This window comes from Streptomyces sp. NPDC050610 (assembly GCF_040654875.1).
GTDB lineage: Bacteria > Actinomycetota > Actinomycetes > Streptomycetales > Streptomycetaceae > Streptomyces.
Map to the genome: position 1 here is coordinate 56,310 of NZ_JBFAIV010000006.1, position 57,671 is coordinate 113,980.

Annotated in this window: 36 protein-coding genes, 1 tRNA gene and 1 pseudogene (2 of these 38 cut by a window edge); 22 read left to right on the forward strand and 16 right to left on the reverse strand. The window is 71.7% G+C overall.

The genetic code is table 11. The annotated features are described in order from the left end of the window. Positions 1-90, forward strand: the 3' end of a protein-coding gene (locus AB0I22_RS09710) for a pyridoxamine 5'-phosphate oxidase family protein (protein ID WP_363130155.1). 408 nt of this gene lie to the left of the window's left edge; the window shows 90 of its 498 coding nt (coding positions 409-498); its start codon lies beyond the left edge, outside the window; its stop codon occupies positions 88-90. 7 nt (positions 91-97) lie between these two features. On the opposite strand, the gene AB0I22_RS09715 is transcribed toward AB0I22_RS09710, so the two are convergent. Next, the gene (locus AB0I22_RS09715) at positions 98-628 is read right to left on the reverse strand and encodes a hypothetical protein (protein WP_363130156.1); all 531 of its coding nucleotides are present in this window, start codon (positions 626-628) and stop codon (positions 98-100) included. 37 nt (positions 629-665) lie between these two features. Beyond that, the gene (locus AB0I22_RS09720) at positions 666-1,208 is read right to left on the reverse strand and encodes a hypothetical protein (protein ID WP_363130157.1); all 543 of its coding nucleotides are present in this window, start codon (positions 1,206-1,208) and stop codon (positions 666-668) included. Positions 1,209-1,455: 247 nt separating this feature from the next. On the opposite strand from AB0I22_RS09720, the gene AB0I22_RS09725 reads away from it, so the two are divergent. Then, on the forward strand, positions 1,456-2,097 hold the full coding sequence (locus AB0I22_RS09725; protein WP_363130158.1) for a GNAT family protein: 642 nt from the start codon (positions 1,456-1,458) through the stop codon (positions 2,095-2,097). 24 nt (positions 2,098-2,121) lie between these two features. On the opposite strand, the gene AB0I22_RS09730 is transcribed toward AB0I22_RS09725, so the two are convergent. Continuing rightward, the gene (locus AB0I22_RS09730; protein ID WP_363130159.1) at positions 2,122-3,381 is read right to left on the reverse strand and encodes an MFS transporter; all 1,260 of its coding nucleotides are present in this window, start codon (positions 3,379-3,381) and stop codon (positions 2,122-2,124) included. Between the two features lie 258 nt (positions 3,382-3,639). Between AB0I22_RS09730 and AB0I22_RS09735 the strand changes: the two genes are divergently transcribed. Further along, the gene (locus AB0I22_RS09735) at positions 3,640-4,608 is read left to right on the forward strand and encodes a LysR family transcriptional regulator (protein WP_363130160.1); all 969 of its coding nucleotides are present in this window, start codon (positions 3,640-3,642) and stop codon (positions 4,606-4,608) included. A gap of 49 nt (positions 4,609-4,657) precedes the next feature. On the opposite strand, the pseudogene AB0I22_RS09740 reads toward AB0I22_RS09735, so the two are convergent. The 7 genes and pseudogenes from AB0I22_RS09740 to AB0I22_RS09770 all read right to left on the reverse strand — a co-directional run. Further along, positions 4,658-4,981: pseudogene (locus AB0I22_RS09740) on the reverse strand (DUF1266 domain-containing protein); the annotation flags it as partial. Positions 4,982-4,996: 15 nt separating this feature from the next. Further along, a complete protein-coding gene (locus AB0I22_RS09745; RefSeq protein ID WP_363130161.1) occupies positions 4,997-5,833 on the reverse strand; it encodes a hypothetical protein in 837 nt (278 codons plus the stop codon). An 80-nt stretch (positions 5,834-5,913) separates the two neighbouring features. Next, on the reverse strand, positions 5,914-7,143 hold the full coding sequence (locus tag AB0I22_RS09750) for a serine hydrolase domain-containing protein (RefSeq protein ID WP_363130162.1): 1,230 nt from the start codon (positions 7,141-7,143) through the stop codon (positions 5,914-5,916). Positions 7,144-7,267: 124 nt separating this feature from the next. Further along, a complete protein-coding gene (locus AB0I22_RS09755) occupies positions 7,268-8,203 on the reverse strand; it encodes a hypothetical protein (protein WP_363130163.1) in 936 nt (311 codons plus the stop codon). Then, positions 8,200-9,006, reverse strand: coding sequence for a hypothetical protein (locus tag AB0I22_RS09760; RefSeq protein WP_363130164.1), 807 nt, complete (start codon positions 9,004-9,006; stop codon positions 8,200-8,202). Before AB0I22_RS09760 ends, AB0I22_RS09755 begins: the two co-directional genes overlap by 4 nt. Further along, positions 9,003-9,188: a hypothetical protein gene (locus AB0I22_RS09765; RefSeq protein WP_363130165.1), complete on the reverse strand. Its 186-nt coding sequence runs from the start codon at positions 9,186-9,188 to the stop codon at positions 9,003-9,005. The genes AB0I22_RS09760 and AB0I22_RS09765 overlap by 4 nt, the downstream gene beginning before the upstream one ends. Before the next feature lie 124 nt (positions 9,189-9,312). Next, the gene (locus AB0I22_RS09770) at positions 9,313-9,864 is read right to left on the reverse strand and encodes a superoxide dismutase family protein (protein ID WP_363130166.1); all 552 of its coding nucleotides are present in this window, start codon (positions 9,862-9,864) and stop codon (positions 9,313-9,315) included. 254 nt (positions 9,865-10,118) lie between these two features. On the opposite strand from AB0I22_RS09770, the gene AB0I22_RS09775 reads away from it, so the two are divergent. The 5 genes from AB0I22_RS09775 to AB0I22_RS09795 all read left to right on the forward strand — a co-directional run bounded on the left by AB0I22_RS09775 (position 10,119) and on the right by AB0I22_RS09795 (position 15,682). Then, entirely contained in the window at positions 10,119-10,484 is a 366-nt protein-coding gene (locus tag AB0I22_RS09775; RefSeq protein WP_363130167.1) for a WXG100 family type VII secretion target, read from the forward strand. A 63-nt stretch (positions 10,485-10,547) separates the two neighbouring features. Further along, the gene (locus AB0I22_RS09780) at positions 10,548-10,862 is read left to right on the forward strand and encodes a WXG100 family type VII secretion target (RefSeq protein ID WP_363130168.1); all 315 of its coding nucleotides are present in this window, start codon (positions 10,548-10,550) and stop codon (positions 10,860-10,862) included. Between the two features lie 56 nt (positions 10,863-10,918). After that, on the forward strand, positions 10,919-12,265 hold the full coding sequence (locus tag AB0I22_RS09785; RefSeq protein ID WP_363130169.1) for an EsaB/YukD family protein: 1,347 nt from the start codon (positions 10,919-10,921) through the stop codon (positions 12,263-12,265). A 190-nt stretch (positions 12,266-12,455) separates the two neighbouring features. Then, a complete protein-coding gene (locus AB0I22_RS09790; protein WP_363130170.1) occupies positions 12,456-15,251 on the forward strand; it encodes a right-handed parallel beta-helix repeat-containing protein in 2,796 nt (931 codons plus the stop codon). Positions 15,252-15,358: 107 nt separating this feature from the next. Beyond that, a complete protein-coding gene (locus AB0I22_RS09795) occupies positions 15,359-15,682 on the forward strand; it encodes a hypothetical protein (RefSeq protein WP_363130171.1) in 324 nt (107 codons plus the stop codon). A gap of 61 nt (positions 15,683-15,743) precedes the next feature. Here AB0I22_RS09795 and AB0I22_RS09800 read toward each other — a convergent pair whose 3' ends face one another. Continuing rightward, positions 15,744-16,364, reverse strand: a complete 621-nt coding sequence (locus tag AB0I22_RS09800) for a hypothetical protein (RefSeq protein ID WP_363130172.1) — start codon at positions 16,362-16,364, stop codon at positions 15,744-15,746. Between the two features lie 173 nt (positions 16,365-16,537). Between AB0I22_RS09800 and AB0I22_RS09805 the strand changes: the two genes are divergently transcribed. The 3 genes from AB0I22_RS09805 to AB0I22_RS09815 all read left to right on the forward strand — a co-directional run bounded on the left by AB0I22_RS09805 (position 16,538) and on the right by AB0I22_RS09815 (position 40,828). After that, entirely contained in the window at positions 16,538-16,987 is a 450-nt protein-coding gene (locus tag AB0I22_RS09805) for a hypothetical protein (protein WP_363130173.1), read from the forward strand. 100 nt (positions 16,988-17,087) lie between these two features. After that, positions 17,088-21,329 carry a type VII secretion protein EccCa gene (gene eccCa / locus AB0I22_RS09810; protein ID WP_363130174.1) on the forward strand — a complete coding sequence of 1,414 codons (4,242 nt, stop codon included), beginning with the start codon at positions 17,088-17,090 and terminating at the stop codon, positions 21,327-21,329. 290 nt (positions 21,330-21,619) lie between these two features. Beyond that, the gene (locus tag AB0I22_RS09815; protein WP_363130175.1) at positions 21,620-40,828 is read left to right on the forward strand and encodes a hypothetical protein; all 19,209 of its coding nucleotides are present in this window, start codon (positions 21,620-21,622) and stop codon (positions 40,826-40,828) included. Positions 40,829-40,951: 123 nt separating this feature from the next. Here AB0I22_RS09815 and AB0I22_RS09820 read toward each other — a convergent pair whose 3' ends face one another. The 4 genes from AB0I22_RS09820 to AB0I22_RS09835 form a co-directional block, all read right to left on the reverse strand. Then, entirely contained in the window at positions 40,952-41,905 is a 954-nt protein-coding gene (locus tag AB0I22_RS09820; protein ID WP_363130176.1) for a ricin-type beta-trefoil lectin domain protein, read from the reverse strand. A gap of 169 nt (positions 41,906-42,074) precedes the next feature. Next, a complete protein-coding gene (locus AB0I22_RS09825) occupies positions 42,075-44,165 on the reverse strand; it encodes a hypothetical protein (RefSeq protein ID WP_363130177.1) in 2,091 nt (696 codons plus the stop codon). 3 nt (positions 44,166-44,168) lie between these two features. Then, the gene (locus tag AB0I22_RS09830) at positions 44,169-44,300 is read right to left on the reverse strand and encodes a hypothetical protein (protein ID WP_363130178.1); all 132 of its coding nucleotides are present in this window, start codon (positions 44,298-44,300) and stop codon (positions 44,169-44,171) included. A 183-nt stretch (positions 44,301-44,483) separates the two neighbouring features. Beyond that, entirely contained in the window at positions 44,484-47,267 is a 2,784-nt protein-coding gene (locus tag AB0I22_RS09835; RefSeq protein ID WP_363130179.1) for an AAA family ATPase, read from the reverse strand. Positions 47,268-47,934: 667 nt separating this feature from the next. On the opposite strand from AB0I22_RS09835, the gene AB0I22_RS09840 reads away from it, so the two are divergent. The 11 genes from AB0I22_RS09840 to AB0I22_RS09890 all read left to right on the forward strand — a co-directional run bounded on the left by AB0I22_RS09840 (position 47,935) and on the right by AB0I22_RS09890 (position 57,552). Beyond that, positions 47,935-48,165, forward strand: coding sequence for a helix-turn-helix transcriptional regulator (locus AB0I22_RS09840; RefSeq protein ID WP_363130180.1), 231 nt, complete (start codon positions 47,935-47,937; stop codon positions 48,163-48,165). Positions 48,166-48,358: 193 nt separating this feature from the next. Beyond that, entirely contained in the window at positions 48,359-48,559 is a 201-nt protein-coding gene (locus tag AB0I22_RS09845) for a hypothetical protein (protein ID WP_363130181.1), read from the forward strand. Between the two features lie 103 nt (positions 48,560-48,662). After that, positions 48,663-49,379, forward strand: coding sequence for an ABC transporter ATP-binding protein (locus AB0I22_RS09850; protein WP_363130182.1), 717 nt, complete (start codon positions 48,663-48,665; stop codon positions 49,377-49,379). Then, a complete protein-coding gene (locus AB0I22_RS09855) occupies positions 49,376-50,908 on the forward strand; it encodes a hypothetical protein (protein ID WP_363130183.1) in 1,533 nt (510 codons plus the stop codon). Before AB0I22_RS09850 ends, AB0I22_RS09855 begins: the two co-directional genes overlap by 4 nt. Then, positions 50,889-51,122, forward strand: coding sequence for a hypothetical protein (locus AB0I22_RS09860; RefSeq protein ID WP_363130184.1), 234 nt, complete (start codon positions 50,889-50,891; stop codon positions 51,120-51,122). Before AB0I22_RS09855 ends, AB0I22_RS09860 begins: the two co-directional genes overlap by 20 nt. Further along, a complete protein-coding gene (locus tag AB0I22_RS09865; RefSeq protein ID WP_363130185.1) occupies positions 51,091-51,651 on the forward strand; it encodes a hypothetical protein in 561 nt (186 codons plus the stop codon). The genes AB0I22_RS09860 and AB0I22_RS09865 overlap by 32 nt, the downstream gene beginning before the upstream one ends. 477 nt (positions 51,652-52,128) lie before the next feature. Next, a complete protein-coding gene (locus tag AB0I22_RS09870) occupies positions 52,129-52,320 on the forward strand; it encodes a hypothetical protein (RefSeq protein WP_363130186.1) in 192 nt (63 codons plus the stop codon). Then, the gene (locus tag AB0I22_RS09875) at positions 52,317-53,822 is read left to right on the forward strand and encodes an N-6 DNA methylase (RefSeq protein WP_363130187.1); all 1,506 of its coding nucleotides are present in this window, start codon (positions 52,317-52,319) and stop codon (positions 53,820-53,822) included. The genes AB0I22_RS09870 and AB0I22_RS09875 overlap by 4 nt, the downstream gene beginning before the upstream one ends. After that, on the forward strand, positions 53,822-55,138 hold the full coding sequence (locus AB0I22_RS09880) for a hypothetical protein (protein ID WP_363130188.1): 1,317 nt from the start codon (positions 53,822-53,824) through the stop codon (positions 55,136-55,138). Before AB0I22_RS09875 ends, AB0I22_RS09880 begins: the two co-directional genes overlap by 1 nt. A gap of 601 nt (positions 55,139-55,739) precedes the next feature. Next, positions 55,740-56,087, forward strand: a complete 348-nt coding sequence (locus AB0I22_RS09885; RefSeq protein ID WP_363130189.1) for a LacI family DNA-binding transcriptional regulator — start codon at positions 55,740-55,742, stop codon at positions 56,085-56,087. Between the two features lie 553 nt (positions 56,088-56,640). Next, complete coding sequence (locus AB0I22_RS09890; protein WP_363130382.1) at positions 56,641-57,552, forward strand: helix-turn-helix transcriptional regulator; 912 nt, start codon at positions 56,641-56,643, stop codon at positions 57,550-57,552. A 59-nt stretch (positions 57,553-57,611) separates the two neighbouring features. On the opposite strand, the gene AB0I22_RS09895 is transcribed toward AB0I22_RS09890, so the two are convergent. Then, a tRNA-Pro gene (locus AB0I22_RS09895) sits at positions 57,612-57,671 on the reverse strand; it runs 14 nt beyond the window's last position.

A 57,671-nucleotide genomic window follows, 5' to 3' on the forward strand; every position in this document is an offset into this window, starting at 1 on the left:
GCGTGGGACAGGTGGATGCGCTACATGCCGTGGGCCCGTATTCACGCGGAGAAGATGATCACGTTCCTGAACCCGGAGGCCGCCCGCTGACGCCGCGTCACGTGCCGCAGCCCATCGCCTTGGCTCCTACGGGGAGGTAGGACTCCGCGAAGCGCTGGATCTCGGGCCGGAGACTGTCGGAGCTCTCCGCCCGAGGTCCGGATACCCGGATCTCCAGGATGTAGCTCGCCTGCTTCCCGCGATAGGCGCAACGGTTCACGACGTACGCCCCGTTGTCCGCGAGCACGCCGTCGTCGCCGATACCGGTCTTGTGCAGGTTCTTCAGCTGCCGATACGGCTCCTTGGCGAAGGCCATGGCGTCGATGTGGCCGGAAGAGCGTGCGTCGTCGATGTAGAGGACGAGTTCCTTGTCGACGCTCACTCGGCACGTCTCGGTCCAGTCCTTGTCCATCCCTTGCCTGGCGTCTATCCGCTCACCGGGAGGGAGCAGCGGCTTGAGCAACTCGGAGTCGACCTTCTTGCCGCACAGCGCTTTCGGGACGTCGTACCCCCGGGATTCACCACAGCCGCCCGCCCCTGCGAGCAGCACGGCCAGCGTCAGCGCACACGCGATCTGTTTGGACCTCATCGAGCGGCTCACGTACGCCCACCGGCCTTTCGGGCGCTCACTCGCCGCAGCCCATCGTCTTGGCCCCGACCGGGAGATAGGACTCCGCGAAGCGGGCGAGCTTCGTTGGGAGGGGTGCGTTCTGGGCGGCCTTGGTGTTCTCAAGGGAGACGTCGAGGATGTAGAAGCTCTTCTCGCCCTGGTGCGGGCAGGAGTTGACGGAGAGAATCGTGCGGTCCGCGGTCACGCTGTCGTCGCCGAATGGCGACTTCTCGGGGTGCGCGAACCTGCCGGGGTGGTTCTTGGCGAAGGCGGTGGCGTCAATGGCGGCTTGCTGCCGGACTTCGTCGATGTGCAATGCCGGTGAGCCGTCGACCGACAGCTCGCACGTGGCTTCGTCTGCCCCGAGGCTCTTACTGTCTGCTTTCAGCTCTTTGCCCGACGGCAGCAGCTTGCCGAGGAGCTTGGCGTCGACTTCCTTGCCGCACACCGTGTCCGGGACAGCGTAGCTCTGGGAATCGCCGCAGGCCGCGGCACCCGAGAGCAGCGCGACAGACACCGCAACGCGGACGGCCGACCTGTGCATCAGTACGCGGATCACTGCTCCTGCCAGCCCCTTGGCACGGTTGTTTCCGTCATACGCGGCACCGCCGATGTCGTGCTTCAGGACGTGGTCACTGTTCGCGTTGGAGTCATTCGGGTCGTCTTCATTAGGGGGTCACGCTACCCACGCGATCATGGCGATTCCATGGCCTGCTGAAACGGATGCCGAATCCTGACGCGGGCGTATCTCCGCACCGCGGCTAATTCGGTCGACGCCTCGGCGGGCCGTTCGGCAGGCTCTCGTCATGGGAGCGGATGTCTGGCCGTTGTACGGCCTTCGGGTCACCACGCCACGTCTTGAACTGCGGCTGCCGGATCTGGAGCTGCCGGCCGAGTTGGCGGAGGTCGCCGCGGGTGGGGTGCATGACGCGGCGGAGATGCCGTTCACCGTGCCGTGGACGGATGTGGGGCCGGCGGAACGGGGGCGGGCGGTTTTTCAGCATGTGTTGGGGACTGTCGCGGGTTGGCGGCCGGAGGAGTGGACGTTGAGCCTCGCGGTGTTGTGCGGCGGGAAGGCGGTCGGGCGGCAGGATCTCGGTGCGGCCGGGTATGCGGTGACGCGGGAGGCGGAGACGGGGTCGTGGCTGGGGGCGGCGTACCAGGGGCGGGGGATCGGGACGGAGATGCGGGCGGCGGTGCTGTATCTGGCGTTCGAGGGGCTCGGGGCGCGCACCGTGACGTCCTCCGCGATGACGGACAACCCGCGTTCCCTCGGCGCCTCCCGGCGGCTCGGCTATCGCGACGACGGCCTCGCCGTGGCGTCCGTACGCGGAACGGCTCGCACCCTGCGACGGCTGCGGCTGGACCGTGCGGGGTGGGAGGCGCACCGTACGGTCCCCGTCGAGGTGGAGGGGCTGGAGTCGGCTCGGGCGCTCTTCGGGGTGTGACGGGGTGTGACGGGATGGCGGCTGCTACGGGGCGGGGCTCGGTTCCTCCTGGTCCCGGTGCGGTTCAGGGGCGTCGCTCAGGCCAGCCTCCGGCTCGTGGGCTCGGCGGGGGAGCAGCAGCGGTGTCGCCAGTAGTAGGAGGCCCGCTATTGCGATCGCGGTCCTGGGGCCGGTGAAGCCCGCCAGCAGCCCCCATAGTCCCGTCAGCAGCGCGATCGTGGCCTTGGTCGTGACCGACCAGGTGGACAGGGTGCGGGCGATCCGGTCGTTCGCGGTGTGGTCGAGGCGGTGGGCGGCGAGGACCGGGGTGAAGACGCTGGAGCAGAAGATCAGGCCGAACTCCACGACCATGACCAGCATGAGCCCGGCCGTCCCGGGGCGGATGAAGGCCAGCCCGATCGGCCAGCACGCGCGCAGCGTCCCGGCGGTGCGCATGACCTTGTGCCGGCCGAACCGGGTGACGGCCGGCTGCGTCAGCCGGGAGCCGATCAGTCCGCCGAGGCAGGGCACCGCGAAGGCGAGCCCGTACTGCCAGGGCGCGAACCCGAGGGGGCCGAGCATGAGGACGGCGAGCAGCGGCGTGGCCGCCATGATCAGGCCGTTGTTCAGGGCCGTGTTGAAGAGCAGCGGGCGCAGCGCCGGGTTGGCCAGGATGTACCGCCAGCCGTCGAGCAGGGAGCCGGTGCGGCGCCCCCGCGGTGCGTCGGTGCGTACGGGCCGGGGTTCCGAGCCGCCGATCGCGCGGATTCCGGCGGCCGAGAGCAGATAGCTGACGGCGTCGGCCGTCACGGTCAGCACCGGGCCGAACACGCCGATCGCGGCCATGCCGAGCGGTGGTCCGAGCATGCTGGAGGTCCAGTTCACGGCCTCGAAGCGGCTGTTCGCGACGATCAGGTCCTGGGGCGGCACGAGGGCTTTGAGGCACGCCCCGGCGGCCGCGCCGAAGGTGATGCCGGCCGCCGCGACGGTCACCGACACGATCAGAAGCTGGGCGAAGCCGAGCCGGCCGAGCGCGAACGCGATGGGGATGCTCGCCAGCGCCGCGAACCGGATCAGGTCCATCGCGATCATCGCCGGCCGTTTGCGGCGGAACTCCACCCACGGGCCCAGCGGCACCGCCACCAGCGCGCCGACCGCCGTGCCGGCGGCCGCCAGTACCGACACCTTCGTCGGCCCGGCGTGCAGCACGAGGATCGCGATCAAGGGGAAGGCGTCGAACGCGAACCAGGTGCCGAAGGCGCTGACCGTGTACGCCGCCCACAGCCAGCCGAACGGGCGGCCCAATGATCTCTTGCGCCGGGGCTCCCGCGGTTCTCGCGTCCCCTGTTGCCCCTGTGGAACCTGTTGCCCCTGTTGCCTCTGTTGTTGTCTCTGTGGTTCCGGTGTCTCCTGCGTCTTTCGCATCCCCACGCCCCCCTGCACGGACAGCTCTTCAGCCCGTTGCCGACCGGCGCACATCAAAGCCAATCGCGAGTCCGCAGATCAAACAACCAACGCGCCCCCGCCGCGACAACCACAGGTTGTCGGTCTACGATTCCGGGCGTGGACCTCGACGCCGTGCGCACTTTCGTAGCCATCACGGACGAGGGGACGTTCCATGGAGCGTCCGACTCCCTCTCGATCACCCAGCAGGCCGTCTCCAAGCGCGTCGCCGCACTGGAGAAGAGCCTCGGCGTGCGGCTCTTCACCCGTAAGGCGCGCGGACCGCTGCTCACCGTCGACGGGCAGGCGTTCCTGCCCCACGCCCGCGCGCTCCTCCGGGCCGAGGAGCGCGCGGCCGCTTCCGTACGGCCCGGGAGCCGTGCCCTGCGCGTCGACGTGATCGGCCGGCGGCTCGCGCCGGGCGGGCTGCTGAGCGACTTCCACCGCGCGCACCCCGGCACCGAACTCGACGCCGTCACCCTCTTCGACGCCGATGCCGCCATCGCCGCCGTCCGGTCGGGCGCGATCGACGCCTCCTTCCGCGCCGTCACCGTGCCCGCGCGGCAGCTCCCCGACGGCGTCGAAGCCGTCCGGGTCCACGACGAGCCCCTACAGCTCCTCACCGGCCCGGATCACGCGTTCGCCGACGCCCGCTCGGTCACCCTCGCGCAGCTCGCCGGGCACCGGATCTGGATGCCCGGGCTCGTCGCCGGCACCGAATGGGCCGCCTACTACGACGACCTCGCCGCGGCGTTCGGGTTCACCATCGAGGTCACCGGTCCCGATTTCGGCACCGAACCGCTCCTCGACACGATCGCCGGATCACCGGCGCTCGCGACCTTCGTCGGGGAGCAGACCCGCCTCATCTGGCCCCCCGAGGACGACTTGCGGCGCATCGCCGTCCGCGACCCGACGCCGGTCTACCCGCACTCGCTGATCTGGCGCGGCGACAACCCGCACCCCGCGCTCGCCATGCTCCGCGACCACTTCGCCGATGTCCGGGCCCGGGCCGCCGGCCGCCGTCATGCCGATTCCAGCGTCAATGCACATACAGAAGGCGGGACTTGGACTCCTGAATGGGCTCGGTGACCTGGGAGTCGTGAGCGTTCCTCGTCACTTCTGACGCGGTGTCAGCTCTCTACTCGTCCCACGGAACAGACCGCCACGGTCCCGCCGGCTCCTCCATGAGAATCCGGTGCGGCTTCAGCACGCTCGCGTACCAGGCGCCGAACTCGTCCCCGTCGAACCGCAGCAGGCGGCCGAGCGCGTACCCCGCCGAGAACTCCGCCCACGACGCGTAGTGCTCCCGGCTCAGCGCCCCCGCCCGTACGATCGCCGACTGCGCGGCGTCGGCTCCGCACAGCCGGGCGCTGAAGCCCCAGCGGGCGAAGTTGACCCCGCGCCCGTAGTCGTAGGCGACCGCGCTGCGCACGACGGCGTCGGGCGGCAGCAGGCCGTCGGCTCTGAAGCGCGACTCTTAGGCGAGGATGCGTTCGATGACGCGCTGTATCTCGACGCCGGCGCTCGGCGGGGCCGACAGTTCGTCGAGGGCCTCGGCGCAGGCGCGCCGCCAGTCGTCGTGGGTGGGCGCTACGCGCCAGGCGCGGGTGAGCCGCTGACGTACCCGGAGGGCGAATTCCGGTTCCGCGGGGCTGTTCTCGGCGGCGAGGAGCGTGTCCATCTGCTCCTGCCAGTCCCGCGCGGTGGTCGTGCCCCACAGGTCGCGGAGGAGGCGGCGGTCCTGTTCGTAGTCGTCGTAGACGTCGTCCAGGTCGTTCCACAGCACGCCGTTGGTCACGGCCAGCAGCGCCCCGCAGCCGAGCCCGTGCGCCAGCGGGCCGTTCAGGGGGCCGGTGGCCTTGGTGAGAAGCCGCATGGGACGTTCGTTCTTGGGGGTGCCGCGGACGGCCTTCTTGGACAGGCGCTTCCAGCGCATGAGGTCGCGCGGGCGGGCCGTCAGGTACATCTCGACGGGCGTGCCGGGGTTGACCAGGAGGGACAGGCGCGGGTCGGCCCAGCTGCGGGCGAGCGTGTCCAGGCTGGTGCGTACGGCGACGATGCCGGGGCGGCGCGGCAGCCGTTCGCCGACCGTACGGACGATCAGGCAGCCGCTGGAGATGCTGCGCCAGGGCGCGTCCCCGCCCGCGTCGACCTGGTCCTTGGCGACATACCCCACCAGATCGACCCCGGCGAGTACCCGCAGACAGCCCTTGGAATCACCGCGCCCCACGGCCTCCATCAGCTCCCGCTCGACCTCGGTGACCGGTTGCCATGAGCGGGTGACCGTCTTCGCGCGCGCCCTTGAAGTGCTCACCGGCCAACTCTACTGACGGCCGTGACGAGCTGACGGGCGGGCTGCCGGGGCCCGGCGGGCGGCCGGATTCTGAGGGGCTGTCAGCGGGAGTCCGCCGTGGGGGCGGCCAACCCGGCCAACGCGTCGTAAGCCTCCTGGACGAGCGTGTTGCCGCGCTCCGCACCGCAGTTGGCGAGGGCCACCAGGGCGAGGCCGTGGCGCGGACTGAACCCGGCGAAGGACGTGCAGCCGAGGGTGCCGCCCGCGTGGTGGTAGAGGACGGAGCCGTCGGGGCGGGGCCGGACGTTCCAGATCAGGGCGAGGCCGTCCCTGCCGCGCGGCATCGTGAGCCGGGGCCGGGTGACGTCCCGCAGCGCCGTGCGCAGCGGCTCCGGCGGCGTCGCGCCCGCGCCCGTGCCCGTACGGGCCGGGCCGTCCTCGGGTCCGCCCTCGGGTCCGTCCTCCGGGCTGTCCATCGGGCCGCTCTCAGGGTTGTGCTCCGGGCCGCCCTCCGGGGGGTGATCCGGGCCGTCCTCCGCGCCGTTCGCCAGCGCTTCGACGTACGCGAGCAGGTCGCGCGCATCGGCCCGGACCGCTCCGGCGGCGGGCATGCCGGGGATCTCGAAGGGCGGCCGCGGCCTGCGGCGCCGGTAGCCGGTGACCTCGGGGGCCCCGCCGCCCGCGCGTGGCGCGCAGCTCGTACCGCTCAAGCCGAGCGGCGACAGGACGCGGGAGGCCAGCAGCTCCTCGTACGAGAGGCCGCCGCCGGCCGCGCCGCACAGGGCGTGCCCCAGCAGCCCCACGCCGAAGTTCGAGTACCGCATCCGGCTGCCGGGCCGGCAGCGCAGCCGGGTGCGGGACAGGGCGTGCAACACGTCCGCGCCGGTGAACGCGGCGTAGGGGTTGGCGAACAGCCGGCGGCCGGCCGTCGCCAGCAGGCCCGGGGGCAGCCGGGGGAGCCCGGAGGTGTGGGTGGCCAGGTGGGTCAGGGTGATGGCGTCCGTGCCGGCCGGGTACCGGGTGCCCGGCGGCAGATGGCGTACGGCGCTGTCGTGGTGACCCACCTCGCCGCGGGCGGCCAGTTCGGCGAGGAGCAGAGCGGTGAGCGTCTTGGTGAGCGAGCCGATCTCGAAGCGTGTACGGGCGTCGGCCGGGGCGCCTCCCTCGTACGCGGTGCTGCCTCGGGCGAGGAACGTCCGCTGTCCGCGGTAGTACAGCCCGGCCACGACGGCGCTCGCGCCCGGGGCGGCGGACAGCAGCGCGCCGGGCAGGAGTGTGTCGGGCGGTGGCGTGTCGGGCAGCGGTCTAGCAGTCAGTCCGTCTGCGTCCATGGCGGTCATGTGACGGTCCGTGCGGGGCTTGTCCCGTATGTCCGTGCCGGGCGTGCCCCGGAAACCTGTACCGGCCCCGTTCCGAAAGTCCGTACCGGCCCCGCCCCCGCCCCCGCGGAAACCGTCATGAGACAGGCTGTCCCGGCTCGTTCAGTGCCCGGTTGAGGGCGAGGGTCCCGGCGACGACGGCCACGATGGTGGTGTGCTGGTGGTCCTCGAAGCGCTGGGCCGGGTCGTCGTCGACGGGGGTGTCGTCGCGGGGCACCATGCCGTCGGCGTGCTGGAGTTCCGCCAGCCGCTGCCAGTCCTCGGCCTCGTTGCAGGGTTCGGGGAGGCAGTTGCCGACGATCATCAGCTCGGCCATCAGGTCCCACTGGCTGATCTCGGCCCAGATGTCCGTCCACATCGGCAGCCAGTGGCCGAGATAGCCGACGACGTCGCCGGGGAGTCCGCCGGGGACGCGTCCCCAGTCGGTGAGGTGGAAGACGGTGTGGGTGACGGCGTAGCCGGTCAGCCAGTCGATGTGCCAGGGCTCCGGCATGCTGCCGAGCCAGGTCGCCCGGGTCAGCGCCGCCCAGTCGTGGGCCCCGGCGCCGTGGTCGTGACCGGTGATGCGGGCGGCGTTGGCGACGGCGAGGCGGCGGTTGGGGATGTGCTCGGAGGCGTGTGTCGCCCGCAGCGTGACGGTATGGGCGAGGAGCCCTTCCAGCAGCGCGTGGCGGTAGCCGGCGCGGGCGAAGTGGGCGTAGGTCTCCAGGGGGTCGGTCTGGAGGGGGTGCCGCAGGAGGCGTTCGTACAGCAGTGTTCCGTCGCCGAGCTGTCGCCAGCCGAAGTCCAGCAGTTCGCGCGCGAGGGTGAGTTCCTTCGTTCCGGCCGCGCCGTCGCGGAGGACCAGGGAGGCGGCGAGGGCCGTTTCGGCGAGCGCCTTGTAGGCCTCTCCCTCCTCGCCGAGGTCGGCGCCCGGGAGTTTGGAGAGCGCCCCGTACTCGCGGTTGGCGTGCAGCCAGGCCAGGGCCCGGCTGCTGACGTCGTGCGCGGTCCGGGTCGGGACGGGGCTCATACGGGCTCCAGGCCGAGCAGTCGGCGGGCGATCGCGGTGTCCAGGGCGAGGCGTCCGCCGTCGCCGCCGGCCAGTTGGATATAGGTCGTCAGCGGCGCCGGGTCGAGCGGCAGCGCGACGCCTTCGGCGTGCAGCCAGGCCAGCCAGCGGGCGATCCGTGCGGCGGTGGCGAAGTCGCGCCGCAGGGTGGCGCGGCCCGCGCCGCGGGCGAGTCCGACGGCGCCTTGCCGGGCGGCGTCGTGCACGGGCCCGTCCAGGCCGGGGAGCGCGAGCGAGGCGAGCCGGCCCATCCGTACGGACCAGGGCGCCCAGCCCTCCCGTACGGCGCCGTCGCCGTCCGGACCGGCCGCCGCGGTGGGCGGCAGGTGGCGGGGCGCGGAACCGTCGTACTGGGGAGGGCCCTGGGGGTACGGCGGCTGGAGGGGCGGTGAGCCCGTGACGTCCGCCGGCTCGGCGGCGGACAGCAGGGTGAGCAGCCCCCAGTCGGCCCACGCCATGAGCCATGGCTGTTCCTCCCCAGCGGGCGGCGCGGCGGGCGGCGGCTGTACGGGCGGCAGCGCGTCGAGGGCGAGGCGCACGGCCTCGGCCTCGCCGGGGGGCAGGGCCAGCCCGGTCAGCGCGTAGGGCGCCAGGACGTCGGCGCCGAGCATGCGCACCGCGCCGAGGGCGACCGCCGGGTCGCCCGCCTCCTCCACGTGGGCCGCCACAGCCGTGCCCTCGACGCCGCGGAGGACGTCGAGGGCACGGCCGGCCAGATGACCGGCCGATTCGCTGTGGGCGGTCCGTGACCGCTCGGAGATCACTTGCGCTTCGGCCCCTTGGGCGAGAGGGCCAGCCCTGCCAGCAGGATGCCGGAACCGCCCCCGACGCCGTCCGGCGAGGGGATCGGAGCGTCGCTGACTTCCGTTTCGGGCTGGGTCATCAGGTGACCGAGGATTTCCTTGTCGAGTGCGAGGCCAGTCGGCTTGAGAGTCTGGACAGGCATCTTCGTTCCTTTGCAGAGATTCATCACCACAGCCGGTGATGCCCCGATGCTCTGTCCAATTTAACCCGATACGTCGCGTGGCGCTCGTTGGCGGGACCCCAGCGCCCCAGGGGCCCGCGGGGCGTCAGGCGAAGGGCACGTTCACGCAGGCGAGGCGGGCCCCGGCCATGCCGGCGTGGCCGGGCTCGGTCGAGGTCCTGTGCTCGTGGACGACCACGGACCGGGCCTCCCCGTACCGGAAGTGCCAGCTCTGCCCCGCGCGCGAACGCCCGTCGCCGTCCTCGTCGGTCGTGAGGTCGAGCCACACCTCGTTGCGCGGGTTGGCGTACGCGGGGTCGGTGGAGGGCTGCTTCGGGTCGCGTACGTCCTGGTAGTGCGGCCCGGAGTCCTCCGGCTTGGCGCCGCACGGCTTGGAGTGCGCGTGCGCGCCGAAGGTGCGGTTCGCCTGCACCCCCTCCAGCCGCAGGGCGACGGAGGTTCCGCCGCCCTCGTGCCGCCGCTCGGTGACCACCACGCGCCCGCCCTCCGGCACGGCGGCCCGGTCGTAGGTGACGGCTGTGTAGGGGGCTTGGCCGGCGGAGCCGAAGTGCTCGTCGACGGTCACGGTGGTGCTGTGCACTCCTGCGGTCGGGCTCAGGGCCATGGCCGCGGTCAGCATGGTCGCAACGAAGGGCATGTCCACTCCCTGACGGGTTCCACTCCCTGGCGGGAGGGATCGGATGCGGATGGGAATCCTGGGACAGTTCTTGCCGCCTCGGATGATTGCGGGAAGGGGGGCTGCCCACTACCGAGTATCTGGACAACCCGAATCCCGCGCTTTCCGTGCTCACATCCTGCTCAGATGCTGCCCATCCGGGCTCTCGCGGTCCCGACCAGGGGCGGGACGGTGCTTGACTGCTGGGGCATCAGCGAAGAGGGGCGGATTCCACCATGGCTGACCAGCCTTCTGTGAGCGTCGGTGGTGTCACCTACCGGGTGACCCCCGAATACCTGGCCAACGCGTCCAGCAACACGATGTCCACGGCGGCGGAGATCGCCGGGCAGCTGGCGGAGCTGAAGACCTATGTGACCAGCTTGGAAGCGAGCTGGCAGGGGCTTGCCCACAACCAGTTCCAGACTCTGATGACGGAGTACGACATCTACGCGCGGATGCTCCACGACGCCCTGGAGGGGATCTCCAAGGGGCTTCAGGGCAACTTCGTCAACTACAAGGACTCCGAGCAGCAGAACCTCACGAACCTCGCCGCGCTGGGCGAGGACGTGCCCAAGGCGCCGGCCGGCACCAACTTCAACTGAGCCGGGCTCACAACCACTTGCTCGATTCGCCCGGGGGTTCCGGGCGCATTCCTAGGAGTGTTCATGGCCGATATCGACGGCACGCCGATCTACGTCGGCGAGGGACTCGCCGCGGCGGGCGGTGTGCTCAACTCCAGGGCCGCGGAGATCTCCGGCGAACTCCAGCAGCTGAAGTCCCAGCTGGCCCCGCTGGTCGACGCCTGGCGGGAGAGTCAGGCCGCGACGTACTACCAGGACATGCAGAATGAGTGGGACCTCGCGGCCGACGGGCTGTTCGGGCCGGAGGGCGTGCTCGGGCGGATCGCCACCGCCATGCACGTGAACTGGAACAACTACAGCGACGCCGAGTGGTCGAACATGTCCACCTGGCGGCACTGACCCCACCGCGGCCCGCGGGCTCGCGGCCGTGCGGTCCGACACCTAAGGAAACATCCGTGCCCGATGAACGCTGCCGGGTCACCGTGGTCGGCGAACGCAGGCGGGTCGACCTCGCGCTCCCCGCGCAGGCCCCGATCGCCGAGTACGCCTCCCGGCTCGCCACCCTGTGCGGCCAGACCGAACCCGAGGCCATGCCCCCGGTCTGGTCGCTCGCCGAGTCGGGCGGCAGCCCCATGGCGCCCGGCGAGTCGCTGGCGGCCGCGGGCATCGTGGACGGCGCCATCCTCTACCTGCGCGACCAGCGGGCGGCGGAGCTCGGCGAGCTGACCGTCACCGACCTCGACGAGCAGGTCGCCAATGCCCAGGACACCAGCGGCCTGTGGAACATACGGCGGCGCGCCCAGTTCGTCGTGGGCGCCGGGCTCGCGGTCGCCACGGCCTCCGCGGGCTGGATCGGCGCGCACCGGCTCGCGAGTCCGGTCGTGGCGCTGTTCGGCGTCGCCGCGCTCTGCTCGGCGCTGCTCGCCTGGTACGCCCAGCGCAAGAACTGGCCCCTGCCGCACGCCATGCGCCAGCTCCTCGCACTGGCCGCCTGCCCGCTGCTGGCCTGTGTCGGCCTCGGCGTGCCCGTCCACGGCTCGGCGCTCACGCCGGTCCTGGTCTCGCTGTGCGCCGTCTTCGGCGCGCTCGCCGGGCTCGTCGCGCTGCCCGCGCCCTCCACCGTGGTGCTCCAACTGCTCACCGTCGCGACCGCCTTGTTCGTGGTGCCGCTGACCACGCTGCACGCGGGCCTGACCGGCTCCGCCGCCGTCGTGGCCGCCGTGCTGTTCATGCTCGCCGGGCTGCTGCCCCGGATCACCAGCCAGATCGCCGTACTCGTGCCGTCCGGCCCCGACACCGGGGCCGCCGCCCTGGACTCCGGCGAGATCGCCGCCGTCGTCCGCCGCGGCAACGGACTGCTCACCCTGCTCTCCGTCGTGACCGGCGTCTTCCTCGCGGCCTCGCTGCTCACCCTGAGCGCCTCCCGCGGCGCCTGCGGCCTCGCGCTGGTCGGCGTCGTCAGCGTCGGACTGCTGCTCCAGGCCGGTTCGGTACGCGTACTGACCGGTGTGATCCCGCAACTCGCCGCCGGTGTCGTGGGGCTGCTCGCCCTGGCCGTCCGCGTGCCCGAGTACGCGTTCGGCTCGACCCTCGCGGGTCCGCTGGCCGCCTTCGCCGTGGGCATCGTCCTCGTCGCCTGCGGGCTGTTCCTCGCCTTCGGCGCGGCTCTGCGGCCCATCGAGCCCGAGCGCCCCACCTGGCCCGGCGGCCTCGCCACCTTCCTCTCCGTCGCCGGGCTGCCGCTCGCCGCCGGAGTGTTCGGCCTCTTCGGCTGGCTGGCCAACCTGGGAAGTGGTCTGTGAGCAAACGAGGTGTGAGCGGACGGGCTCTGACCGGGTGGCCTGTGAGCGGACGGGCTGTAAGCGGACGAGCCGTGGGCGGACGACGCGTGAGCGGGCTTTCGGCGGTACGGGCGTACGGTGCCGAGTGGCCGGCGGTACGGGCGTACGCCGCTGACGGCTACGCGTCGCCCGCACACCGGGAGCGCACCCCGTGAGGGCCGCCGCGCAGCGCGTCGCGCCCGGCAGCTGGGGCGGCCACCGCACCATCGGGGCGGCGGTCCGCAGCGCCAAGCCCGGCGCCGTGATCACCGTGCAGGCTGGCACGTACACCGAGAGCCTGGTGCTGGACAAGGACGTCAGCCTGGTCGCGAAGGGCGTCGTGCGCCTCGTCGCCTCCCGCGGGCCCGCCGTCACCGTGCACGCGGGCGCGGCCGAGCTGCGCGGCTTCGCCATCGCCTCCAGCGCTCCCCGGGACGCCGCGGTGCTGCTGCGCGGCGGCGAACCGGTGCTGCGGGACTGCGAGATCACCGGCGGCCGGGTCGAGGTCTCGGGCGCGGCGGCCGCGCTGCTGAGCGGCTGCTCGGTGCGGCAGGCCGAGAGCGTCGCGGTATGGCTGGCCGGCACCAGCCGCACCACGCTGGAGGACCTGACGGTCGGCGGCTGCACCGGGGACGGGCTGATCGTCGAGGACGAGGCGCGGGCCGAGCTCACCGACGCGCTGATCGACGGCGCCACCGGGCGCGGCGCCCTGCTGACCGGCGGGGCGCACGCGACGCTGACGCGCTGTGAGGTACGCGGCAGCGGCGTCGCCGCCGTCCTGGTGGAGGGGCACGCGACCGCGGCGCTGCGCGAGTGCCGGCTGCACGAGGCGACCGGGCAGGGCGTGTGGACCCGCGGCACGGCGGGCCGTCTCGCGGGCGCCGCGCAGTCCTCCGAAGGGCGGGCCGCGGAAGGGCAGGCCTCCGAAGGGCGCGCCACCGCGTCCGGCCCCCGTTCCGGCAGCGGTTCCCAAGGGGTGCGGCTGCGGGACTGCGAGATCTTCCGTACGGGCGGGGCGGGGGTGCTGGTGGACGGCGGCAGCGCGGTCCTGCTGGACGGCTGCCATGTGCACCACACCGCCGGCGCCGCGGTGCTCGTCACCGCGGAGGCCGCCGTGGAACTGGTCTCGGTGCGGGCCGTGGACTGCGAGGACACCGCGCTGGTGGTCAGCGGGTCGGGGCGGGCCGCCGCGCGCGACTCGACCTTCGCCCGTACCGCCGCCAACGGGGTCTACGCGGTGGGCGAGGCGGATGTCTCGCTGACCGGCTGCACCGTACGGGACACCGCCTATACGGCCGTACACCTCGGCGGCGGAGCGCGCGCCACCGCCCGGGACTGCACCGTCAGCGGCACCCCCGAATACGGCATGCGCGTCACCGAGCGGGCCGAACTCCTCGCGGACGGCTGCGAGGTGAACGACGCGGGCCTGACCGGGGTGAGCGTCGAGGGCGGGGACGCCGCCGTGCGCGGCTGCCGGGTGAACGGCGGCCGGGACGGCGTACGGCTGCGCACCACCCACCGGCCGCTGCTGGCGGACTGCGAGATCACCGCCGCCGGGGAGACCGGGGTGCGGATCGGCCGGGAGACCGGCGCCCGGCTGGAGAACGTGCGCGTCACCGGCAGCGGCGGCGCCGGGCTGCTGCTGGAGGAGGACAGCACCGCCGTCGTGGAGGGCGGCGCGGTACGCGAGTCCCAGGGCAGCGGCGTCGTGGTGCGCGCCGGGGCCCGGCCCCGGATTCTGGGGCTGACCGTCGAGGCGGCGGCGAAGAACGCGCTGTTCGTCGAGGAGGGCGGCGAGGGCCGCTACGAGGACTGCCACCTCACCAAGAGCCGCTTCCCCGCCGTCTACGCCGCCGCCCGCTCCCGGCTCGTACTGCGCCGCTGCACCGTCGACGGCACCGAGACCGACCTGCTGCGGGACGACGAGGCCGTGGTCCACGCGGAGGACTGCCACGTCGAGGACGTCGCCGAGCCGCTGCTGCCCACCCTCGCGGCGCCGGGGACGGAGGACGGCGAGGGCCGTAAGGCCGTGCCCGCCGTCGCCGGGGCCGGCCGCCGGGCCGGAGCCAAGGACGACGGCAAGGGCCGTACGGACAAGAGCGAGGACGAGCAGAGCGCCGAGGAGGCCGCGGCGAAGCTCGCCGAACTCCATGTCGAGCTGGACCGCCTGGTCGGCCTCGACGGCGTCAAACGCGAAGTCGTCACGATGACGAAGCTCATGCAGATGGTCAAGGTCCGCCAGGACGCCGGGCTCGCGCCGCCGCCGCTGAGCAGGCACCTGGTCTTCGCGGGCAACCCCGGCACCGGCAAGACCACCGTGGCCCGCCTCTACGGCGGCTTCCTCGCCGCGCTCGGCCTGCTCAGCCGGGGCCACCTGGTCGAGGCGGACCGGGGCGACCTGGTCGGCGAGTACGTCGGCCACACCGCGCCGAAGACGACCGCCGTCTTCCGGCGCGCCCTGGGCGGGGTGCTGTTCATCGACGAGGCGTACTCCCTCGTGCCGCAGGGCCAGGTGACGGACTTCGGCTCGGAGGCCATCTCCACGCTGGTGAAGCTGATGGAGGACCACCGGGACGAGGTGGTCGTCATCGTCGCCGGGTACCCGATCGAGATGTCCCGGCTGATGGAGTCCAACGCGGGCCTGTCCTCGCGCTTCACCCGCACCCTGGTCTTCGACGACTACACCACGCCGGAGCTCGTACGCATCGTCGAGCACCAGGCGGACAGCCACGAGTACGCGTTCGCGCCGGAGACCACCGACGCGCTGCACGGCTACTTCGACGCCCTGCCGCGCGGCGAGCAGTTCGGCAACGGGCGCAGCGCGCGGCAGGTCTTCCAGCGGATGACCGAGCGGCACGCGCAGCGGGTCGCCGAACTCGACCTGAGCGCTCTCGACCTGGCCTCGGCGGGCGCGGACCTGCTCACCACGCTCCTGCCCGCGGACCTTCCGCCGGGAGGCGTCACGTGAGAGACGGCTCGACGAGACAGCAGCAGCACCGCCCCTCGCGCCCGGCCCGGACGGCGCGCGGGGGCGGCACAGGACATCGGACCGGGTGAAAGGCAGGTGACCCGCGGATGGCCGAGCAGCCGACCCCGCAGGAGTGGCACGCCGACCTACAGGCGCTGAAGGACGCGATCGCGGTGGTGAAGCGCGAGAAGTCGTCGATCTCCACCAACATGTCGTCGATCGACACCAAGATGGGCACGATCGGCACGCACTGGTCCAGCCCCTCCTACCACTCGTACGACGCGATGAAGACGTGGTTCCAGAAGGGGCAGCACGACCTGGAGTCGATGCTGAGCGACATCATCAAGCGGATGGAGACCTCTTACACGAACTACCACAACGCCGAGACCGCCAACGTCAAGAACCTCAACGACGGCGGGTCCGGTGGCTGAGCCGGCGACGCGCCGCCGCCCCGCTCCGCGCAGGCGGAACGGGGCGGCGGCCGGCGCCGGGTCACTTCGCGGGCGGGTCCGGGAACTTGGACTCCCGGTCGGTGTGCCCGTAGACCTGCCCGGCGTGGTTGAGCAGCGCGATGTACTCGCCCAGCTTCTCCAGCGCGGAGCCGACCTGGAGCAGCGCGCGCTCCTGGGCGGGGTTGATGTCCGCGGCGAACTTCTCGGCGGACTCGGCGAACGGGTTCGGGTGGGAGTGCTTCCCGGCGCTCGGGTCGTACCCGGACGCGAGGGAGGTGTGCATCTCCCCCTTCGTCTCCGTGACCACGGCGCCCTGCCCGAAGACGGTGCCCTTGACGGCCATGACCTTCTTGCGGACCTCCTCGTACTTCTCGACTCCCCCCTTGGCCTCCGTGAGCATCGACGTCTCCGCGGTGCGCAACGTGGAGGGGTCGATCTTGAAGTCGCCGGAGGCGGTGTAGTTCTGCGGCGTCGCGTCCGAGCCGCTGTCGGACCCGATGTCCTTCGGGTCGTCGTTGAAGGAGGGCGGCTTCGTCCAGGCGACCTTGTCGGTCGGCACCAGGCCGTCGAGGTGCTTGTCGTGGTCGGCGCTCGGCTTCTCGTCGCCGTCCCCGTCGGGCAGCGGGGTCGTGTCGTACTTCGAGGTTATGGGGTCGGTCACGTGGTCTCCCTCGTCTCTCTCGCGCCGGCCTCACAGCCGGGCGGCCGGGCGACGGTTCTGCGGAGTATCGCCAGGTTTACCACTTATGCAGGCAATTGTCAGCGCGAGGGCGTGTCCCCCGCACCGATAGCAACCACCAGGCACCCGAGTGGAGTTGCCGGGAAAGGCGAGTCATGGGCGACAGCGGCAAGGCCGATTACGACACCTCCGTCATCAGCGTCTCCCCGAGCGGCCTGAAGGCCACCGGCAAGGAGCTGGCGGCCCTCAGCGCCGACGTCGTCAAGAGCCTCAACACCATCCACACCGCACTGGACGGGCTGAAGGTCAACTGGCAGGGCAAGGCCGCCTCGGACGCCGAAGAGGTGAACCAGGAGTGGCTGCGGGTCATGAGCGAGCTGTTCGGCACCAAGGAGGACCCGCACAAGGGGGTCCTGCCCGCCCTCTCGGACGGCGTCGGCATGGCCGCCTTCAACTTCAGCACGGCCGAGGACGGCGTCGCCGAAGCCTTCACCAAATTCCGGGAAGGTCTGGCCGAGAAGACCGGCGGCGACGACAAGCCGAAGGACACCCCGCCCGAGGCCGTGACCGACACCAACAAGACGGCGGTCACCATGACCTTCTAGCGACCTTGTAGCGATGACCTTGTAGCGAGTCCGCCGCTCCGCCATGAGCCCGCCGCTCCACCCGCTCCCGCAGCCCCCGACAGCCCGCTAGGCAGCCAACGTGAGTCGAATCCCCTTCCACCGCCCCGTCCGTACGACGCCCCCGCCGACGCCGGAGGGCCGGACGAACCTGGCCAGCCCCCCGCAGCGGCCCCAGCCCCAGGGCGCGGCGGGCTGGCTGATGCTCCTGCTGCCGCTGCTGTCCAGCATGAGCATGGCGGCGTACATGGTCGCCTACGGCAAGGCGTGGATGATCCTGCTGGGCATCGCCTTCGTGGTGGTGTCCGTCGGCGTCACCATCGGCGTACGGATGCAACTGCGGGGCAGCCGCCGCCGCAACCAGTACCGGCAGCGGGAGCGGTACCTGGAGTACCTCGCCGGGATGCGCAAGCAGGCCCTGCGCTCGCGGGTCGCCCAGCGGGCCGCCGACGTCTGGCGGCACCCGCACCCGGACCGGCTGTGGGCGATCGCCGCCCGCCGCCGCCGGGTGTGGGAGCGCCGGCCCGCCGACAGCGACTTCCTGCACCTGCGGGTGGGCACCGGCACTGTGCCGCTCGCAGCCGAGATGCGCATGCCGGACCAGAGCGACCCGACCATCGAGGTCGACGCCGAGTGCAAGCACGCCGCCGCCGAGCTCGTCCGCACGTACGGCACGGTCGAGGGGCAGGCCGCCTGGCTGGACCTCGCCAAGTCCGGCGTGGTCAGCCTGCTGGGCCCGCGCGCCCGCACCCGCGAGCTGGCCCAGTCGATGCTGCTCCAGCTCGCCGTCCTGCACGCGCCGGACGATGTGCGGATCGCGGTCGTCACCGGCGGCAACGCCGCCTGGAGCTGGGCCAAGTGGCTGCCGCACGCCCAGCACCCCGACGCGGCGGCCCAGCGCCGCGAGCAGGAGCTCGTACCGCTGCTCGCCGACGACCTCGCCGGGCTCCACGAACACCTCCAGGAGACCCTCGACCAGGCCGTGGCCGCCCGCGCCGAACGCAGCAGCCGCATCGTCCCGCAGCGGGACGCCACCCCCCGCCGCCAATTGGTGATCTTCCTCGACGAGTACGAGCCCGGGGCGCCCTGGGCCCGCTCGGCGCTCCTGGAGGACCTGATCACCGAGGCCGGCCCCGACCTGGGCATCCACGTGGTGTGCCTGGTCGAGGAGGAGGGCTCGGAGCCCGGCCGGGTGGACGTACGGGCCCGTACGGACGCCCGCGGCACGCTCACCCTGGAGGGCCGCGCGCCCGGCCTGCACGCCACCGTCGAGAAGGGCGTCGTCGACGAGACCACGCCCGGCGTCCTGGAGGCCGCCGCCCGCGCACTGGCCCCGCTGCGGCTCTCCGGCGAACGCGACCAGGTCCTCTCCGAGCACGTCTCCCTCTCCGGCATGCTCGGCGTCCCCGACATGGCCGTCTTCGACCCGGCCACCCGCCGCCGCGCCCCCGACGCGAAGGAACTCCTCAGCGTCCCCATCGGCGTGACCGGCACCGGCGAGCCGCTGACCATGGACCTCAAGGAGTCCGCGCAGGGCGGCATCGGCCCGCACGGACTCGTCGTCGGCGCCACCGGCTCCGGCAAGAGCGAACTGCTGCGCACCCTCGTCACCGGGCTCGCCATGGTGCACGCCCCCGAGCACCTCGCCTTCGTCCTCGTCGACTTCAAGGGCGGCGCCACCTTCGCGGGCGTCACCGAACTCCCGCACGTATCCGGCCTGATCACCAACCTCGCCGACGACCTCGCCATGGTCGACCGGATGCACAAGGCCCTCTCCGGCGAACAGCAGCGCCGTCAGCGGATGCTGCGCGAGGCCGGCAACGTCGACTCGGTCCGCGAGTACCAGCTCCGCCAGGCGGCCGGCGGCACCGACATCAACGGCAAGCCGCTGGAACCGCTGCCCTACCTACTGATCATCGTCGACGAGTTCGGCGAACTCCTCTCCCAGCGCCCCGACTTCATCGACCTGTTCGTACAGATCGGCCGCGTCGGCCGGTCGCTCGGCATGCACCTGCTGCTGGCCACCCAGCGGCTGGAGGAAGGCCGGCTGCGCGGCCTGGAGTCCCACCTGTCCTACCGGATCTGCCTGCGCACCTTCAGCGCAGCGGAATCCCGCGCCGTCATCGGCACCTCCGACGCCTACACCCTCCCGGCCATCCCCGGCTCCGCCTACCTCAAGGTGGACGAGACGGTCTACGAGCGGTTCCGCGTCGCCTACATCTCCTCGCCCTACCGCGAGTACGACCCGGACGGCGCGGGAGCCGCGGCCCTCGAACCCGTGCCGTACGCCGTGCACGGCGACCTCGCGCCGCTCTCCCCCGACGAGAGCGAGAAGACCGGCTGGGAATGGGAGCTCGACGCGGGCCCCACCGAACTCCAGGTCGCCGTCGAGCGGCTGCTCAACAAGGACACGCCCGGACACCAGGTGTGGCTGCCGCCGCTGCCCCCGGCGTTCACCCTCGAACCGCTGCTCGGCGACCCGGAGGCGGACCCGGAACTGGGCCTGCGCTGCGCGCAGTGGCCGTACGGCGGCGAGCTGAAGTTCCCCGTCGGCGTGCTCGACGTGCCCTCCCGCCAGGAACAGCGGCCGCTCGTACTCGACCTCGCCGGACGCCAGGGCCACCTGGCGCTGGTCGGCGCGCCGCAGAGCGGCAAATCCACCTTCCTGCGCACCGCGATGCTCAGCGCCATGCTCACCCACACCCCCGAGGAGGTGCAGTTCTACGCCATCGACATGGGCGGCGGCTCGCTGCACGGGCTGAGCGACGCGCCGCACGTGGCGGGCGTCGCCGGCCGCCGCGACGAGGAGCGGGTGCGCCGGGTGCTCGCCGAGGTCGGCCGGCTCGTCAACGCCCGCGAGCGGATGTTCCGCGACCTGGGCCTCCAGTCCGCCGCCGAATTCCGCGCCCGCCGCGCCGCCGGCGACCTGCCCGAAGGCGTACGGGCCGCCGACATCGTGCTCGCCGTCGACAACTGGGCCGCCCTGCACGAGTCCGACGAGGACGCCGTCAGCACCCTGATCGAGGTCGCCACCCGCGGCCTCGGCGTGGGCGTGCACCTGTGGCTGACCGCCAACCGCTGGGCGGAGATCCGCATCAACCTGCGCGACAACATCCCCGCCCGCCTCGAACTGTGGCTCAACGACCCCTCCGAATCCGAGATCAGCCGGCCCAGCGCCCGCGCGCTCGGCCAGAGCGTCCCCGGCCGCGGCCTGACCCCGCCCGGACTCATCCACCACATCGCGCTGCCCCGGTTCGACGACGGCGCCGACGGCGCGGACGGCGTGACCGGGCTCGCCGAGGCCCAGCAGCGGCTGGTGTCCCGGATCGCCGAGAGCTGGCAGCGGCCCGCGGCCCCGGCGCTGCGCGTCCTGCCCGAGCGGATCACCGTCCGCGAACTGGCGGTCGCCGCGGCCCCCTCGCCCGGCGAGCGCTGGGAGGGCCACGGCTCCGCCATCGGCGAGCGCGAGGTGCCCATCGGGCTCCGCGAGTCCGACCTGCGCCCCGTCGGCCTCGACCTGACCTCCGCCGCCGACGCCCCGCACTTCGTGGTCTTCGGCGACTCGGGCTCCGGCAAGACCGCGTTCCTGCGCGCCTGGATGCGCGGGCTCGCCGCCCGCCGCAGCGCCCGCGACGTGCGCTTCATGGTCGTCGACTACCGGCACAGCCTGCTGGGCGCGGTGCCCGACGAATACATCGGCGCCCGCGGCGCCAACGCCGACCTCGTCACCGGGCAGGCCCAGGCGCTCGCCGAGACGCTGCGCTCCCGGATGCCCCCGGCGGACGTCACCGCCGCCCAGCTCGCCGCGCGCGACTGGTGGCAGGGCCCGGAACTGTACGTCGTCGTCGACGACTACGACCTGGCGGCGGGCAGCATGGGGCGCGGCCCGCTCGCCCTGCTGGGGGAGTTCATCCCGCAGGCGGCGGAGCTGGGCTTCCACCTCATGCTGGCCCGCCGGGTCGGCGGCGCCAGCCGGGCCCTGCTGTCCGATCCGCTGCTCAGCAAGCTCAAGGAGGTCGGTACGGACGGGCTGCTGCTCTCCGGCGACCACCGCGAGGGCGCCCTCATCGGAAACCAGCGCGCCTACGCCCACGGGCCGGGGCGCGGCACGCTGGTCCGCCGCAGCCACGACCCGGTCGCGGTGCAGGTGGCCCTCGACGAGGGGGAGGGGCCGGTGGAGCCCGTGGGATCGGTAGTGGAAGCGGCAGTGGAAGAGGTCGTGGAAGAGGTCGTGGAAGAGGCCGTGGAAGAGGTCGTGGAAGAGGAAGATCCCGAGGCTTACGAGGCCGTTCCCGACGACGCGCCCGACCAGCAACCCGTCTGACCAGCAACCCGTCTGACCCGCAACCCGTCTGACCCGCACGACGACCGCCCCGTACGACAACTGACCCGCACGATGACCGAACCGCACCACGTCTGACCAGCGTGATGAACGAACAGCGCTACGAGCGACCAGCTTGACGACGAACAGCGCTACGGACGACCAGCGCGACGTCTGACCAGCGTGACGAACGAACAGCGCTGCGAACGAACAGCGCTGCGAACGACCAGCACGAAGCTTGATCAGCGACCGTCTGAGAAGCGGCAGTACGCCCAAGGAGGGCGACCCCGACCATGGCTAACGCGGATTCCGTACTCGACACCATCAAGATCGACGACATCTACGCGCTGGGGAACGCGTGGATCCAGCTCGGGGACGATCTCCACGAGCGTCGGGTAGCCGTCGACACTCAGGCCGGCTCGCTCGGCATGACCGGCACCGCCGGCAAAGAGGCCAAGCGGGCGTGGAGCGAGGGGGTCGGCCCGACCATCGACAGCGCCGCCGAGACCGCCTGGACCATCGGCCAGACGATCAACCGCTACGGCGAGGAACTGCACAAGGCGGCCGAGGAGTACGCGAAGAAGCTCAACGCCGCCATGTGGGCCGACATCCTCGGCGCGCTCCTGGGGGCCGTGTTCTTCGCCGTCGGGCCGCTGCTCGGCAGCCTGCTGACGATCATCGGCCAGGTGCTGGCCCGGCTGTTGCCCATCCTGAGCCAGATGGCGGCCCGCCTCGGCAGCCTGGGCACCACGATCGTCGCCATCGGCGGCGGCGCCGTCCTCGGTGCCGCGTCCGCCCTCGGCATCGACGTCGCGCTCGGCGAGGTGGGCGCGGCCATCGCCGGCACGGACTACGACGTCGACTGGGGCATGGAGGCGTGGAGCATCGGCATCGGCGGCGCCTTCGGCGCCATCGGGGGCGGTCTGGGGGCGGGGTTCCGCTACCACCCGCATCCGGTGAAGCCCGGCCCCACCCCGAAGACCCACAACACACCGATCGAGAACCCGCCCCAGGCCCACCCGACGGGCGGCAACCCGCTGCCGGGCGGTGGCGGCGGAAAGAGCGTCGTCAGCCCCCCGCCCGGCAAGCTGGGCGGCGGCGGCCACGAGGCGCCGCTCAACAGCGGACCGGGCAAGGGCGACACTCCCGGCTCCGGCCCGATCGCCGGCAAGGGCGTCTCCGGCCAGGAGAGCCACCCCACCAGCAGCGGGCCCGCCGGCGACGGACGCTCCGGGAACGTCGGCATGCCCAACTCGTCCGTGAAGCACGAGAACACCACGTCGGCGCCGCCTCCCACGTCGGCCCCGCCGGCGAAGCAGCCCGGTTCGGGCAACTCGACGAAGCACGTGCAGCCCGGTTCCGGTCCGGCCGGGGCGGGCGCCAAGCACCCCGCTCCCGCGCCGAACGCGCCGGTCAACGGGCAGAAGGGCGTGGCCGGGGGCGGCGGGAACGGTGCGAACGGCAACCGGTCCGGGAACGGCGCGCCGGTGGAGAACCCGCCGGTCAGCGGGAAGAAGGTGGTGACCGGGGGCGGCGGCAACGGTTCGCACGGCAACCGGGCCGACGGCAACGCCCCGGTGACCAACGCGCCCGGCAACAGCCGCAAGGAGGGGATCGGCGGCGGTAACGGTTCGCACGGCAATCGGGCGGACGACGGTGCTCCGGTGTCGAACCCGCCGGTCAACAGCCGTAAGGACGGGGCCGGGGGCGTTAACGGCTCGAACAGCAACCGGGCCGACGGCAACGCCCCGGTGACCAACCCGCCAGGCAACAGCCGCAAGGACGGGTCCGGGGGCGGGAACGGCTCGCATGGCAATCGGGCGGATGACGGCGCTCCGGTGTCGAGTCCGCCGGCCAACAGCCACAAGAACGGGGCCGACGGCGGCAACGGCTCGACTGGCCACCGGGCGGATGACGGTGCCCCGGTGTCGACCCCGCCGTCCAATAGCCACAAGAACACGACGGGCGAGACCGGGGGAGGCAACGGCTCCAACGGCAACCGGTCCGACGGCAGTGGCCCGGTGACCAACCCGCCGGCCAACAGCCACAAGAACGGGGTCGGGGGCGGTAACGGCTCGACCGGTCACCGGGCTGATGACGGTGCTCCGGTGTCGAACCCGCCGGCCAACAGTCACAAGAACACGTCGGGCGAGACCGGTTCGAAGGTCCCGCCGGGCGAGGGGGCTCCCCGGGACACCAACAGCAACAACAGCAACAACAGCCACAACGACAAGGTGACCCTCCCGCCGGGCCAGCCCCGTAAGACGCATGAAGGCCAGGGCGGGTCCGGCGAGGGCAAGGACAACTTCTCCGGCTCCGGCCACCGGTTGGGTGGTTCGGGGAACAACCCGCATGGCGTGCGGGTGCAGGACCCTGGCAAGACGGGGGGCGACGCGGGTTCGGGTTCCGGTGGTCGGAGCGGTAATCCGATGGAGAATCCGGGGCATCGGCTGGACGGTAGGACGGAGAACACGCAGGGAGTGCCGGCGCGGGAACCTGGCGACACGGGGGACGGCGTGAATTCCGGTGGTCGGAGCAACAATCCGATGGAGAATCCGGGGCGCCGGCTGGACGGTAGGACGGAGAACACGCAGGGAGTGCCGGCGCGGGAACCTGGCGACACGGGGGACGACGCGAATTCCGGTGGTCGGAGCAACAATCCGATGGAGAATCCCGGGCGCCGGCTGGACGGTAGGACGGAAAACACGCAGGGAGTACCGCCGAAGGAACCCGGCGACACGGGGTCCGGTGGTCGGAGCGGCAATCCGATGGAGAATCCGGGACACCGCTTGGGCGGTGGGAAGCCGGATCCCAACGGGATCTGGAAGGAGCCGCACCCGGACGGCCGGACCAATGGGCCGGGGGAGGCTCAGCGGACCGGGCGGGGCCACGACTATCCCGCGACCCACTACAACCGCCCTGTCGAGGACGGCTTGGGCGGGGGCGACAAGGTCGGCAGGGATCCGTTCGCCGGTCCCGGCAAGGCGCTCGGCGGGGGTCAGAAGGACCCGTTCGGCCACAACGAGCCGCGTCCGGAGCGTCCGGAGCGCACGTCGGGTGACAAGGGCGCGGGCAATCCGCTGGACGGTGCCCCCAAGCCGCCGCCGCGTAAGGAAGCCGGTTACGGTGGCCGGCCCGCCACGCTCGACGACCTGCCCGGCGGACGTCCGGGCAGCAGAGGCAAGGGCTCCGGCGAAGCCGGCGGCGGCCTGCGCCCCAACCACGGCAACAGCAGCACCACCCACGTCGAGACGCAGTCCCACGGCAGCGGCAGCGGCAGCGGGAACGGGAGCCGTCCTGGAGCCGGTACGAACTCCGGCAAGGGCACGAACACCGAGTCGCCAGGGAACCCTGGAAAGCTGCGCCCGGGCAATCAGAAGACGCCCGACGAGGTGATAGCACCCGGCGGGGAAAGGGGCAACCGGTCCAACGAGTTCGAGGAGCCGGGCCGTAAGGACGAGCCGCAGGGCGGTCGCGACGGTAGCAACGACCTGGGCTCCAGCAACGCCAAGGGACCCGGCCGCAGCGACAGCGACACGGACACGGGCAGCGGCACCGGGCGGGGCGAGCACTCGCCCACGTCCTCGTCCGCGTCCGACGACGCCGTCAACGGTGGCCGCCAGCCCGGCAAGCAGGAACCCGGCGAGGGCCCGGCGACGGACAAAACGCCTGCCGCGGGCGGGCAGTCCGCGAAGGGCAAGGAGCCGGCGGCGGGCACTCCCGCTTCCTCGCACCGTCACCCCGGTGCCGCGCGGTTCGACATCGATGCCGCGCATGAGCGGCTCAACGACCCCGCCGTGCCCCAGGACCGGCGGGAGGAGTCTGTCCAGTGGGCCGAGGACGAAGTGTGGGCCCGTATCGGGCACGTGGCGCCGGGTGAGCATCCGGCAGGCGTCGTCTCGCGGCCCGGCGAGGTCGTGGACCTGGTCGCCGCCGAGCATCTGCGCGGCGGTCACCTCCCGGCGCGGGACCTGCTGAACACCCTCGTCCCGAGCCGGGAGCCCGTAACGAGGCCGCATGCCGTACAACCCGCCCAGCCTGCCTCGACCCAGCAGCCCGCCCGGACCCACCAGTCCGTCCAGCCCGGCGAGGGCAAAGACAACTTTTCCGGCTCGGGACATCGGTTGGGTGGTTCGGGGAACAACCCGCATGGCGTGCGGGTGCAGGACCCTGGCAAGACGGGGGACGACGCGGGTTCGGGTTCCGGTGGTCGGAGCGGTAATCCGATGGAGAATCCGGGTCACCGGCTGGACGGTAGGACGGAGAACACGCAGGGAGTGCCGGCGCGGGAACCTGGCAACACGGGGGACGACGCGAATTCCGGTGGTCGGAGCAACAACCCGATGGAGAATCCGGGTCACCGGCTGGACGGCAAGACGGAGAACACGCAGGGAGTACCGCCGAGGGAACCCGGCAACACGGACGACGACGCGAATTCCGGTGGTCGGAGCGGCAATCCGATGGAGAATCCGGGTCACCGCCTGGACGGTAGGACGGAGAACACGCAGGGAGTACCGCCGAGGGAACCCGGCAACACGGACGACGACGCGAATTCCGGTGGTCGTAGCGGCAATCCGATGGAGTATCCGGGGAACCGTCTGGGCGGCGGGAAGCCGGATCCCAACGGGATCTGGAAGGAACCGCACCCCGACGGCCGGACCAATGGGCCGGGGGAGGCTCAGCGGACCGGGCGGGGCCACGACTATCCCGCGACCCATTACAACCGCCCTGTTGAGGGCGACTTGGCCGAGGGCGACAAGGTCGGCGGCGAGCCGGGCTATACGGTCGGCAGGGATCCGTTCGCCGGTCCGGGCAAGGCGCTCGGCGGGGGCCAGAAGGATCCGTTCGGCCACAACGAGCCGCGTCCGGAGCGTCCGGAGCGCGCGTCGGGTGACAAGGGCGCGGGCAATCCGCTGGACGGTGCCCCCAAGCCGCCGGCGCGTAAGGAAGCCGGTTACGGTGGCCGGCCCGCCACGCTCGACGACCTTCCCGGCGGGCGTCCGGGCGGCAGTGGCAAGGGCTCCGGCGAAGCCGGCGGAGGGTTGCGCCCCAACCACGGCAACAGCAGCACCACCCACGTCGAGACGCAGTCCCACGGCAGTGGGAGCGGCAGCGGTAACGGGAGCCGTCCCGGAGCCGGTACGAACGACGGCAAGGGCACGAACACCGCCACGGCGAAGGGCGGCACCTCGGAGCCCGGCGGGAAGCGTACGGGCGCCACGTCGAGCGGCCCGGCCCACGAGCCCACGCCGCCCCTGCCCGTACCGCCGACGCACGGCCCGACGACCGGCCACCAGCCGGCCGCCGGTACGGACGAGGCGACGCAGACGTCCCCCGTCACGGGCGGCCGGACCGACCCGGCCGACCACCTGGACGAGCCGACCACCACGCCGGGCGAGGCGCGGCCGGGGAGGCAGGGCACCCCGGCCGCCGAGCCGCTGCCGACTTGGACGACGGGCCCCGTCACGGACCCGCGTACGGGCGCGAGCGGGCAGCAGGAGCCCGGCGCGGCCCCTGCCACGCACCCGGCGACGGACAAGACGCCTGCCGCGGGCGGGCAGTCCTCGAAGGGCAAGGAGCCGGCGGCGGGCGCTCCTGCCCCCTCGCACCGGCACCCCGGCGCGGCCCGGTTCGACATCGATGCCGCGCATGAGCGGCTCAACGACCCTGCCGTGCCCCAGGACCGATGGGAGGAGTCTGTCCAGTGGGCCGAGGACGAGGTGTGGGCCCGTATCCGGCAGGTGGCGCCGGATGAGCATCCGGCAGGCGTCGTCCCGCGGCCCGGCGAGGTCGTGGACCTGGTCGCCGCCGAGCATCTGCGCGGCGGTCACCTCCCGGCGCGGGACTTGCTGAACACCCTCGTTCCGAGCCGGGAGCCCGTAACGAGGCCGCAGCCCGCTCCGGCCCAGCAGCCCGCCCAGTCCCAGCAGCCCCCGCAGAACGAGCGCCCGCCGCGGAACGAACAGCCTTCCCAGGTCCAGCAGCCTGCCCGGACCCACCAGTCCGTCCAGCCCGACGAAGACGAAACGCACTTCGCGCCCCCGAGCCGCCGTCAAGGCGGCAGCGATCCGATCCGCGACTGGGAGCGGCTCTCGTCCGCTTCGGGCAAGAAGCGTTCGGAGGAGTTGCGGGCGATCGATGACGCTGTGCGGCGGCTGCCGGACAATCCGAGTGAGCGGCATCTGCGGCGTGTGCTCTCGGCGGTGGACAACTGGCGGGCCAACAAGTCGCGGAGCAGTCACCGCTGGGAGGTGGTGAGCCAGCTGCGCAGGGCGATCAACAGTCGGCTGGGGGAGTTCGAAGCGCAGTCTTCCGCTCAGGCGGGGCCGTCTTCGCAGCGGGCCGCCGCGCCCGCGAGCGGCAGCCCGTTGGTGCCGCTGGTGCCCGTTCCCGCGCGCCGGCCCCAGGTCACCGGTTACGGCCCGGCGGATGGTTTCGAGGCCGAACTGCGCCGCTACCAGGTGGTTCTGGCTCCCGGAGACGATCATGCGGAGTACGGCGACGTCGTCAGGCTGCCGGGGCTGCTGACCATCACCCTGGACAGGTTCGGCGGAGTGCCGATCCTGGAGATCGTCACGAGTCCGTCCCGCGGGCTTCAGGGCGGGGCGGTCGACGGGCGGGCGGAGCGCGGCGATGTGATCGCGGCTTTCGATCAGGTGCTGCAGCTTCTCCGGCGGGTCACGCCTGACCGGGGCATCAAGCTGGGCCAGCTCTTCCCCGCGTCGCTCGGATACGAGGTCGATCCGCTCGCGGAAGATCTGCCGATCAGGATCAACTCGCGCAGCACGGACAACATCCTGGTCCACCACACCGCGACATCGCCGCTCAGCGAACTCGTCGAGTACATCCGGCACGTAAAAGCGAACACCCAGACTAATGTTCCGGAGATCCAGACCGCCCGCCGTGACGCGGACGCGGCCATCGAATTCGGCCGGAACGCCCGCGACGCCTATCGGAACTGGCTCGGTCAGAACCCGGATCTCACCCCCTATTCGGCGGAATGGGACGCCGACGAGCTGCGCGGTGCGCTGACGCTCGGCTATATGCAGGTCACCGCCGCCATTCGGGGAAGGACGGGACGGCATAACCCGAAGGAATACACCGTCGCGTCCTCGCGCGTCTCCCTCGCCGCGATACGGTCCGGTCTCGGGTACGTGCCCCAGGCGTTCCTGGCGGCGAACGCCGACGCGTTGGCGGCCGGATTCACCCGGGTCTACAACAGCCACACGTCCCGGCCGAGTGACGCCCTGCTCGACGGCAGGATGAATCAGCGCGCGGCGAATCACCAGCCCGCCACCTTCCGCGAGTATCTCGACAACCTGCTCGTCGAGCACCCGGCCCGCTTCATCGATCAGCACGAGGCGCTGTCGATCCGCACCAACACCTTGGAACTGGAGAGCAACCCCCTGGGGGGAGTCCCGCGCATCAGCCCGCCCGTCGTCCTGACGGAGAACCGTGCCTACGGTCCCTCGCCGGAGCAGGCGACCCCGGCCACCACGGTGCGAGGCGCCACCGACCTGTCGACTTTCTCCCTGGGCCTCTACAACCAGGCCCGTCAGCGGCGCGGCCTGGAGGCGGTCGGCTGGCCCATCGACTACTCGCAGCAGGCCGCGTACCCGCAGCAGGTCGCGTACTCCCAGTACTCACCGCCCACCAGGACCACCGGGAACAGCGACCCCGCCCGGACCACCGGAACCACGGACACGACCGCTCGCCCCGCCGCGCCCGTACCGGCCACGACGCCCGTACCCGCCGCGAACCAGCCCACTCCCGCCCTGATCGACCTGGCCGGACGGCTCCCCGGCATGAGTCCGGACGAGCGCGCCGCGGCGGTGGCCGCGCTGCCGCTGCCGGACCGGGAGGCCCTGGCCTCCGACGAGTCGCTGGTACAGGGTCTGCGCGAAGCGCTGCCCGCACCGGAATTCCACGACACGGCAGCCCAGTTGCTGGTCGTGGTGCCGCCCGGCACGGAGCGGCCGGAAGAGGCCCGGCAGGAGGCCGAGGCCCTGCTCGTCGGCATGCTCGGGGACCCGGACACGACGGCGGCGCTGCTGACCGGGGGGCGGCGGATCGTCGTGGTCCCCCGGGAGGCGCCGCTGACGTCGTTCGACCCGTTCCACGAGCCGGACGCGGCCAACGACCACGGCCGTTCCCTGAGCGGGGAGCGCGGAGTCTTCCGCCGTCGGCTCGCCTGGGTCGGTGAGGAGAACCTGCTCGGCGACACCATCGGTGTGCCCCACGCCGATGTCTTCGAGGACGGTTACTCCAGCGCCCGCCACGAGTGGGCGCATGCCGTCCACTCGGTGCTGAGCGACGCCGACCGTCAGTGGATCGAGGACGTCTACGAGGCCAAGCGGCGCGACGGCGCCGCCCAGAACTGGCCGGACGGAATCTTCCCCAACTACTCCTCAAGTACGCAGAAGGAGTACTTCGCCCAGCTCAGCACCGCCTACCTGGGCGCCAACACCGGCACCGACCCCATCACGCACCGGCCCCGCAACAATGGCGCCGACTGGGTCGAGCAGCACGACCCGGCGCTGCTGCCGCTGTTGCAGCGGCTGTACGGGCCGGGCCGGCCGGGAATCCTCGGCAGCCAGGACAACCCGTACATCCTGTCGGGGTTCCGTGCGCTGTGGGCACGGGCCGAAAGCGAGCTGGAGCCGGAGCCGACGCGCGCGACGGAGCACTCGCCGCGTACCGACTCCGGTTTGGAGGAGTCCGGTCTCTTCCAGCGGGAGGGCTCCGGCGAGGAGTCCGTGCCGGAGGAGACGCACTTCGCGCCTCGGACGTCGTCCACGACCATGGTGCTGGAACAGCCCGAGCCGGCAGAGGAGCGGCCGAACCGGGCGAGCCACGGCGAAGAGCCCGCCCGTACGGAGCAGCCCGCCCGTACGGAGCAGCCCTCCCGCAGCGAGCAGAAGCGCCCGGCGGAGGAGCCCGCGCAGCCCGAGCCGAATCAGCAGCCCGCCCGTACCCACCAGTCCGCCGAACCCACCGCAGAGAACACCCACTTCGCGCCTCCGAGCCGTCGCCAGGGCGGCAGTGATCCGATCCGCGACTGGGAGGCTTCCTCCGCTTCGGGCAAGAAGCGTTCCGAGGAGTTGCGGGCGATCGATGACGCGGTGCGGCGTCTGCCGGACAATCCGAGTGAGCGGCATCTGCGGCGGGTGCTCTCGGCGGTGGACAACTGGCGGGCCAACAAGTCGCGGAGCAGCCACCGCTGGGAAGCGGTGAGCCAGCTGCGGAGGGCGGTCAACAGCCGGCTGGGCGAGCTTGAGGCGCGGCCGTCCGCTCAGGCGGGGCCCTCCTCGCGGCGGTCCGCCGCGCCCGTGAGCGGCAGCCAGTTGGTGCCGTTGGTTCCTGTTCCCGCGCGCCGGCCCCAGGTCGGCGGTTACGGGCCGGCCGACGGCTTCGAGGCCGAACTCCGTGGCTACCAGGTGGTTGTGGCCCGTGGCGCCGATCCCGCGGAGTACGGCAACGTCGTCAGGCTGCCGGGGCTGCTGACCATCACCCTGGACAAGTTCGCCGGGGTACCCGTCCTGGAGATCGTCACGCGTCCGTCCCGCGGGCTTCAGGGCGGGACGGTCGACGGTCGGGCGGAGCGCGGCGATGTGATCGCGGCCTTCGACCAGGTGCTACAGCTTCTGCGGCGGGTGACGCCGGACCGCAGCATCAAGCTGGGCCAGCTTTTCCCCGCGTCGCTCGGATACGAGGTCGATGACCTCGCGGAAGATCTGCCGGTCAAGATCAATCCGTACTCCACGGATCACATGCTGCTGCACCACACCGCGACGTCGCCGCTCAGCGAACTCGTCGAGTACATCCGGCACGTAAAAGCGAACACCCAGGGGAGTACTCCGCCGACTCAGGACGCCCGCCGGGACGCGGACGCGGCTATTGAATTCGGCCGGAACGCCCGCGACACCTTCCGGCACTGGCTCGGCCAGAACCCGAATTACGCCCCCTACGTGGCGGGATGGGATGACGACGAGCTCCGTGGTGCGCTGACGCTCGGCTATATGCAGGTCGCCGCCACCATTCGGGGAAAGGCGGGAAAGAATCATCCGAAGGACTACACCGTCGCGTCCTCCCGGGCCTCTCTCGCCGCGATACGGTCCGGTCTCGGGTCCGTACCCCAGGCGTTCCTGGAGGCGAACGCAGACGCGTTGTCGGCTGAATTCACCCGGGTCTTCAACCGCCATACCTCCCGGCCGAACAACGCCCTGCTCGACGGGAGGATGAGGCGGCCCGAGGAAGGTGTCGAGCCCGCCACATTCGGCGAATATCTCGACAATCTGCTTCTCGCGGAGCCGGACCGCTTCATCGATCAGCACGAGGCGCTGTCGATCCGCACCAACTTCCTGGAACTGGAGGGGAATACCCCCTACGCGGGCGCGGCGCCGCGCATCAGCCCGCTCGTCGTCGTGACGGAGAACCGTGCCTATGGGCCCTCGCCGGAGCAGGCGACCCGGACCACCGCGGTGCATGGCGCCCGCGGGCTGTCGGATTTCTCGCTGCGTCTATACAACCAGGCCCGTGTGCGGCGCGGTCTGGAGGCGGTCGGCTGGCCCATCGACTACTCGCAGCAGGCCGGATACCCCCAGCAGGGCGCATATCCGCAGCAGGGCGCGTATCCACAGCAGGGCGATGGCTCTCAGCAGGTCGCGTACTCGCAGCAGGTCGACTACTCGCAGGTCAACTACTCCCAGTACTCACCGCCCACCGGGACCACCGGGACCACCGGGAACAGCGGACCCGCTCCGACCACGGCGGACAGCGGGACCACGGACACGACCGCTCGCCCGGCCCCGTCCGTACCGGCCGCCGCGCCCGCAGCCCCCACGCCCGTACCTGCCGCGTCCACGCCCTCTCCCGCCGTGGTCGACCTGGCCGGACGGCTCCCCGGCATGAGCCCGGACGAGCGCGCCGCGGCGGTGGCCGCGCTGCCGCTGCCGGACCGGGAGGCCCTGGCCACCGACGAGTCGCTGGTCCAGGACCTGCGCGAAGCGCTGCCCGCACCGGAATTCCGCGACATTGCGGCCCCGTTGCTGGTCGTGGTCCCGCCCGGCACGGACCGGCCGGAAGAAGCCCGGAGCGAGGCCGAGGCCCTGGTCTCCGGCATGCTCGGCGACTCGGACACCACGGCTGCTCTGCTGACCGGGCGGCGACGGCTCGTCGTCGTGCCGCGCGACGCGCCGCTGACGTCCTTCGACCCGTTCCATGAGCCGGACGCGGCCAACGACCACGGCCGCTCCGTGAGCGGGGAACGTGGAGCCTTCCGCGGCCGGCTGGCCTGGGTCGGTGAGGAGAACCTGCTGGGCGACACCATCGGTGTGCCCCACGCCGATGTCTTCGACGACGGCTATTCCAGCGCCCGCCACGAGTGGGCGCACGCTGTCCACTCGGTGCTGAGCGACGCCGACCGCGAGCGGATCACGGAGGTCTACGAGGCCAAGCGGCGCGACGGCGCCGCCCAGAACTGGCCGGACGGAATCTTCCCCAACTACTCCTCCAGCACGGCCTACGAGTACTTCGCCCAGCTCAGCAACGCCTACCAGGGCGCCAACACCGGCACCGACCCCATCACCGGCAGGCCGCGCAACAACGGCGCGGACTGGGTGGAGCAGAATGACCCGGCGCTGCTGCCGCTGCTGCGGCGGCTGTACGGGCCGGGCCGGCCGGGAATCCTCGGCAGCCAGGACAACCCGTACATCCTCGCGGGGTTCCGCGCCCTGTGGGCACGGGCCGAAAGCGAACTGGAGCCGGATACCGCGACGCCGGATCCGACGTCCGCGGTGGGTCACTCGCCGCGCACCGACTCCGGTTTGGAGGAGTCCGGTCTCTTCCAGCGCGAGGGCTCCGACGAGGAGGCCGTTCCGGAGGAGACGCACTTCGCGCCTCGGACGTCGTCCACCACCATGGTGCTGGAACAGCCCGAGACCACCGAGGAGCGGCCGGGCCGGTCGAACCAGTCGTCCCGTGGTGAGCGGTCGTCCCGTGGCGAGCGTTCCTCGCGCACCGAACGGCCGTCGCGTACCGAACGCACGCCCCGTAACGAGCAGCCCGCCCGTACCGAGCAGCCCGCCCGTACCGAGCAGCCCTCCCGTAGCGAGCAGAAGCGTCCGGCCGAGCAGCCCGCGCCCGCCCGTGACGGACGCCCGGCCCCCACGCCCGAGGAGCGGGTGGCCGAGCGCGGCCTGGAGCCGGTGTACATCCTCGACCGCGGGGACGAGCTGGCGCACGCGCTGAACGCCACCGCTCCGAGGGAGACCGGCCGGCTGGCCGGGCACACCCGGCCCGCCGGGACGCAGGAGCTGCGGGACGGGCTCGCGGGCGCGCTCTCCGCCGACCTGCGCCTGCCCCCGTCGGAGCGCCGGCTGTGGCCCGCCCTCACCGGGCAGAGCGGCCCCGGCGGGACGGATCCGCTCGTCGCCGAGGGCGGCGAGGACGAGGCCGTACGCACCGTACGGACCGGTTCCGGCGACGCGGACTGGCTGACCCTCGCGGTCGCCGCGCCCGTACTGAACCTGAACCTGACCGTACTGACGCCGGACGGCGCTTCCTGGACAGCCGGACCCGTCGACGGCCGCCCGGCCGTTCTCTTCCAGCAGCAGGACCCGCCCGCCTTCACGTCGCAGTGGGCGGCGACCCAGCCCCCCGAGGGGGCCCGGCCGGCACCGCCCGCCGCGCCTGCCCGAACTCCCGCCCAGGGGGCGGCGGTTCCGGCGCCCGCCGAGAGCTCGTCGACGGTGCCGCGCGCCCTCGGCGCACCCGGCGGACAGCGCCCCGCCGAACCGGCCGTCGCCAGTACCCCGGCGCAGTCGCAGGTCTTCTTCGGCGCCGACCCGCGCCCGACGGCGGCCCCGGCGGAGCCGTCGCGCAGCCGGACGAAGTCCAGCAGCTCCTCCGGGACCGGGACCTCTTCGAAGTCGAAGGGGAAGGAGAAGGAGAAGGCCACTTCCTCCGAGAGCACCCCCGAGAGCACCCCCGAGAGCACTCCCGAGAGCACTTCCAAGAGCTCTTCCAAGAGCACGTCCAGCTCGTCGAAGGACAGGAGCACCACCTCCAAGAGGACGACATCCGCCCCCGCGGCGGAGACCACCGCCCCCGTGGATCCGCCCACCACCCGGCGGCAGCGCACCGTCCTCGCGCCCGTGCCAGAGCACACCGAGGTGCGCCCCGCCGACCCCGGCGAGGGCAGCTCCAGGGGAGCCGCGGGCAACAGCGGCGCCGGCCGGGGCAGCGGCAGCGGCCGTGGCAGCGGTGACGGGTTCGAGGAGACCCCGGCGCCGCGCGAGGGCGAAGGCGAGGGCGGCGCGGCGCGCGCCCTCTCCCCGTACGCACTCGGCTACGGCTCCAGGCACGACGGCATGGTCGGGCTCGTGCTGTACGAGGCGCAGGCCCCGGCCGACCTCGACGGGCTCTACCAGCAGGTGGTGGAGGAACTGGGCTTGATGCCGGGGAGCGCGGCCGCGGACGATGTGCGGGCGCAGCTCACCGGGTGGCTCAACCTGTCGGAGATCTCGCGGAACCTGCCGAACGTGCGCGGCAGCCGCGGCCACCGCGTCACGGTCACCGTCGACGGGGTCGAGCGCACCGCGGACGTACGGATGCGGCAGACCGACCCGCGGCTGAACCAGCGCGCCGGGACGTCGGGCGAGGTCCCGCGCAAGACGAAGGTGGAGCGGACGGGCGACGGCGGGCAGACGTCCTCCAGCAGCCAGGACTCCGGCACCGTGCGCACCGTGCCGATCCCGTGGATCGGTATCTACGAAGGCCCGCAGGGCCCGCTGCGCTGGTTCGACGGCACCCTGTCGGCGAGCGTGACGCACAACCAGCTCTCGCAGTCCGTGACGGTCAGCGAGGGCGTGTCGACCAAGACCGTGCAGCGCGCCGGCGACGAGGCGCACGCCGTGGACTACACGAGCCGGTGGCAGGTGCGGGCCGACGCGGACCGGAATCCGCGGGCCGCCTGGGGGCCGGAGCGGGCGCAGGGCACGGTGACCGTGTGGTTCCCGGAGCACCGGGCCTTCGCCCCCACGGGCGAGCAGGGGCCGATGCCGGAGCCCGCCGGGCTCGACGGCCTGCCGCTGTGGGGCGCCGAGGGCGTCGTCGAGCCGGCCCGGCTGCGGGAGGAGATCCTCGGCCACGAGGACTTCGCCGGCCTGAACGGCCTGGGCGAGGACTCCCGGGAGGACCTGACCGAGTTCCTCTCCGAGCGGATGCTGCACGGCAGCGTTCCGATGCAGCGCGACAACGGCGTGTACTCGCCGGTGCTGTACGACGCGGACGGCGACGCGGTGGGCGTGGTCCGGATCGCCGCCAGGCTGCGGCCCAGGGACCCGTCCATCCGGACGCCGGACGGCTTCTCGCTGGAGTCCTGGCGCACCCACAGCTCCGGCGTGGACCAGTCGGTGCGGCTCACCAGCGGCATCGGGGTGGACGGCAGCGGCGGTCCGATGTTCACGCCGGACACCGCGGCCGGCCACCCGACCGCGGGCACCCGGCACGGCGGCGGTGTGTTCGGCAAGGCCGGGGTGTCCTGGTCGCCCTACGACGGGTTGAGTACCGGCAGCAGCTCGTCGCTGATGCACGGCCTCTACACGACCAGCGGCCACCTGGTGGTGCCCGCGGACATCACGTACGACGTCACGTTCATCCCCGCCGAAGGCGGCGAGATCACCCGCTCCTTCGGCCCGTGGGAGGAGGGCATCCAGCTCCGGCTGCCGCCCCGGGACGTCACCGAGGGGCACGCCCCCACGGAGGCGGAGACGCGGCGGCTCCCCGCGCACATGGAGAACGTCGAGAGCATCGGGCTCACCGCGGTGCCCGTCGGCGTCGAGGGCACCGGGGGGATGTTCGACCGGGCGGAGCGGCATCTGCGCCAGGAGGGCTTCCTGCCCTCGCGGGAGCGCGGCGGGTCCGGTTCGAGCGAGCAGCGCCGGCGCGCCCAGCTGGAGAACCTGCGCCGGTTCGAGCAGCTGCGCTCCGGGATCGGCCAGGACACCGCGATGACCGACGCCGTCGACGGCGGCCGGCGCGCGTGGTTCCAGCTGCCCGGCGAGCTGGACGGCCAGCGCAATGTGCAGTTGCGGTTCACCGCCGGACCGGACCGCACGCCGCGGCCCGGGGAGACGGAGGCGCCGCGGCCCGAGCACACGCGGCATCTGCCGAATGTGGAGACCGCGACCTACAGCTCCCACGCGACGAGCGGTTCCCGGCAGACCGGCAACCAGTTCGCCGGTTCGGTGGGCGGTGGCGGCGGCCCGCGCTGGGCGACGCCCGACGCCAAGTGGGCGGTGGACACGACCGGTGACCACACCCGCGGCAAGAAGGTCGACAACTCCTCGACGGCCGGGACCTCGGTCTCCACGGACCAGTTCAACCTCACCACGGAGGGCGGTACCGAACTCTTCCGCATCCCGGCCCGGTTCGGGCTGGACCTCTACGAGGGCACGTCGCCGGAACCGCTGGTGCGCTTCGCCCAGGACCCGGCGCGGCCCGCGCCCGTAACGGCTCAGCGGCCGGTACAGGGCCTGCCCGCGCCCGTGACGGCCGAGCAGAACATGCCGACCGTGCCCGCGCCCGTACGGGGCGGGCAGACCGCCCCGGTGGCTCCGGCGGTACCGGCCGCTCCCACTACGGTTCCCGGCACCATCACGCTCGCCGTGCCGCACGCCCGTACCCTCCCGGCGGACACCCCGGCCCCCGCGCCGCGGCAGCCGGACGTCATCCGCGCGCCCCGCACCGGCGGCGGGCAGGACGACGACTTCGAGCGGCTGCGGATGACGGACGGCGCGGGCAACCCGCGGCCGGGCCAGATCCGGCTGCCGTCCGACGCGAACGTGGACGACTTCCGGGGCGCCGGCGCGATCCAGCGGGCGTTCCAGCAGCTCGTCGACGGCACCTACCCCGGCCACCCGGCGACCAACGCGTTCGGCCAGTGGGTCAACTCGGCCACCGGCCGGCTGCCCGGTGTGGTGACGGCCGTGGGCAGCGGGGTCGCGGAGTACCTGGCGGGCCCCGCGCCCACGGACTCGGGCGCCTTCGCGGCCGAGGCCCTGTTCCAGCAGATCCGGGCCGCCAGCCTGATCGGCCGCTCGCACCAGATCTTCAATGGCACGTACGTCATCGAGGGCCTGGTCCTGCCCGGACTCGCCGCCGACCAGGAGATGTCCCTGGACATCCGCGGCATCCTGCACCACCCCGCCCACGACGGGTCGTTCACCACCTACGGCGAGAGCGACATGTCCAGTACGGACACCAGGTCGCGGCAGCGCACCGTCACCCGCAGCCGCGAGTACGGCGGCAGCGTCGGCGCGCTCCAGTCGGCGCCCACACCGCCGAGCCGGGGTCTTCAGGCCCAGCCCAGCGGCCGCGGCGCCCAGAGCCGCACCGTCGACGACGGGAACTCGCGGTCGACGAGCACCTCGGTCGTGCGGGTGCCGGTGGAGACCGGCCGGCACCATCTGATCACCGCCGACGCCACGCTGCTGCTGACGCTGCGCCGGGGCACCCGCAACGTCGTCGGGCACCTGGCGGGGATGGGCAGCCGGGACGACATCACGATCGCGGTCGACCTGCCGCGCTCGGTGCGGTTCAGCATCGCCGACAGCCATCTGCACGGCCTGGGCCGCTGGTTCGCCGGTGTGCGGGGCATCCCCGCGATGCCCACGCCGCCCAACTCGCTGCCGCTGCCCGAGCACTTCGTGCAGACCCGGCAGCTGGGCTACGGCAGTGTCCGGTACGTCACCCAGCTCGACGACCCGGTGCGGCGCAACGAGGTCCGCGACCGGCTCCACGACGAGCTGCTGGCGCTGCTGGAGCGGGAGGCGCCGGGCGTGACGCGGCCCGGCAGCGCCGCGTACATGTCCGGGCTGGGCGCCCAGATCGCCAACATGACCGCGCAGGACCGGCTGCGGGCGCTGCCCGGCCGGGGGTCGGTGACCGCCTGGTACCGCTACCCCACGACGGGCGGCACCCGGCTCCTCCAGGTCACCCTCGCCGCGGAGCCGGAGGCCCAGTCCGCGGCGCTGCGCCAGATGCGCGGCCGCCCGGCGGGCGAGGGGGCGGGCCTGGACCAGCTCGGCATCCACGCGCCGAACGTCGAGGGCCGGTCCCACGGCACGTCCCGCACCCGGAAGGCGGGGGTCAACCCGATCACCCGCTACCCGCGCCCGAACGCCGCGCCCGGCCGTACCGACCGGACCGGCCCCACGCTGTCCGCCGCCCGGTCCACCGCCCGTTCCGCGCGGATCGACAACAGCGCCGACGACCGGCACTGGACCCGTACCGAGAACGCCGCGGACTTCGACGATGTCGGCTACACCCTGACCGGCTCCGTGCGCTCCCAGCTGATCCCGAACTGGCCGCCGGACCTGCTCGGCGGCGCGGCGGCGGCCGGCTGGATCACCCTGTCCGAGGACTCGGGCGAGTCGGTCGCCCAGCGGCTCCAGCGGCTGCTGCGCGGCCGGCCGGCCCGCACGGTGCGGGTCCCGGCGTCGGTGGCGCTGCGGTTCGCGGGTTCGGAGACGACCCCGCCCCGCACGGAGATCGCCCCGCCGGTCCGGCCCTGGGTCACCGGCGCCGACCCGCGGCTGCCCGCGTCGGAGCGGGGCCCGCTGCCGTTCGGCAGGCGCCCGTTCACGGCCGGCCCGGCGCTGGCGCCCACGGGCGCGACGCCCGTGTTCACGTACAACGCCTTCCACGAGCTGGCCGAGGCCATCCGCGACGTCGCGCCGCAGGCCGCCCAGACGTGGGGCCTGACGCGGGACCTCACGCCGGAGGCCGCCTCGGTGCGGCTCGGGGAGCTCATCCAGGCCGGGGAGATCTCCCTTCCCCCGGCGAGCACGGCCGGGGAGCAGCCGTCCAGCGTGCCCGGCGCCTGGCCGGCCGAGGACGAGGTGGCCCCGGCCCTCCAGGTGAGCCTGCACAACCCGCGGCCGCTCACCGAGGCCGAGGACATCGCCATGGACCGGCTGCGGGTGCGGTCGCGTTCGCAGGGCAGCTCCTCGTCCGTGGGCGCCACCGCGGGCCTCGGCTACCAGACCGTCGTGAGCGGCAACCAGGCCAACCTGCACCTGGTCGGCTTCACCGTGCCCGCGCTCAGCGAGCAGCCGGTCACCCGCACCGGCGGCGGCTCGAACTCCAGCGGCGGCTGGGACCGGATCAAGACGGGCGGCACCTCCCGGTCCGCGACCGAGACCAACACCCGCAGCCACGAGACGATGGTCGACGTGGTGCTGCGGGTCGACGGTCCGGGCGGCACCCGCTACGTCACCGGCACCGCCACCGTCCGGCTCTTCGAGCGCGACCTGCTCGGCTACGGCGTGATCGGGCCGCGCAGCGCCTCCCGGGTCTACGACCTGCCGGCGATGCTGAACGAGCAGCCGCACACCCCGCTGCGGAACTGGCTCACGCACCCGGTCACCCAGCTGCCCGCCGCACTGGCCGCCGGGCTGGACGGCCAGGAGGGCAGCGCCCAGCTCTGGCTCGACCTGGGCGCCGACCCGGACAGCACGGCGCTGGCCCGCGCCCTGTACGTGGGGTCCCGCACCGCCCAGGCGGCGGGGCGGCCGGTGGAGCTGGCGCTGCGCGGCAACACCGGGCTGCGGTTCTGGCCGTTCGCGGCCGACGGCTCGCTCGCCGACACCACCCACGCCACCGCCGCTGCCTGGCACCGGATACAGGAGCACATCACCGCCGCGACGGACGCGGTGGCCGCCGAGGCCGACGCGGTCGCCCGCGAGCAGTGGCTGCTGCCCGACCTGGAGCAGGCGGCGGCCCAACTGGCCGCCGCCGAGGCCGCGATGGCGGCGGCGGACACCGCGCACACGGACGCGGCGGGCGCGCTGACCGAAGCCCAGCGGCAGCGGCAGTCGGCCGCCGACCGGTTCGCCGAGGCCCAGCGCGCCCAGACCGAGGCCGAGGGCGCGGCCCGCGCCCAGGCGCAGGCCCAGCGGGCGGCCCAGGTCAGGGTCGCCAGCGCGGAACGGGCGGTGGCGGAGGCCGAGGCGGCGCTGGAGGCCGCGGAGGCCGCGGACGACAGTGCGTCGGACACGTCGTCCGTCGCCGGGTCCGAGCCCGACCTCGAAGCGGACCTGACCGCCGCGCGCAACGAACTGAGCGCCGCGGAAGGGGCGTTGACGGCGGCACGGGCCCGTACCGAGGTCGCCCAGGAGGCGGCCGACCGCGCCGCCGCGAACGCGGACGGCGTGGAGCAGCGGCTCGACGCGGCCGACCGGCGGGTCGACGAGGCGGGCCGGGCGGAAAGGACGGCCGCCAGCGGCCGCGCCCTCGCCACACACCTGCGCGACCAGGAGTTCGGGACCCACCAGGGGCTTCAGGAAGGGGTGCGCCAGGCGCGTCAGGAGCAGGTCGACCAGCGGGGCATCCGGGAAGAGGCGTGGGCCCAGATGCCGGGCCTGGCCGGCAACCTGAGCGCCGACCGCTGCCGGGAGGGCACGGGCGGGGCGCGGTTCCCGCTGAACTCGCTCCACTAGCCGCGACGGCGGCGGACACGACTCGGCCCCGGCGGGGATTCCCCGCCGGGGCCGATGGTCTCTACCGGAGTGCTGTCGGACCGAAGTGCCGACGGACCGGAGTGCCGACGGACCGGAGTGCGCTCAGATGCGCCAGCGGCTCTCGCCGTCGTCGCACTTCTGGAGGATCAGCCGCCGGTCGTTGTTCTCCGGCTTGTCCTTGGCGCCGACCGTGACGCACAGGCCGTGGCTGGCGAAATTGCGGATGTGCACGGTGCCGCCCCCGGCCGGTTCGAACCACCACAGTTGGTTGTCCTTGAACGAGTCGGTGCAGGGCGCCTCGATGAGCTTGGTGCCCGCCGGCATCGCGCCGAACATCGGCACATCCAGGCAGAGGCCGTCCTTCGCATTGTCGATCAGCACGAGGTCGGAGCCGCCGGGGCCCTTGCCCTTGTGGTAGACCCGGACGTCCCACAACTGGTTGTCGTTGTCGGTCCCGTCGCACTGGTACTGGTTGACGGGCGTGTTCTGCGAACCGGGGCCGTTGCCAGGGATGTCCATGCACAGGCCGGTGGAGAAGTTCCGCAGCAGCGTCTTGGGGGTGTCGACCAGGGACTGCGACCGGAACACCATCTCCTTCGGCTGGACGGGGCCCGCCTTCTTGAGCTTCTTTTCCTGCTCTTTCCTCTTCTCCGCCGCCGTCTTCGGCTTCGCGGACGGCGTGCCGGCGCTCTTCGGCTCGGTCCCCGTGCCGACCGATGTCTGGGGCGGCGGGTCCTGGGTGTGCGTGGGCGCGGGCGTCCGCGTCGGCTTCGGGTCGGCCGTGTGCGGCGCGGGCGTGTGTACGCGCAGCTCGCGTTCCTTCGCCGTCTGCTCGGCCGCGAGCCGCACCTTCTTGTCGTGCTCGTCCGCCTGGTAGGTGCGCCACGCGCCGACTCCCAGGGTGGCGCCCGCGGCGAGGGCCAGCACGGCCGTCGCGCCGGCGATCCGGGTGCCCACGCGGGTGCGCTCTCCCGGCTGCTGCGAACTCGTGGTCAGTGCGGAGGCGAACCGTGCCCGCCGCCGCCGTTTCGCATCGTCCTGTTCAGTATCGCTCAAGGCCCGTTTCCCAACTCCCAGAAGCTGCGACAGTAGATGTGCGGGTGGGCCCTGGTCCGCCCTGCCCGCTGCTCCCCCGGTCAGTGAATCACCGGCGGCAGCGCGCGGGGCCGGTCCGTGGGCGGTGTGAGCGCGTGATGAGCAAGAGTTGAACAGCTCTGATCCGCCCTCACCGGGTTACCGATCCGTACAGTTCGCGCTCGCGCAGCAGCTCCGCCGCCCTCGTCAGCGCGGCGGACAGCCGCCGCCGGTAGGTGCTGAAGGACAGCGCCGCCCTGCTCGCGGCGGCCTGCTGGCTGCGCGGCCCGCTCAGGTAGGTGATCTCCAGGACGTCGGCCAGCTGCCGCTGCCCGGGCAGCGCGCGCAGTTGCGCCACGGTCTCGGTCAGCGCCGCGCGCAGCGCCGCGGCGTCCGCGCCGGGCGCCACCAGCCGGGTGCCCAGCAGCGCGCTCTCGGCGAGCTGGCGCGGGTCCAGCGCGCTGCGGTAGGCGTGCTTGACGGCGTCCGCGAACTCCGGCCAGGGCATGGGGGGCGCGGTGGCGGCGGTGGCGGGCGCGGGCAGCGCCGCGGGGTCGTCGGCCAGCAGCCGGGTGCGCAGCGCCGCCGCCCAGCGGTCGAAGGACGCGCTGCGCCAGTCCTGTACGTACGCCGCGAGCTCGCCGTCCGGGCCGTCGGCGGGGGCCGTGCGCTGCTGCCCGTACAGCTCCAGCAGCGTGGCGAGCGCCTGCTGGCCGGGGGCCGTGTACGTCCAGCTCATCGCCAGACCTGGCGTGGTGGCCCACAGTGTGGTCAGCGCGTAGCCGGCCGCCACCGCGCTGCCGGTGCTCCAGCGCGCCAGCAGCAGCCGCTCGCTGCGCCGCAGCGGCGACCGGCCGGCCGCGTGCTCCAGCGCGGCGTGCGCCATCGGGTCGTCGGGCAGCCCGGTGGCGCCGGCCTCCAGGCAGGGGGCGACGAGCGCGCCGACGATCTGGTGGCGGCCGTTCTCGGCGACGGTGAAGGCCGCGGGCTGCTGGTCCCACCACTGCCGGGCCAGGCGGCCGGCGGCCGTGCCGTGCTCCCGCTCGACGGCGGACAGCACCGCGTCCAGGTCCGCGGGGCGGGCGGTCCGCAACTGGAGGCGGTCCGCGCCCTGCCAGTCCGCGGCCTCCCGCGCGATCCGGTTCGTACGGCCCAGATAGGCGAGGCCCGCGCCGAACGCCCAGCGCCCGCCGCCGCGCTCCGCCAGCCGCTCGGCCAGGTGCGCGTGCAGCCGGCGGAAGAGCCGCTCGTACGTCTCCAGGCCGCGCCAGCGCAGGTCGGCCAGGAGGGCTTCCCGTACGAGCTCGTGCGGGACCAGGCCGTCGGCGGTGCTGTGCACGAACGACTGGCAGCTCAGCCAGGCGCACAGGGTACGGGCCTCGGCGGCCGGTATCTCCAGCGCGTGCCGCACCAGTTCCTCGGTGGTGACGCGGGCGAGCGCCAGTACGTGGAGGGCGTCGGACCGGTCCGGCGACGGGACCTCGCGCAGCAGCAGCCGCAGCAGTTCGCGCACCAGGTCGGGGGAGTCGCTCAGTTCGCCGCCCTGGTACGGCTCCTCGGACCGGGTGGCGCGTTCGCGCGCGTCGGCGAAGAGGGCCAGGGCCAGCGGCAGTCCGTGCGCGGCCCGTACGAGCTCGGGGACGGCCGACTCGGCGACGTCCCGGTTGCGCAGCAGCTGCGCGGCCTCGGCGTCGTCCATGCCGTCCAGTTCCATGCTGCGCAGCGCGTGCCACCACTGGGCGTCGGTGCGCCACTCGGCCGACGGGGGGCGCCGGCCGCCGACCACGAGCAGGACGTGGGCGGGCATGCGGGGCAGGAACTCGTCGCGCAGCCACTGCTCCAAGGGGCCCAGCGACTCCGCCGAGTCGATCAGCAGGACGTGCGCCTCCTGGGGCGGTCCCTGCGCCTCCAGCGCGGCCAGGAACGCTTCGGGCGTCGGGTCCGTGCCGCGCATGTCGACCGAGCGGGCGGTCCTGCCGTGCGCCTCGGCCTCGTCCGCGAACCGGCGCAGCAGGGTGGTCTTGCCGACGCCGCCCATGCCGTGCAGCCACACCACGAAGCAGCCGCGCCGGTCGCTGAGCAGCAGCTCCCGCAGCAGCCGCAGTTCGGCGACCCGGCCGGTGAAGACCCGTCTGCGCAGTGTCGCGAGCAGGTCTCCGTGGGAGTCGGCGGGGGTGGGGGTCCGGGGGAGGGGCGTGAGAGGCGTGGGCGTGACGGGCAGGGGGGTGGAGGGCGTCCGCATCGGCTATCCGTTGAGCCGCTGGCTGCCGTCGGTGCGGGGGCGGGGGCCGCTGGGGGCGCCGGTGGCCGTCCCGCGGGCCGGCGCCTGCTGGGCCGGGGACTCCGCGAGGCCCGGCAGAACCACCTGAGTGATCATCGAGCCTGTTTCCTGCTTTCGGGCATTCGAGCTTTCGGGCATGGGGCATTCGGGCATTCGAGCTGGTACACGTTTGACCGTGATGGAGCGTGACTACCGACGATGCCGCCGCCGAGTGGCCTGCGCATCGGTGAAGACTACGTATACCGGAGCCGGTCGATTACGTAATTCCGTTTCGGGTGGTCACAGAGACAACTCGCGCAAATGCCGACGCGAGGATATGCCCAATTTGCGGTAGATGTTGCGCAGATGGGTGTCGATCGTGCGCGGGCTGAGGAAGAGCATCGCCGCCACTTCCTTGGACGTCGCACCGGCGGCGACCTTCCCGGCGATGATCCGCTCCTGCGCCGTGAGCTGCCCCAGCGGGTCCTCGCTGTGCGGGCGCGGCCGGGCCCCGATGGCGCGCAGCCCCCGGGCCGCGCGCTCGGCGAAGCCGCGCGCACCCATGGCCGACAGCAGATCGTGGGCCGCCCGCAGTTCGGCCCGGGCTTCGGGCCGCCGGTTCTCGCGGCGCAGCCACTCCCCGTACGTCATCCGGGCGCGGGCGTACAGCACCCGCACCCGGGTGCGGGCGAACTGGTCGATGGCCTCCCGGTACAGCGCCTCGGTGTCCTCGCCTCCGATCCCGCCCCCGTCTTCGCCCTTGCCTCCGTATCCGCCCCTGCCCTCGCGTCTGTCCTCGCCCTTGCCCTCGCGTCCGCCCTCGCCCCGGCCGAGGAGGGCGCGGGCCTGTAGCCACTCGGCGACGGCCCACGGGACGGGGTTCTCACGGGCCAGCGCCTCCAGGTGATCCAGGGCCGCGGCGGCCTCCTTGCCGCGGCCGACATGCGCGGCGGCCTCGACCAGCTCGGAGTTGACGGCCCAGATCGAGTACGAACCGTCCCGCTGCCGCTGCCGCGCCTCCAGCGCGGCCTCCAGCGCCGCCTCGTGGTTGCCGAGCCCGTTGTGCAGCACCGCCCGCGAGTAGTGCTCCGCGGCGGTCTCGAACGGCCGCCCGCCGCTGCCCAGCAGCGACTGGACCTCCCGGTAGCGGTCGACGTCGCCGCCGAACGCGATGCAGACCAGCTCGGCCCCCAGGAGCGGGGCCGTGCCCGCGGCCTCGTCGACCGCCTTCGCCTCGCCGATACTGGCGGCGGCCTCCGCGAACCGGCCGACCGAGACCCTGGCGATCGCCTGGTAGCGCAGCGCCTGCGGCAGTATGGCCAGCGCGCCCTGCCGGCGGGCCGCCTTCACCTGCCGGTTCGTGAGCTTCTCCATCAGCGCGTCGTCGCGGAGGTCGATGACGAGCTGGCAGGCCAGGTTCATCCGCAGCGGCCCCGTCGACGGCCCCGCGGAGTCGCGGCACGCAGCCACGGCCCCGAGCATCGCGGGCACCGCCTCCTCGACGGGCAGCGTGTTCTGGTCCAGCAGGGCGTCGAGCAGCAGATCGACGGGGCGCGCCGGCACCCGCCGCGGGGCCCGCTCCCGGATGCGGGCGCCGAGCTGCTGAAGGCCGCCCGGCTCGTTGGCGTTGTACATGAACGACGCGAAGGCCTCCAGATAGGTCTCCCTGGCCCGGTCGGGGTCCAGGCCCTCCGCGATGTCGACGAGCGCGGCCGTCGCCTTCGGGGTGCGGCCCAACTGGTAGTCGACCCGCGCGCGCAGCAGCCGCGCCTCCGCGCTGCCGCCGGCGTCCGTCGACCGGTGCTCGGTACGGGCCACCAGTGCGCGGGCGGCGGCCGGCGCACCGGCCTGCAACCGCAACTGCGCAGCGCCCAGCAGCCGGCCGGCCTGCCGGTCGGCCGCGGGCGTCAACTGCCCCGCCTGCTCCATGAACGCAGCGGCCGCGGCGAACCCGCCGCGCAGCCGCGCCCGGTCGGCGGACCGCTCCAGCTCCGCGGCGACGTCCTCGTCGGCCTCCACCACGGCATGCGCCCGGTGCCACGCCCGGCGGTCGGCATCGGCCTCGGGATCGGTCGCCTCGGCGAGCGCCCCGTGCACCCGCCGCCGCAGACCCGGCGTGGCCGCGGCGTACACCGCCGAGCGTACGAGCGGATGCCGGAATCGCAGCCGCGGTCCGAGGGTCAAGAGCCCCGCGTTCTCCGCCAGGTCGAGCCCGGCGGCGTCCAGGTCCAGCAGCGCCGCCGCGCGCCGCAGCAGCCCGAGATCGCCGACCGGCTCCGCCGCGGCGAGCACCACCAGCGTCCGCGTGGTGGACGGCAACCGGTCGAGGCGGCGTACGAACTGCTCCTCCAGCGCGCCGACCACACCGGCCCGCGCCCGTAGCGGCCGGGCCACCCCGAACGGCCCGGTGTCATGCGCGAACTCCAGCAGCGCCAGCGGATTGCCGTGCGCCTCGGCCAGAATCCGGTCGAACACCTCGCAGTCCAGCCCGGCGTGCGTCACCGCCCCCAGCACCGCCCGCGCGTCCTCGTCGCCCAGCCCCGTCAGCGGCAGCCGCGGCAGATCCGCGAGCCCGGACTCCGCGCCCGCCTCCCGCGTGGCGAACACCACCGCGATCCGCTCCAGCGCCACCCGCCGCGCCACGAAGACCAGCGCCCGCCGCGAGGCGTCGTCGGCCCACTGCGCGTCGTCCAGCACGCAGCACACCGGCCGCTCCTCGGCCACCTCGTTCAGCAGCCCGAGCACCGCCAGCCCGACCGTCAGCGGGTCCGGCGACGTCTGCTCCCCGAGCCCGAACACCGCCTCCAGGGCATCCCGTCGCACCGCCGGAAGCCCGAACCGGAAATTCAGAAAGGGCGCGCACAACTGATGCAGCGCCGCGTACGGCAGATCCCGCTCGAACTCGGCTCCGGCCCCCCGCAGCACCGCGAACCCGTCCAGCCCTCCCACGGCGGCCTGGAGCAACGCCGACTTTCCGACGCCCGCCTCCCCAGTCACCACGAGAACCCCGCCGCGCCCGGCGGCGGCCGAGGTCAGCAGCCGATCGATCTCGAACCGCTCCCTCTCCCGGGCAACGAGCTGCATCGGAGTCTGCCTCCCCTATCAGTGTTAGAGCCTCTAACGCCTTCGAATCGTGATGAGTTAGGGATAGTTTTGTCAACTCGGGCACCAGAAAAGTGCAAATGGGCGCGGGTGCGGCGAACGCGCCTGCCCGAACGGGCGGCTGCCGGCGGATGCGTGAAGCGGGCCCGTACGCACACCGGTCTCACCGCTGCGCCCATATCCGGTACGGCCGACTTCTCGGGGGCCAATTACCCTCGTAAACCCGCCGGTTCGCAGGGTCCCGCCTGGCCGCGAGACCGCCTCGACCGCAGCGATGCGGGCCGCGACGAACTCAAGCGACGCCCCGTGGAACCGACCTGTGCGACTTTCCGGCAACTGCGCGGCAGCTAAAGGGTTTTCAGAGGGGTGAGGCTCCATTCCCAGAATTCCTCCCCTGCGGACCACTCCTCGCGGCGCACACTCAGAGCCGCGAGGGACTTTGCGTTATCTTGACCCTTTGTTGGGCTGTGGCTAAGGTGACAGCCATGATCGGCGGCTCTGACCAAGCCGCTCAGGTCGTGTCGGGCGGAACGGGGGCGGGCAGTTGGCTTCCGCGATGGGGGGATCGAGATTGAACCTGTCATTAGACAGAGAGAAAGACGGGGGCGGTGGCCGCGCGGCGGCCCATTTCTGTGGAGCGCCGCCATGGGTGCGTGAAGCGGACCTGTCTCTGCTGACCGTGCGGGAACGGGAAGTCCTCTTCGCGCTGGGCGACTGCCTTTCGAACGCCGCTATAGCGAACCGCTGGTTCGTGGCGGAACGGACGGTCAAGAAGCACGTGACCAGCGTCTTCATCAAACTGGGGATATCCTCTCGCGCGGAAGCGGCCGTTATCGCGACGTACAGCAAGTTCGCCGAAAGGTGCCCTTCAGGACACTAGTCCCCCTTCCGGGGACATGGAATCTTCACTGGGTCAACATCAACTACAGGGGAGAACCACTGTGTCCGCGTCAACTCTGGTAAGCGATTCCGAAATCTCCGCCCAGCCGGTATCAGCGAAGGCCGCCAACGCTTTCACGTCCGCGTCGATCGGCGCGTACGTGGCCGCGACGACTGCGCCCGAGCGCGCTCTCTTGTCGATCAGATCGAAGGTCGACAAGGGGCTCGTCCGCTATGACGCCTGGTTCCTGATATTCACCGCCGTCGTCCTCGGGCTGGGCGCCACCATCTTCGCCGGGCTGGTCGTGTGGTGCGTGGTGAAGCAGCACAAGAAATTCTCCGGCTCCTGGTCCTTCAAGAACTGGGGCCTGAAGGTCAGCGCCGAATGCAAGTAGCCGCCTGACGGCGGTATGCGCAAGGCGCCCAGGAAACCCGCCGGAATCCGGGCTTCCTGGGCGCCGCCCTGATCGACGGACTCGTTAAAGGACCTACGCGACAGTGTCTCTCCTGAATGTCAAAGACGTCAGCTATTCCTACGACGGAACTGTCAACGTCCTGCTGGACGTGTCCTTCACGGTCGAGGAAGGCACGATCGTCGGTCTGGTGGGGCCCAACGGCTCCGGAAAGTCCACGCTGATCAAGAACATATTCGACCTGGTACGCCTCCAGGCCGGCTCCATCCGTATCGGCGGCCATGAGCACGCCCGCCCCGAAGCGAAGAAGCTGGGCATGTACCTGTCCAGCAACGACTACCTTCCCGAATTCCTCACCGCCCGCGAGTACATCACCATGATGGGCAAGCTGTTCGGCCTCGACGTCGACCACGACGAAGCCGCCGGCCTGTTCCGGAAATTCTCCATGGACGGCCGCTACGACGACCTCATCGAGGACTACTCGCACGGCATGCGCAAGAAGACGCAACTGGTCTCCGCGCTCGTCGTCCGCCCCCCGCTGGCCGTCATCGACGAGACCCTCAACGGCATCGACCTCGAAGCGCTGCACTTCGCCGAGCGCGAGTTCCGGCGCGTCCGCGACGAGGGCCGCTCGATCCTGCTGTGCACGCACGACTTCGCCGTGCTGGAGCGGCTGGCCGACCGCACCCTCTTCCTCGACCTCGGCCGTGTGGTGTACGACGAGCCGACGAAGGACCTGGTCGAGGAACACGGCTCGCTGGACGCCATGGTGTTCGACTACCTCGAAACGTTCCAGCGGTGACGGCGGTACGGCTGCGCCAGTCCGCGACCCTGGCCCGGATGCTCCTCGTCTTCTTCCGCCGCCGCGTCCTACGGGCCGGAGCCTTCAAAACCGCCCCGGTCAGAGTGTTCGCGGCGGTGGCGGGGGCGCTGCTCCTGGCCGCCATGTGCACCGGCTCCTACTTCTTCCTGCGCCCGCTCGCCGGCGAAGCGGCCGTGTGGCGGCTGCTGTTCGACACCTCCACGGTCTCCCTCCTGCTGTGGGTGCAGATCGCGTTCCTGCTGGTGAAGGTGTTGTTCATCAACGCCGAAGGCATGCTCCAGCTCAGCTACCAGCTACCGGTCACCAACCGCGAACGCTCCACGGCCTTTCTCCTGTACGAAGCGGCGATGACCGCCACCGTGGCCTCCGTCGGCCTCGTCTCGCTCGCCGTGAGCGCGCTCATCATCCTCGGCCCGTCCGCGCTCGGCTACATCACCGCCTCGATCGTCCTCCCCGCCGCCCTCACCTACCTGACGCTGTCCGTCCTCTACCAGTCGCTGAACCGGCTGTGGAGGCTCATCGGGCTCAGCCGGATGTCGGGCGTCCTCAACGTCCTCGCCCTGTTCGCGCTGCTGGCGTACTACGCCGCCCGGATGACGCCGATGATCCAGGACTTCTCCGGCGCCTACCTGAGCGGGCGGACGGCGTACACGTGGGCCACGTCGGTCTCCTGGGCCTGGCACGAACACGGTCCCTGGTCGGCCCTGGCCGGCGCGACGGCACTCGCGGCCGTACTCGTGGCCCTGACCTTCGCGCTCGCCCCCAACCAGCACGTACGCCAGTCCCGCTACGTGAAACTCCCCGGCAGCGTACGGCTGCGAGGCGTCCTCGGCCCGTACGACTGGTGCCTGCTGCGCAGCGCGCAGACCGTGGCCGCCGCCGCCATGGCACTTGCCTTTTTCATCTACCTGCTGCTCGCCAAACCCTCGGTGAACCCCCTCTGGGGCCTGGCCGCCCTGTCCTTCGGCGGCCTCTACCAGTTCACCGCCACCCAGCGGCTGCGCACACTGCCCGGCGCCCGCGAGCCCGCCTGGCGGGTCTACGCCCGGCTCATCAGGGCCCAACTGGTACTGCTCACCGTCTTCGCCGTACCCGCCCTCGCCGTCACAGCCGCCTGCGCCCCCGGCCGACTCCCGTCCAGCGGACTGCCGCTGGCCTCCTGCCTGGGCGGAGCGGCCATGACCACCTGCGTCAGCATCGTGTTCCCCGCGGAGAAGGACAACCCGCTCTCTGTCTTCCTGGGCCTCTCGGTGGTCTTCGTCGTCGCGGGCGTGTCAGTGATCGGACTGGGCCTGCTCAACCTCCCGCCCTGGGCGGTAGTGACCTGCCTGACCGGGGCGTTCACCGCGTTCGTCTGGTACGCGGTGCAAGGAATCCACACCAACGAGTCGAGGAGAAGGAATGTTCAAGGCACGCTCGGTACTGAAGCCCGCCATAGGGGCCGCGCTGCTGACACTGGGCACCGCGGCGGCGGTCCTGCTCACCCTCATGTTCTCGACCGGCACTGACGAGATCGTCGAACGAAAGGCGTTCTTCGGCTCGCTGATCTTCGAGACGGTCAAAAAGAACGACGGCGCCCTGGGCATCACCACCGGCGTAGAGAACCCGCTCCCCCTCATAGCCCTGTTCCTCGTCCTCACCGCCGTCCTGACGATGATCCAGACCATCTACCGCGGATTGAAGCAACGCCGTGAGCAGCTCCTCAACGCACCCGGCAACTGACCTGAAACCCCACACCGCAGCCCGCGCGGTCGCCGCCCAGGTCTGGCCCCTACTGACCCTGGCCGCCACCCTCCTGGCCGCCGCCCTGACCTGGCAGGCCCACTCCGGCGACCCCGTACCAGCCGCCATGGCATGGAAACTCCTCGCCAAACCAGCCGCCTTCGGCCTAGTAGCCTCATTCGCCCTCCACGAATCGGCCCACGTCCTCGTCCTCAACCGCATCGCCACGGTCACCCACATCACCCTCGAACGCACCGCCTGGCGCACATCAGTGATCCCCCACGGCACGATGACCACCCGCCAGACGGCGACGGTGGCCGCGGCGGGCCCTCTCGCCTGCGCCGTAGCGGGCGCCCTCCTATGGCTCTCCGGTCTGGACCGCCCGCTGTCGTACTGGTACCTGGCCCACTTGGCGTTCCTCCTGCCGCCGTTCGGCGACGGCAGGGCGCTGTGGCGAAGCTTCCGGAGGCCGCCGTCGGCCCGAGAGACGAACGCCCCGCCCCGCGCCCCGGCACACAGCACCGACTGACCCTCGAATCTCTTGCAAGCACAGTGCCGACAAGGCGCGGCCACTTGTGCGTGGTCAGGACGAGCGTGCGGCCGGGAGTTCCAGTCAGAGCCCCGTCGGCCGTCGGTTCGGAAGTGAGGAGTTCCGCGCGCGGGCGCAGACCGGTCGGGGCGTGGAGGGCGGCAGGAGGGGAGTGCACCAGCCGACTCCCATGCACTCCTCGGTGCGGAGCTGCTGGGCCAAGGCTTGTTGACCAACTCATCCCGGTTGTGGGGCGAACGCTCGACCCGTCTCCCTCTTACCGATCCACTGCCTGGAACCCCAAACGGAGTGCACTTGCCCGGGGCCTCTGTCTCTTGGGCGCGCTCCTAAGGAAATCCCAAAAGGCGTGCACCATGCGGCACGTGGCCTGTGTCTTCTACTGTTCTTTCTGAAGCCGGGGATTACGCGACTCGCTCGCCCACTGAGAGATCCCCTTCGACCTCAGGAAGGAACCACGTGCAGTTGAGACTGATGTACGTGATCATCGCGGTCCTCATGGCACTTGTCGTCGCTGCAGCCGGCAGCTTCGTGACCGTCATGGAAGGAGGGCGCCTCACTGCGGCCCTGAAAACCGGGGCGTTCACCTTCGCCGGCGCCCTGTCGCTCCTCATCGTGATTATGGGAGCCCTGGGAGTGGTGGGCTCGTGAACGACGCCGAGGCCCTTCGAGGGCGCGCGCAGACCCAGCACCCCTCCTCGGTCGACCAGGCGCTCGTGAAGGTGCGCCAACGCCTCACGAAGCTCTCACGGCTCATGAACACCCCCGACGCGACACGGCTCGTCCTCGGCCTGCTGTACCTGAGCCGAGCCCCGCGTGCCGCCTCCGTGCCCGGCGTACCGACATGGTCGTGGTTGCTGAGTCAGTCGGCAGGGCTCGATTCGGGAATTCGAGTCGCCGTGACCAAATGCCTGGCTCACTGGCTCCCCGCGATCGAGGACCGGGACGCCGGCGCGGGCACGGTGAGTCTCGTGCCTGTTCCACCTGTTGGCTCCGAAAGACTGCTGCATGCTCTCATCCGTGACATCGGATCCGCCCAGCAGGTCGGTCCCCTACTCGATCAGTGCCTACGCGACCTCTCGGCGGCCCAGGCCGACGGCAGCAATTACTTCACACCGGGCGACATGGCCCGTCTCATGGTCGGTGCGGCCGTCCCTCAGGACGGAGACAGCGTGCTGGACCCAGTCTGCGGTTCAGGATCGTTGCTGGTCGAGAGTCACCGCTATGTCCACGAACGCGTCGGGTTGAACCCGACCATGTCCCTGCAGGGGAGGGAGCAACATGCTCCCTCCGCACAGGTGGCTCACATGAACTTCGTGGTGCGAGGTATCACGGCTCATATCTTTCCTCCCGGGGACAGCCTTGCGGAGCCCGAACCCGAGCGACACGACGTCATTCTGGCGAACCTCCCCTTCAACCAGCCGAACTGGGTTTCGGAGGACATGACGGAGCACGGCGCCCGCCGATCGGTTCGCCCCGCCCCCACTGACCCCCGATGGCCGGAAGAGCCGCCGCCCCGGGGGTCCGCAAACGCCGCTTGGATCCAGCACATCGTGCACGCAATGGCTCCGTCCGGACGCGCTGTCTTCCTGATGGCCGATACCGTGGCCACCAGCCGACAGACCACCCCTCGAAGGCTCCGCGAACGACTGCTGCGTGACGACATCGTCGAGTGCGTGATCGCCCTGCCGCCTCGGGTGTTCGGTCAATCCAAGGCCACTGCCTGTTTGTGGGTGCTCAACAAAGACAAGCGTGCACGACCCGGCTGGGGCGCCCTGGACCGTTGCAGGCAGGTGCTCTTCATCAACGCGCGGCGAGCTTTCGAGCCGGTGCCGGAGTCGAGAGCACGGCGGCTGGGTGACAAGAACACGGCATCGATTCTGACCACTCTCGCGGCCTGGCGCGGCCTCCCTGAGGCCGGTGCCGCAACGGCGCCGTACAGCGACAGAGCCGGCTGGGCCCGGAGCTGTTCCACGGAGGAGATCGCGGATCGCGCGTACAGCCTGATGCCGACTTCGTACGCTGTCGAGCCTCCCAACCTGGAACGGGACACACGGAGCAGGATCGAGCAACTCAAGTTGGAGTTGGCCGATCAGTTCAACCAGATGCGCGACCTCGAAATCCGGCTGCTGGGCGCTCTGGAGGAGATCTGATGGCAGCCGACTCTCACTTGATAGACGTGGATTCGGCGGCTTGGCCAACGACCTCCATCGAGGTCGAGCGAGCCCACAGGAGCATTTTCACCACCTGCGGCTTCCTGGAGGACGAGACTGGCGATCGGGCTTCAGGAGTCGTCGGCTCGTCACTAGTCCAGGGCGGCAGGATCCTCTCATCCGGGACGAACCATCGCGCGCCGCGTGTTTCCCGGTCCACGCGGGCGACCCTCAGGGAGGGCGACCTGGCCGTCGTACTCGTCAGGCGAGTGGGCGAATCCGCCCTAGTGACCGCTGAACACGAGGGTTGGACAGCGACCAGGTCGGTCGGCATCATCCGCGCTGACACAGACATCGCGCAGTGGTTGCGCATCTGGCTGCAGACGCCCACGGCGAAGGCCCGGATCGACGAGGACGTGACGGCACACGTCGAGCCCACCATCAGTCTCGACACCCTCCGTCATATGCCGTTTCCCCTGCCCTCGCCGGATGTCATTGCCGCCTATAACCGGGCCTTCGGCCTCATTGAGGAGACGGTCTCCGTTTACCGGAGGGCAGCGCGCAAGGCGGTGGAACTGGCCGACGCACTCCACGAGGACTGGTCGTCTTCAGATCCTCCGTGGGAAACACGGTCGCTCGCAAGGGTCGCCAAACTGAAGACAGGCAAAGGTTCCGAACGCTCGCTTCCCCCGTCACAGGCAGAGCCCACCGTCGACGTGGTCGCTCCCAAAGACCTGTACGACCTCCCGGTGCCTCACGTCCCAAGGTTCCGCCTGAGCGGTCCAGCCAATGTGGGCGAGGTACATCCGCCGGGCACCATCATGCTGAGCACCCGTTCCGACGGCGCGTACACCGCTGTCGCGTGCCGACCGGCGGTACCACTCAGAGGCGTGCTGGCCATACGGCCTATCGAGGGTGATGACAGCTGGTGGCTGCTCCACGAACTCAGAAGCCGAAGCGGCGACGTGGCACGGATGGCGCAGGGACAGAACGGCCGGGAGATCTCCGCCCTTGCCCTCAAACGATTGGAGATCACCTGGCCGGACCGGTTCACGCGGGCGGGCTTCCACAGAACGGCTGAGCCCCTGCACGCCGCGGCGCGACTTGCTGGCCGCAAGATCGCGACCCTGCACGCTCTGCGGGACGCGCTCCTAGGTGACATCTCCGCGAAGGCTGGCGTTCTCCGAGAGCCGACGGCTGAACCGGGGGAGCTTGACGCGGGCACTGCTCGCTCCACTGTGGTCCCCCAACCCCGCGAGGGCAGCCTCGGTAATGAGTCGGGATGGATCCCAGAGGAGCGACGGGTACCCGAGTGAGTAGCGTGGAGACATGAACACCGGGCCGCGGCTGAACCGCAGGCTGGACGGCTCGGGATAGCGAGCTCCGCGAAGGCTCGGTGCGGCCCGCTATGCCCATTCCACCGTCGGCATGTGAGGCCACCTCGTGATCGGGCCTACTGAACGGTGGGGGCCGCGCTTGCCACGCGCGATGTGCCCGATGCTCGATGTCGCCGGTGCGCGTCCTCAACAATCCGCTGGAGGCGGAAGGGTAGAAATGAAGGCTGCGGGGCCGTGATGACGACGGGCCCCGCCTCGCCACGTTCGACGGTTGTTCAAGCGCTTGCAGGATCATCACAGGAAGCGGGCCCTCGGCCTGTTCGGGAGGGCAGGCTCGTCGCCGGGGCCAGGACGTCAGCCAGTCCAGGACCTCGGTCCAGTAAACACACTGAGCCCAGCGCATCAGTGTCAGGACGACGGCGCTACTGAGTGCCCTGACCGGCATGCCTGCCACCGGCAGTGTGCTCAGCCGCTGGCCACGGCGCGGCTTGAGAACCGGAACGGGCGTCGCACCGGCCCGCCCCGCCCCGCCCCGCGGTGCGACGAGCATCGGCGTCCCCTCTACCGTTCCGCCTATTCGATGGACTGGTTGCCTGCCCTGGTCTTCAACAACATCGCCCCTATGCAGCCGACGTCCTGCCTCTGCCGTGAGTCGTACGTCTTCCGAGCGCAGGATGGGGTGCTCACCAGCGGGCGCCAGAGCGCGAAGCTCATAGACGTCGTACGCCATGCAGGAGTCTCCACGGGCACGGTCTCAAACGTCCTCAACCATCCCGACCGCATACGCGTCGAACTCGCCATCGTGGGCATCGGGTTCGTACGAGAAGGCGCCGCAGCAGAGCACATGACCCTCATGCTCGACCTGACCAAGGATTGGGAGGCGGCGCTTGATGCTTGCCGTCCGCCGCTAGCCCTACCGTGGCGGTGATGTGGCGTGCAGCTCTGGACAGGATCGGATCAAAAATTCTTCGGAGCGATGCTGACCAGGCAGAGAGCGAGTCAGCCCGGCCAATCGGGTGCAGACGTCCGTAGCGAGGTCATTCCTGGGAAGTAGCTCTAGATGCTGTGAAGCTGGGACGATCGGCGCATCGACGAGGGCGGTAGTAGCCCCAAGCCCCCTGCACAGGTAGTGCAGGTGGGCCCGCGAATCCCTAATCTCACACCTGGAGCTGCAGCATGTCCAGTTTGCCTCCGTGCACTGGCACGTTCGCGACATTGACCTTCTGCTCCGCAGGCCGCATCGACGGACGGTGGATCACTTCGCACACGGTAGTCGTGGCTGTAGTGCTCGTGTTGGTGCTGGTTGGCCAGGTCGGCTTTGACCAGGCCCTTCCGGGCACCATCGCAGTACTGGCCGCAGCTGTGGCCGAGTTGAGGGTCGGGCGTCGTCTTGGCGACGCCAGGGCAAACCAGGGCCTATAACCGTGGGCCGACGCGTCGAGAGCATCGACGTTGGTGCGGAGCGCCAGTTGCGGGAGTTAGTGAAATATTTGCGTGAGCTCAAGGATGCCAGCGGTGCCACCTACCGCGAGATGGCCAAGCGTACTGGGCCCAAACCGTACTACTGCGGTGCGTCGACCCTCAGCCGAGCAGCCAGCGGTGCTCGACTGCCGCGGCTCAAAGTCGTGGAAGTCTACGCTCGCGCAGCGGGTGACCCGGCCGACGATGAAGCACGTCAGTACCGTGTACGACGAGCTCGCCAGTTGTGGAAGGCTGCGGCTGTCGAGCTGGCTCGTCCACTTCGGGCAGGTTGCGGCCGCCGACTGCAGCAGATCCGTACATCAGAAACTCTCGGCCAGGGGCTGGCGCGGCTTCGCGCACGGGCAGGCCAGCCATCTCTGCGTGAGATCGAACGGATGACCGCCGTTGGTGGTTACCGTGTGCCACGATCGACGTGTCAGCGAATCTTGACTGGACTCATCCTGCCTACCTCGGAACAGATGACGGCCCTCTTGACCGCCTTCGACGTCACCGAAGACAGCTTCTCGGGCTGGCGTATCGCGTTGAACCGCGTTGTGGCCAGAAGGCATCCCGAGCCGATCTGGTCTGGCGGGTGCGTGTGCCCGGATGGCGACCCCGTCGTAACGGCGTTCCTCGAACGTCGCGAGCGGGACGAAAGGATCAAGCGAAGGACTGGCCAACTGCGCCAGGACCAGGACTACGGCGAGTGGTTGGATGCCCGTGAGGCTAGGGCTTTTTACCGTCGGCAGTGGGACTACTTGGACGATGACGAACTGGCATGGCTCGAAGGGGGCGGAGGAGATATGCCGGTCAACGAGGTCGGGTGGGGTAGTGGGCGCCCGCCGGCTGATGGAGACAGCCTCTGTTGGGCAGGGCGGCCACGCGATGCAGGGAGCCAGGTCTCTGAGCTTGGCTCTCGCAAAGGCCCCTGAAACCCGACAGAGGCCCGATCCGCTAAGCGGATCGGGCCTCTGACCTGGTGTTCCTTCAGTCGGGGTGGCGGGATTTGAACCCACGACCTCTTCGTCCCGAACGAAGCGCGCTGCCAAGC

Excerpts from the sequence above, each read along its gene's own strand:
- AB0I22_RS09805 (WP_363130173.1), top strand. The coding sequence starts at position 16,538 with ATGGGCGACAGCGGCAAGGCCGATTACGACACCTCCGTCATCAGCGTC.
- AB0I22_RS09825 (WP_363130177.1), bottom strand. The coding sequence starts at position 44,165 with ATGCGGACGCCCTCCACCCCCCTGCCCGTCACGCCCACGCCTCTCACG.
- AB0I22_RS09835 (WP_363130179.1), bottom strand. The coding sequence starts at position 47,267 with ATGCAGCTCGTTGCCCGGGAGAGGGAGCGGTTCGAGATCGATCGGCTG.
- AB0I22_RS09780 (WP_363130168.1), top strand. The coding sequence starts at position 10,548 with ATGGCCGATATCGACGGCACGCCGATCTACGTCGGCGAGGGACTCGCC.
- AB0I22_RS09755 (WP_363130163.1), bottom strand. The coding sequence starts at position 8,203 with ATGAGCCCCGTCCCGACCCGGACCGCGCACGACGTCAGCAGCCGGGCC.
- AB0I22_RS09815 (WP_363130175.1), top strand. The coding sequence starts at position 21,620 with ATGGCTAACGCGGATTCCGTACTCGACACCATCAAGATCGACGACATC.
- AB0I22_RS09770 (WP_363130166.1), bottom strand. The coding sequence starts at position 9,864 with ATGCCCTTCGTTGCGACCATGCTGACCGCGGCCATGGCCCTGAGCCCG.
- AB0I22_RS09715 (WP_363130156.1), bottom strand. The coding sequence starts at position 628 with ATGAGGTCCAAACAGATCGCGTGTGCGCTGACGCTGGCCGTGCTGCTC.
- AB0I22_RS09880 (WP_363130188.1), top strand. The coding sequence starts at position 53,822 with ATGGCAGCCGACTCTCACTTGATAGACGTGGATTCGGCGGCTTGGCCA.
- AB0I22_RS09795 (WP_363130171.1), top strand. The coding sequence starts at position 15,359 with ATGGCCGAGCAGCCGACCCCGCAGGAGTGGCACGCCGACCTACAGGCG.
- AB0I22_RS09765 (WP_363130165.1), bottom strand. The coding sequence starts at position 9,188 with ATGCCTGTCCAGACTCTCAAGCCGACTGGCCTCGCACTCGACAAGGAA.
- AB0I22_RS09775 (WP_363130167.1), top strand. The coding sequence starts at position 10,119 with ATGGCTGACCAGCCTTCTGTGAGCGTCGGTGGTGTCACCTACCGGGTG.
- AB0I22_RS09885 (WP_363130189.1), top strand. The coding sequence starts at position 55,740 with ATGGACTGGTTGCCTGCCCTGGTCTTCAACAACATCGCCCCTATGCAG.
- AB0I22_RS09725 (WP_363130158.1), top strand. The coding sequence starts at position 1,456 with ATGGGAGCGGATGTCTGGCCGTTGTACGGCCTTCGGGTCACCACGCCA.
- AB0I22_RS09830 (WP_363130178.1), bottom strand. The coding sequence starts at position 44,300 with ATGATCACTCAGGTGGTTCTGCCGGGCCTCGCGGAGTCCCCGGCCCAG.
- AB0I22_RS09860 (WP_363130184.1), top strand. The coding sequence starts at position 50,889 with ATGTTCTCGACCGGCACTGACGAGATCGTCGAACGAAAGGCGTTCTTC.
- AB0I22_RS09750 (WP_363130162.1), bottom strand. The coding sequence starts at position 7,143 with ATGGACGCAGACGGACTGACTGCTAGACCGCTGCCCGACACGCCACCG.